The following is a 57,671-nucleotide window of genomic DNA, read 5'->3' as shown; positions in this document are numbered from 1 at the left end:
AAAAGAACAGAATGAAGCGTTTTATTACAATATATGATTTTTCAGAATACCTTTGTGACCTCGACATTCTTCTTTCATGCCTCCTGTTAAGAAAAGACTAATCTCCTGAGTATCGTATGCATGAAGAATTACGAAGATGACAGAAAAAGGCTAAAGTTTAGGAATCTAAGTAACACTTAAAATAGTTATTTGAAAATTATTTTTTAAAAATTGAAACATTTTCCTCCAATCATCCGTAAGTAAGGTAGAGTACAAATAAATAGATTATTAAAGGGGGGGTACGAATGGCTGTTATCATGAAAAGGAAAGGGCCTGAATAGTGATGGAGATATTTGGAGTCGGTATCCAAACAATCTATTTGTATACGCTTATTATTTCGGGGAGTTTAATTATCTTATACTTATTTTTCGGTGATGTGATCGAAGGGATATCTGAAGCAGCTGGGTTCCTTAATCCGGTACTAGTTTTAGCATTTTTAACTTTTTTATCAGCAATCGGATATGTGCTTGAAGCTGTAACAGGACTAAACAGTATCCTAATAATGGTCATTGCTGCAATTGTTTCTATCATATTAGATACCCTGCTAAATGTATTTGTTCTTATTCCATTAGCCAATTCTGAGGAGTCGCTTGTGTACACAGAGGATTCTTTGAAAGGGAGATTGGGGAATGTCATTATTCCAATTCCAGAGAATGGATTTGGCGAGGTTTTGATTGAAAGTATTAGCGGCAGGATTTCTAAGCCTGCTGCTAGCTTCGATAACAAAATCATAGAGGAAGGAAAAAAAGTTCTTGTGATCGACATTAAAGATGGGGTTCTTTATGTTGTGCCACAAAATGAATACTAGATTGGAGGAAAATTTATGCTCACGATTTGGATTGTAATTGGAATTGCAGCCTTTTTATTAATTGCTTTATTAGGAATCTTTATTACTAAGTATAGAACGGCTGGTCCGGACGAAGCCTTAATTGTAACAGGGAGCTATCTCGGCAGCAAAAATGTACATGTGGATGAATCAGGAAATAAAATAAAAATTATCCGCGGCGGTGGTACATTTGTGCTGCCTGTGTTCCAGCAGGCTGAGCCGTTAAGCTTACTATCAAGTAAGCTGGAGGTATCTACTCCTGAAGTATATACAGAACAAGGCGTACCTGTTATGGCGGATGGTACAGCGATCATTAAAATTGGCGGCTCCATTGGAGAGATTGCAACAGCCGCAGAACAATTTCTTGGAAAATCAAAGGAAGACCGAGAAAATGAAGCGAAAGAGGTCCTTGAAGGCCATTTGAGATCGATTCTTGGTTCAATGACTGTTGAAGAAATTTATAAAAATCGGGATAAGTTTTCCCAAGAAGTTCAGAGAGTCGCATCACAGGATCTTGCAAAAATGGGTTTAATCATCGTTTCATTTACAATTAAGGATGTCCGTGACAAGAACGGTTATTTAGACTCTTTAGGAAAGCCTAGAATCGCTCAGGTGAAGCGGGATGCAGATATTGCAACAGCAGAGGCTGAGATGGAAACGCGGATCAAACGTGCAGAAGCTGATAAAGACGCACAAAGGGCTGAGCTTGAAAGAGCAACAGAGATTGCCGAAGCTGAGAAAGAAAATCAAATGAAAATAGCTGATTACCGCAGGGAGCAGGATATTGCAAAAGCTCGGGCAGACCAAGCCTATGATTTAGAGACAGCACGTGCAAAGCAAGAGGTAACAGAGCAGGAAATGCAAATTAAGATTATCGAGCGTCAGAAACAAATTGAATTAGAAGAAAAAGAAATACTAAGAAGAGAACGTCAATATGATTCCGAAGTAAAGAAAAAGGCAGATGCAGACCGGTATGCTGTAGAGCAGGCTGCTGAAGCTAACAAGAAAAAGCAAATAGCTGAAGCAGATGCAAATAAATACTTAATTGAAGCCCAAGCTCGTGCAGAAGCTGAAAGAGTTCGAGTGGATGGATTGGCTAAAGCAGAATCACAACGTGCACAAGGTGAGGCAGAAGCTGAAATCATTCGCCTGAAAGGTCTTGCTGAAGCAGAGGCGAAACGAAAAATTGCCGAGGCCTTTGAGCAATATGGTCAGGCAGCTATTATGGATATGGTTTTGGAAATGCTTCCTGAATACGCAAAGCAAGTGGCAACCCCGCTTTCCAATATTGATAAGATTACGGTTGTTGATACAGGCAGTGACGGAAAAAATGGCGGTGCTAATAAAATCACAGGATATGCAACGAATTTAATGTCCACGATGCAAGAAAGTCTTAAAGCATCCTCAGGTATTGATGTAAAAGAACTGATCGAGAACTTTTCCGGAAAGGGAAATATCCGTCAGAGCATAAATGAGCTAACGAATGAGTTGACAAGCAAGAATGACTATGAAGCAAAAGATGAAAGAGAAATAAGTAAATATTAATTTTCATTACTGAATATGGCTTAGCGAAAGGGCGGTGATCTGTTTAGATCCCCCCTTTTTTTGTTGACTCGCAAACTGCCATTCGAGCATGTTCTCGAATGTTTTCGTCCCGATTAAAACCCGTTCACAAGCACATATATGGCTAAATCAACACCAATCACTAATTTAGCCTATTTCATAAATATTAGGCGAAAATACAAGATTTATAGATTGTCCTAATGAAATAACCCAAAAATTGTGCATTCGTCTATCGCACACAATAGCTTAATTGAATAGGATATAAGGAATCAAACAAAGGAGGTAAATTAATATGTCAGATGGAATTGCATGCGGTGGAGGCTTCGCTCTACTTGTTGTATTGTTTATATTGTTAATCATTATTGGTGCTTCTTGGGGATTCGGTGGCGGGTTCGGATTTATTTAAAAAATGCTTTTAATTGATAGGGAGGAGATGGGTTTATGTCATTTGGATACGGCGGCTATGGTTATGGCGGTTATGGTGGCGGTTTTGGATGTGGCGGATTTGGAGGCGGTTTTGCTTTAATCGTTGTCCTGTTTATTCTGCTTATCATCGTAGGTGCTTCATGTTTTAGCTTTTGTTAAGAAGGAAGCGAGAGAGTGAACCTCTCTTGCTTTTTTCAGGTTGAATAATGGAATTAATGCAAGTATAAAACAGGCCCATTTTGAAAACTGAGCCTGTCTCTGATTACTTAATTTTCAACATTTTCGTTTTCTTCAATTACTTCTTCATTGCTATTATTTCCATTATTCCTTTTTCCTGTGTTATCTTTTTCCTTTTTCTTTTTTTCATTAATGTAAAGCTTGCCATCAGCAATTTTTCGAGATTCATTTCCATAGTCGTCTGTTACATGAACTTCTATTTCTGCTCCAGGTGCTTTTACGTTTGATGTGGCCGTGTAGTAGCCTACATAATGTCCTGGTGAAGTTTCCGTCATTGGAAGTGAATTAGCGTCAGAAAGCTGTCCACCAGTGTTTGTTAATGGCATTCTGATTGCAAAAGTTCCTTTTAACCCAGGATCGCTGTCAAATTCAATTTTGACTGTTTCGCCTTTCTTTAATTCCTTGTCCTCTGCAGGAAGCAGATTTTCAATAGTTGGTGGAGTATATTTTGCATTTACTGTTACAGTTTTTTCCTCAGAATTACCTGCCTTGTCTTGAGCAATAACAGTGATTATGTTTTCACCTTCACTTAGAATAATACGAAGTGAGTATTTGCCATCGGCTATATTTGCACTTTGACCATTAACCTGTACTGAATCAAGATTTTCATCGGATACTGTACCTTCAACGGTTACTGTTTCTTTATTTGTTTTTGATTTATCCTCTGGTGTAGTAATGGCTAGTTCTGGTTTCGTTTGGTCGAAAACAATTTTCACAGGATTTGAAGCATCTGTTGACCCTAAATCTGTTGTCACCTTCGCAGTTAAGATATTTTCACCTTCTGTCAATGTTACATCAGCAGAGAATATTCCAGCTTCGGTAGCTTCAGCCGTTGCAACTTCTTCGCCATGATTGAAAATAGTGACGGTTGTAGATGGTACCGTTGTTCCTTCAACAGTTACCGTTCCTTCATTTGTAAATACGCCATCTGCTGGTGACGTTATCACAGGTGCAGTGACCTCATAATTGACCGTAGAACGGATCATATAGTTGCCTTCTGCTACAGGTGACGGTGACCAAGAACCTCCTACCAGCTGCCAGCTTCGCTTCGCATTTGTTCCATTTTCATCTGTTGCTAAGCCAGGAGCATTCGGATTTGGTGCAGTTTGGATGTAAACCATATAGAAATCGCCGTTTACCATGATTCCATGCTCACTTAAATCAACATGTGTCCATTCACCATTTCTTAAGGCGGTGGCATCGAATGGCCCTGCTAATTTTTTACCAGGAGCACCATCAGGACCACTTGCATCGTATACTTCTACTTTGAAAGCTGTTCCGCCTGGAATTGGCCATTCCGTATTCCAGAATCGGAATAATCCGCCTGTTACCATTGCATTTTTGTGTCCAGAAGTAAGAGACATTTTAACAGCCCAGCCATTTCCTGCATCATAGAAGGCACGGGCATTTTCAGCTGTACCGTCATCATAGCCAATTTCACCTGGGAAACCAATGAACGGCTTTACCTGTACATTTTGTTCTAATGGAGTTTCACTAATACTAATAGCAATATCTTGGCTATAGTATGAAGGTGCCATCACCTTTAACGTGTAGTTGCCTTCATACGCAGTAATGGAATATTCTCCGTTTGCATTTGTTTCTACTGGCTGTACAGCAGCATCCTCTACTAAAAGGAGTGTAGCATTTGCAACAGGTTGACCTGTAGCATGATTTGTAACAGTACCAGAAACTGTTCCTTGCGGGATTGGCTCTAAAACAAAATTAGCTGTCACTTCACCGTCTTGAGGAATATTAACAGTCTGTGCCTGGGAACGGTATCCATAAGCCTCTGCTTGCACAGTAAAGGATCCGGAAGCATGTGTAAATTCATATGTGCCATCAAAAGGTTTTGTAAATACGGATCTGCCTGATTCTAAAATGCTCACTTCAGCGGTTAATGGTAGGAGAGCAGGGGCAGGCTGATTTTGTGAGCCATTATTTTGTATTACCTTTTCTTTTACAGGTACAATCTTGTCAGGATCTACCTTTTCATCCTTTAGAGCAGTATCGGAGTCATCTGCAGCTTCAGAAGGATTCGTAATTGCCAGCTGATTACTATTTGCGGCCTGTAGGGCAGTGTTTGAAAGCTGCACATCATCAATGTACCAGCCTGGTCTTTGTACAGAACCATCTGTTTTTACATTGAAGCCTACGTAGATTCTTTGACCTGCATATTCACTTAAATTAACTTCTCCGTCAATCCAGCCGGAAGTAATATCCGTGATGCGAAGCATTTGTGTCCAGTTTTCCATGTCAGTTGAGACAAAAACATGGCCAAAATCCCAGTTTCTTTCAAGGTTATACCAATGCTTAAACTGTAAGTATGCATTTCCTTCTGGGAGGTCGATTGGCGGCATAACTAATGTCATATTAGCTCTGTTATCGTAGTTTCCTGAAAGATTAGTGGCGTATACTTTTTCGCCGGATGCTGCATTTCCTGGTCCGGAGGTTGGCACTCCCCATTGCCAGCTATTAAATTCACCAAATGATGTCCAGCCTATTGGCTCAGATTCAAAATCCTGTGAATAGCCTATGGTGATGCCAGGCATAACAGATACTACAAAGTTATCAGTTACGACTTCATTTCCTCCAAAGTCATTGACCTTCCATTTATATGTGATGGATGGTATAGAAATCTCATCTCCAGGTATTGTTACTTTGTAAATTCCATCTTTATAGTCTCCTGAAATTCTTGCTCCTTGTAAAGTTGCCCAGCTGCCGTCAGATTTTAAGTATTCAAGGACTGTGTTTAATACACTTACGTTGTCAGTTGCTCTTAATTCTAAGGAAAGATCCATTCCTGCGTATGTTTCTTGCGGAGCAACGTGAACCACTTCAGGTGCTTCACTATCATTGCCTTCTTTTGCTACTTGGCCTTTAATCTTTCCAAGGCCGGATATGACAGAGGAAACGGCATCATATGCATTGACGAGACCATATCCAAAACCATTATTTGGTGTTCCAGGATATTGTCCGTTCGTTAAAGGTGAAGCTGTTTGGATTAATATTTCTTCCATATCTTCGACAGAAAGACTTGAATTAACTTGACGAAGCATGGCTGCAACAGCTGAAACATGCGGTCCTGCCATGGACGTTCCATTCCAGCCTCCCTCATACCCGCTTCCTGGTACGGAAGAACGAATATTTACACCAGGTGCAGAGATATCAGGTTTGATTTCTCCATATGGTGATGGTCCTTGAAGGGAGAAGCTGCCTAATCCATTGTTAATATCTGTTGCACCAGTAGCGAACGATTCAGGGTAGTTTGCTGGATTGGCAATTGATCCTGGTCCCCCTGGATTCCCGATTCTTGTATTGCCTGCAGAGAATTCTGGGAAAATTTCTGCTGCACGCCACGCTTGAACCATTGGACGATACCATTCATCAAGTCCTGGACCACCGCCCCAAGAGTTATTTACAACATCAGGAGCTTTATCAGGATGAGGATTTCCAGCGGCATCCTTTGGCGCTAAAATCCATTCACCAGCAGCAATGAGATCTCTATCTGAACCGCCAGCTGCTGTAAACGCTTTAACAGCAATCCATTTGGCACCAGGTGCTACTCCGATTTGATTGGCTCCGTTTGGTTCTGCACCAACCATTGTTCCAGTTACATGAGTGCCATGACCAACATCATCATACGGTGCAGATCGTCCAGCTGTAGCGTCAAACCAGTTAAATTCATGTGTTGGAGAATTAGGATTGGCTGGATTATAGCCTCGGTATTTTTCCTTTAGTGCTGGATGATCCCATTGGACACCGGTGTCTATAGATGCAACAACCGTACCAGATCCATCAATTCCCATTGCCCAAACGGCTGGGGCACCGACTCTTTCAATATTCCATTCTATTGAGTTCGTTTCAGCTTCTGTTTTTTTATCTAGCTGAAGTAAAGGGGGCTCGGCAACCTTTTCTGAAATATTCAGCTGTCTAATTTCGTTTGGTAGAATTTTGTCAATTTCAGGGAAGGCTGCGACTTGTTCCATGACCTCTTTTGTAGCAGTAACAGCGATGGCATTCACAATATAGAAGGATTCAACATCTGTTGCTTTTCCCTCTTTCTCCATTTTTTGGAGGAATTCTGCAACAGGGCCTTGAGTTTCAAAAGCAGTAGATCGTAGGGAGGATAGAACTGCGGATCGTTTCATGTATTTTAATTTAGCTGGTGTTACATTTTGACTTAAAGCATTTTTTTCAGCATTTTTTGCTGCTGCGGCTGTGTCTGCTTGTTCCTTGAACTTAATTAAAAACGTGACTTTACCTTGATTAGCGAATTGATCTTGTAATTTGCTGCTAATTTTACTTTTTGCAGCCTCAGGAGCTGCTTTCTTAAGTGAAGTATGTGGAGAATCATTTGCTTCCGCTTGACCCATGTTTGGGAACATAAGCGGGAGTATTAAAAAAGCAATGAACATGATATTAAACCAACGAAATCGCGTATTCCTTTTCTTCTTCAAAATAATCCCTCCTTGTTTTGGTAAATAAGATTTTGACTGCTGTTGCTAAATGAAAATAATCACCTCCAAAAAGGGCGGAAAGAAAACCCTTTGTTAATGAAACTTTAGCGAATAAAAATCGAAAAAGATGTCGAATAATCAGAGAGGAATTGAGTGCTAGATTAAAATGAGAGAAAGGAATTAGAGTAAGATGACTGGTCAAGATAAAAGGAACTAGTAAACACTCAATCTAAACGACTAGAAATATGTTCATTTACATATAAAACTGACATTTTTCTTGTATTTTTTGGAAAAAATAAGAAAAAGGAAAGGGGAGTGAATTTAACCGAAAAGACCTATAGTGAAAAGGAAGTGGGTCATTAGCAGATGTGTCTTTTATTCTAATGGAGGATTTGAATAATATCGGGATACAAAAATAGCAAAAAAGTCATGTAACTTTTTAGAAAAAATGTAAATTTTCTGCTTTCTAATTTAGTAACAGATAGATAGTACTAGTTAAATGGAATGATCAAAAAACATACTTTTATCCTGTTTTCAAATGATTGAGCAGGAGAATAGATATACATATCTAAAATGCTATTGAATTTAAGGAATAAATGATCTGGAAATCATTGCTAACAATTGGTAAGGTAGGGAATATTACAACATTAGTCATTAATATGTTTTGAAAAGTGATTCTTTTTTGTACCTTATTCGTCTAATAGTTTGTATGAGGGAGCGGATAAAATGAAAAGAAATTCTGCAGAACATTTTGAACAAGTATACACAGAATATAGTGATAAAATTTACGGCTATATTTTTCTCCTAGTAAATAATAAAGAGATTGCTGAAGACTTGACTCAAGAAGCTTTTATCAAAGCATTTAGAAGTCTAGACCAATTCAATGGAGAGTCTCATATGTTTACTTGGTTATTTCGTATTGCCAGAAATGTGACGATCGATTTTTTACGAAAAAAGCGGTTGTACCAATTTTTTTCAATAGATAAATATCAATTCGAGTCTGAAAAGCAATCACCATTAGAAATTGTACTTAAAGGGGAGAATATTACAATTCTTTACGAGGCCATTAGAAAATTAAAGATTAGCTATCGGGAAGTGATTATTTTAAGAAAGATCAAAGAGTTTTCCATAAAGGAGACCGCTGAAATTTTAAATTGGAATGAAAATAAAGTTAAAATTACAACTTCTAGAGCAATGGCAGCGTTAAAAAAAGAATTACTAAAACGGAGGGTTAGCCATGAGGAAGTTATCTGAATATGATCATTCTTTTCAGGAATTGAAGCATATACCTCGCTCAAATCAGCAAAAACAATTAAGTTTACTGAAAATCTTGGATGAGATGAATAAACAAACAAAAGGTACGAAAAACCTTTTTCCACAAATATTAACTATTTCAGTTTCGTTTGCTGCATGTGTTTTATTTGCCTTTATTTTTTTACATCAATCAGATCTAATCCAAACCTCAAGTATGATCAATACAATAGAAAATAATTCAATTATTCAAATGACATTATCCCCTGCAAAGTCAAAACATACATTTACTCAGAAAGAGGGGGGGAATCAAAAGGATATTTACTTTATTGAAGATGATGACTGGAATCATACTTTTAACAAATTAATAAAAAATGCTCAAAATGTTTCTTATGAGCCTCGAACTGTGCCGTTATATGATCTGCTTATTACTTTAGAAAATCATGAAACGGTAAAAATAAAGGTATGGGCAGAGGAAGGATTAGTCTATTTAAAAGAATTAGAACAAGAAAAATTTTATCTTTTATCTAGGGAAAATAGTACAGTTTTTATTAATAAAGTAAATTCCATTCATGAATATGTCGAAACGCCTTTGGAATAGAAACCATTACAAAAAACGAAGTCCATTTTTAGGAGGACTTCGTTTTTTACATCCGAGTTTAATGGAATTTCTATTGAGCACGGCATATATTACTCCAAAATCCTTCGATACAAACCTTATATCTCGGAACATTGCCATCTCCTCCGCCGTAAGCATATTTTGTGCAGTACCAGCAAAGGGGCTCCCCATTAGTTGATTCATCATCGTTAAGACTGTTTATTGTTGCGTCTGGCCCATCGAACTTTAAATTTGATTTCTCTTCAATTGTGGTGAATACTTGTCCAGCTTTGATGTTTTCTGAATCTACACCTTCTGCATTAAATGGCTTTATCACATCGTTTTGTGATGCAAAAGCTTGAGTAGTTACTACGAGCATTAAAATTAGCAGAATGACAATACTCCTTTTCATACTAAATTCCCCCTTATATATTCGATTAATAGTAGAATAACTTATTTTTCCAATTAAGAAATGGTTCGAAACTAGTAAATACCTTTAGTGCTTAATAACTAACTATTATGAAACATCTCATTAAAATGAATATATGCTATTGGTTTTTCCTGCTTATTCCTTTCATTCCATGGAAAATATTAAGGAGTGTTGACTAGGACTAAAGTATGTTACGGTTATATATGTTGGCACATAACTTGCATAGAATTTCAACCATACAAATAAGGCTTTTCTAATAGGAGGAGATATAATGAAGAAACTTGCAGTAGCTATGCTAGCAGGATTCATGATGCTCTCATTCCAATTTATCCAATCTAAGGATACACATGTTAATGCTGAAACATTAGATCATGTAGATATATATACTGTTCAAAAAGGCGATTCCCTTTTTAATATTGGAGTGAAATACGGAGTATCTGAGATAGAGTTACAGGAAATAAATTATTTAAAGTCGAACAAGATTCACCCTGGTCAAAAGCTAATTTTACCTAAAACAATTTCAAGGGCTGAAAAAGACCTCCTTGCGAGGCTTGTACATGCAGAGGCTAAAGGAGAGCCGTATGAGGGAAAGGTTGCAGTCGCATTAGTCGTATTGAATCGGGTAGAAGATGACCGATTCCCGGATAAGATTAAAGATGTTATATATCAAAAAAGACAATTCCAGCCTGTTGATAATGGAGCGATCAATGAGCCTTCTGATAAAGATTCTAAAAAGGCTGTGATGGAAGCTTTAGCTCTTCAAGGACAAGGTGATGATTCAATATTTTTCTTTAATCCTGATAAAACAGACAGTAAATGGTTAAGAACAAAAAAAGTAACAACCGTAATTGGCAATCATAGGTTCGCGAAATAATGGAATTAGTGGAAAAACAAAGATGAGGTTTTATAGCCCTCATCTTATTTCATTTTTCTCAATATATTCAAATAAAAATGATTGTCCATTACGATAAAACCGCGGGTCATATAAGCCGAGACGCTCCTTATCGTTTACGAGAACAACGAATGGGGACCATTCATAAAGAGTTTTTGCTTCTGGACGCTCATCAAACAATTTGTCTAAATCGGCTTCGGCTGCTGATTCAAGAACATATTGAACTTTTTTGTCTTGCAAAAGATTGTCTTGAAAAATAGTCACCTGATTATCCTTCATCGTAATGACAGAAAAGGTCCATGGAACAAAACCGGCAGAAAGAGCCACTTGCTCATATTGATCATCATATTGTTTGTAGATTATATACCCTTGAGCTGTTTGAACAATTAGATGTAAGGCAATGAATGCCCAGGCAAGCTTAAAATAATAAGGAGACTTTATTTTCTCTTTTCTTGAAAAAATAAAAGCTACTCCTAAAATTCCCCAAAATACTAAATCTACGATCGGGATCGTCCCAAATGTAATCCTTTTAGAGAAAAACGGCTCTAAATACCCAGTTCCCCATGCATTAAAAAGATCGCTCGTATCATGTATAAAAACTGCAAGCCATCCAAGCAGGAATAATTTCATATCTTTAATCTTAAAAAAGATCAAACAAATGAGTGAAAAAAACAGGGCCCAAAAAGGTGTTAAGAAAACAGAGTGAGTAATTCCTCGATGCCACATTTGATACAGGCCCTCTGTATCCCAAAACCTGGATATGACATCAATGTCAGGAATTAGACTTGCACCGACCGCAGTTACAAGATAAGCTCTTTTATGATTTTTATCCAATTCCTCTTTATTAACAGTCCCATACAAGGCAAGTCCGAATAAAGTATGAGTAATCGAATCCAGCAGGATCACCTCCAGAAAGAAATATTCTTAGTCTAAAATATAACTTAATTATAGACACAATTTGCCTTCAAAGCTATTTTTAAAACCATTTGCAAAATGTCTTGTGTAATATACAGTATTGCAATATGTTTTTTAAAAATGATAAAATTAAAGGTACGATTAAATTTGAAAGTCAGTGAGGAAATTACATGGGCAATAAATTAAAAGAGGAAGTATTATCACGCAGAACTTTTGCTATTATATCTCACCCGGACGCAGGAAAAACTACCTTAACTGAGAAGCTCCTTTTATTTGGAGGGGCCATTAGGGATGCTGGGACCGTAAAGGGAAAGAAGACGGGAAAATATGCAACAAGTGACTGGATGGAAATTGAGAAGCAGCGGGGAATATCCGTTACGTCCAGTGTGATGCAATTTGACTATAACGGGGCACGTGTTAATATCCTGGATACACCTGGACATCAGGATTTCAGTGAAGATACGTACCGGACATTAACTGCTGTTGACAGTGCAGTAATGATTATTGATTCAGCAAAAGGGATAGAAGAGCAGACATTAAAGCTTTTTAAAGTTTGCCGAATGAGGGGCATTCCTATCTTTACTTTTATTAATAAACTGGACCGGCAAGGAAGATCTCCATTAGAGCTTCTAGCAGAGCTTGAAGAAGTAATGGGTATTCAATCATATCCGATGAATTGGCCAATCGGAATGGGGAAAGAATTCCTTGGCATTTACGATCGTTTTAATAATCGAATTGAGCAATTCCGTGTTGAGGAGAAGGATCGCTTCCTTCCATTGAATGAAGATGGGGAAATTGATGGCGATCATACTATAAAGGAATCAGGTCTATATGAGCAAACACTCGAAGAGATTATGCTTTTAAATGAAGCTGGGAACGAGTTTTCTGTTGACAAAGTGAAAGAGGGGGAGCTTACTCCAGTTTTCTTTGGAAGTGCTTTAACGAACTTTGGGGTACAAACTTTTTTAGAGTCCTATCTGCAGTTTGCACCTCCTCCGCAAGCCCGAAAATCAACTGCTGGAGAAATTGATCCTTTATCGGAAAGCTTTTCAGGCTTTATTTTTAAAATCCAAGCTAATATGAATCCTGCACATCGTGATCGTATTGCTTTCCTTAGAATTTGTTCTGGCCGATTTGAGCGCGGGATGTCTGTAAATATTCCTAGACTAGGCAAGCAAATAAAACTAGCTCAGTCTACCCAATTCATGGCAGACGATAGGAGCACAGTAGATGTAGCTGTCAGTGGAGATATTATCGGGATATATGATACTGGAACATATCAAATTGGTGATACGTTAACATCAGGAAAAGATCAATTCCAATTTGAACGGCTTCCGCAATTTACACCAGAGCTTTTCGTTAAGGTTTATGCGAAAAACGTAATGAAACAAAAACATTTCCACAAAGGGATTCAGCAGCTAGTTCAAGAAGGAGCAATCCAGCTGTATAAAACCGTTAAAACCGAGGATTTACTTTTAGGAGCTGTTGGACAGCTTCAATTTGAAGTGTTTGAACACCGAATGAAAAATGAATATAACACAGAAGTCATTATGGAAAGAATTGGATCTAAAATTGTTCGCTGGGTAGATGGAGATAATGTGAATGAAAATCTTTCAAGCTCAAGAAGCCTTCTTGTCCATGATCGATTTGATCATAAAGTTTTCTTATTCGAGAATGATTTCGCGCTTCGCTGGTTCCAAGAAAAGAATCCAGAAGTTAAATTGTATAATCCTATGGATTCAGAGCATTAAAAATAAAAAGAAAAACGGCTTGCTAAAGGAGCCGTTTTTCTTTTTATGATCTAAACAATACTTTTCTAGTATGATGATAATTTTGTAGGAACCCAGGATAAAACAAATGATGAACTTGACATAAGGCTGTAAAAACACTATATTAATATTATGATTTATACTTTAGTGCTAAAAAGCGTTCAAGTGTAAATGTTCTTGGAAACAAAGGAGAGTCACATCATGGAACGTATACAACAAGCAATAACTCTAAGGCCTTTGGAAGCTTTTTTCATTACAGCCATAATATTAGGTGGAATCAGCAGTACGATCATTTTTTCTGGTGTAGTCCCTCATATACCGATTGTCTTGGCTATTATGTGTCTAATAGGTTTTGGACTTTTAAAGAAAATAAGTATGAGAGATTTAGAGGATGGCCTTACAAGTGGAGCAAAATCCGGTCTTGGGGCTATTTTTATTTTTTTCTTTATTGGCATGTTAATTAGCAGCTGGATGGCAAGCGGAACGATTCCAACTTTTATTTACTTAGCGTTAGAAGGTGTGAACGGGAAGTTTTTCTATGCAATTGCTTTTGCCGTGTCCTCTATTATTGGTCTAAGCATTGGCAGCTCATTGACGACAGCTGCAACGATTGGCGTTGCATTTATGAGCGTATCCTCCGCTCTAGGCTTGTCAGAAGCATTAACGGCTGGAGCGGTTATCTCAGGTGCCTTCTTTGGGGATAAGATGTCTCCGCTATCAGATACAACGAATCTGGCATCGATGATCGTTAAGGTGGATTTATTTGATCATATAAAAAATATGGCTTGGACTACTGTGCCTGCATTTCTCATTTCATTCGTCCTATTTGCCGTTTTATCTCCTGCAGAGGCTGTTTCGAATTTTGCTCAAATCGGCTTATTAAAGCAGACTTTAATCGATCAAGGATTTGTTCATTGGTATTCCCTTGCCCCCTTTTTAATATTAAGTTATTTAGCGATAAAGAAAGTTTCAGCCATTACAACTTTGTCTGCAAGTATTTTATCGGCACTATTCATTAGTTTCTTTGTACAAAAGGGCTTTGACTTAAATAAAATGATGAATCTTTTATATTTTGGATTTCAATCTAATAGTGGTGTAAAGGAAGTGGATTCCCTATTAACAGGGGGAGGAATGGAAAGCATGATGTTTTCCATTTCATTAGTCTTGCTGGCTCTCTCAATGGGCGGTTTGTTATTTAAATTAGGAATATTACCTGCATTATTAGAGGGAATAAAGGGCTGCTTAAATCGTGTTCCAGCATTAATTGCCTCAACTGCCGGAACTGCCATCGGCATTAATTTTCTTCTTGGGGAACAATATCTTTCTATCCTCTTAACAGGAAAAGCTTATCAAGAAGCTTATGAAAAAGCAGGATTACATCCAAAAAGTCTTTCAAGGGTGCTGGAGGATGCCGGAACCGTTATTAATCCACTCGTTCCATGGGGAGTTTGCGGTGTGTTTTTAACAGGTATTTTAGGTGTTGATACGATTAGCTACTTACCTTTCACCTTCTTTTGCCTCTTATCTCCAATTATAACTATTTTTTATGGTATTACGGGCTTTACTATTGTAAAAAAGTGAAAGAACTGCTTATTTTAGGCTGTTCTTTCACTTTTTTTTGAATTTTTGTCGAATGTTATAGGAATTAAATTGGAAATTATTTGGGAAGTGGAAAATATTTAGCGCCTTCTCAGAGCAAAATAATACTATCGAAACTTGGCTGGTGATGAGATGAAAACATTTACAAAATTGGAAGCTATATTATGGAGTATTGCTCTGCCTGGATTTAGTCAGTTATTATCGGGACATTTATGGAAGGGCCTTTTTTTAGTTGTGCTCGAATTTATGATTAATGTATTCAGCAATTTCAATATGGCCATCATGTATAGCTTTATGGGGGAAATTGATAATGCGATTGAAGTGACTGATTTCCAATGGTTAATGTTTTATCCATGTTTATATATGTTTGCTATGTGGGATGCATATCGAAGTGCAATGACAAAAACCGAAGAGTTTTCCTATCTTCCATTTGTCTTTAGTGCCTATTTTATTACAGTAGGGCTAATGTATTCGACAAAACTAACCCTTTTTGGGGTGTTATTTGGGCCAGTGTTTTTACCTATGCTTTTTTTAATTCCAGGATTAGTTATTGGGTTTCTAATAAGGTGGTTAATTTTAACAATTAGGAAACAAAGTGCTATATAGTGTTTTTAAGCTTTAACAACTGTTTTTGTTAAGGCTTTTTTTGTGTTTATTAATTTTTTTATCTAATAACCCCCAAAAACTATCTAATCACCTCCGTACAGTTGTAGTGAAAATAGCGGCCGCTAAGAAAATAACTATGAGGTGAAAAAAGATGAAATTTTTATCAACTAAGGAATTAAACAAAATAGCAAAAGGAACTTTAGCATTAGTCTTAGCAGGAACATTCACATTTTCTGCCTCTCTAACATCAGCAGCCGAAAATACAGAAAACCAAGAACCTTATCAAACGGTAGTTTTGGACAATCAAACAAGTGAAAATAATGTCCAAACTGAAAATAAAGAATTAGATGCTGAAACGAATAATCAGGAAAGTACAGAAGATGTAGTCAGTGCTGAAAAGCCATCTCTAGTTCCTGGGAATTTTTTCTACTTTGCGAAAATTGCCTTAGAAAAAATCAAATTAGCCCTTACCTTTGATGATGAAAAGGAAGCAAAATTACTTGCCACCTTTGCAGCAGAGCGCCTAGCTGAAGCTGAAGCACTTTTTGCAAAGGAAAAAGAAGAAGAGGCAATGAAAGTAATTGAAGAAGCGCTAAAAAATATTACAAAAGCAGAAGATCAAGTGAATAAAGAACAAGAAGACACTACGAGTGAAGAGTCTGTTGAAAAGGATACTGAAAAAGTAGAACAGACAGAAAAAGAAAAGACTGATGCTGAAGAAGTGGCTGCAAATGATGAAGTGACGGTTGATGTAGATAAAGCAGATAAGCCAGCCGATGAAATGCAAGAATTAATGTCACAAAACATTATTGCTTTAAAAGCGGCACTGGAAAAGGTGAAAAATCCAGTTGCAAAGGCTGCACTGCAAAAAAATATTGATAAAAGCTATGCGAAACTAGCGAAAAAGATTGAGAAACTAAACAAAAAATATGGAATAGATGAAGAGTCAGAGGCTATCACCGAAAAAGCAGAGGCAAATGACGAAGTAAGCAAGGATGAGAATACAACTACAGATAAAACAGCTCAAGAAGTTGTAACCAGTGATAATGATGAAGCTGTTATTCAAGAGAAAACTACTCAAGCTGAAGGGGAAAATAAGAAGCTAGAGGAAAAAGCAAAGAAAGCTGAGGAACGTGCTGAGGCGAAAAAAGCACATGAATTAAAGAAGCAGCAAGAAAAACAAGCTCGTGAATTAGCAAAAGCAGAAGAAAAACAAGCTCGTGAGGTAGCTAAAGCAGAAGAAAAACAAAAGCGTGAAGCTGCTAAACAAGAAGCAAAGCAAGCTCGTAAGGAAGCAAAGGAACAACGTGAAGAATTAAAAAAAGCCGGAAAACAGGCTCAAGAAGCAAAGCATGATCACAAACACTCACATAAAAAGGATCATGAAAATAAAGGAAATGGGAAAAACGACTAATTTTTTGTAAAGATTTATTAATTTATAAGAAAAAGAGGACTTAATTTAAGTTCTCTTTTCCTTATCATGCAGCCAACCCTTAAAAAACGTTCCTCGCCATCGTATGATATAATGTGTTTTGGATAAAGAGGTGAGGCTATTGCTAGGTTTGTTGTTCATGGCAAAAAAACGAAAAAAAACAATGGAAGAAACAGTTTATTTAATTCAGCAAGGCGATACGAACCTTCAAAATGAACTAATAAATTCATATAAACCATTTATTGCTAAGACCGTGTCATCCGTTTGTAAGAGATTCATACATGACTCAGATGATGAATTCAGCATAGGTCTAATAGCTTTTAATGAAGCGATTCAAAAATATTCTCCTGAAAAAGGGAGTTCATTAATAAGTTTTTCTGAGGTCTTAATAAAACGAAGGGTTATTGATTATATTCGGACTCAGTCTAGGCACCAAATATTGAAGCTAGATTACACGGCAAATGAAAGTGAAGAAGATCAGACTGGAAATGCGATTGAAAATGAGCTATCAATAATTGATTACAAAAGGAAAACAGATGAAGAATCAAGAAGGGAAGAAATCCTTCAATTTAATGAAGTTCTTCATCAATTCGAGCTTTCGTTTAATGATTTACTTCAGCAATCTCCAAAGCATGCGGATGCAAGAAAAAATGCAATGATGGTCGCACAATTAATTGCTGATCATAGTGAGCTTAAGCATATTTTACTTGAAAAGAAAAGATTGCCCATTAAACAGCTTGAAAACTATGTTTCTATTAGTAGAAAGACAATTGAAAGAAATAGAAAATACATAATTGCTATGTCACTTATTTTAATTGGTGATTATGTGTATTTAAGGGATTATATTAAAGGGGTGTTGGAAACGTGAAAACTGGAATAATAATGGAGATAAATGAACGTTTTTTAACGCTATTAACCCCAGAAGGTGAATTTCTGCGTGCGGCAAAACTTAATAGACAATACGAAATTGGTCAGGAAATCGATTTTTATCCACTAAGTATCGATAATACCAATAATCGGACATTATTTACCTTATTTTCGACCTTAAAAGCTAAAGCCATAATTGCAGCAGCTATTGTGATCATACTAGTAGGTACTTCTGTTTTTACTTTTAATGGTAATAATGAGGTTTATGCCTATATGTCTATTGATAGTAATTCAAGTATTGAATTAGCGATTAATGATAAGTTCCAAGTAATTGACATTTTGCCTTACAATGAAAAAGGGGAACAAATAGTTAAACATATACATGATTGGAAGAAAAAAGATATTCAGGACATCACGGGTCAGATTATAAAGGAAATTATAAATCAAGGGTATGCCAAAAATAATTATGAGATCGTTATTGCCACTGTGAATACAAAGAAAGACAATAAAGCACTTGAAACGAAGTTGAATGAAGAAATTACTGAAATAAAAGAGAATATTCAAAAGGAAAAGCTTGATGTAAAGGTTATGGATGCATCCCCAAATGATAGAAAAGAAGCAAAGGAAAAAGGACTATCCATTGGATCATATAAAGAAACTCAATTGAAAAAGAAAACTGAAAACAATTCTGGGTCACATAAATATAACAAGCTAGAAAATAAGAAGCCGGATCAAACTCAAAAGACTAACAATACAGAAAACGAAAAAAGTCATAATAGTGAACATTCTACTATCCCCCCTGGTCAGCTAAAAAAAGAGCAAGATTCTAATCAAAGTAATAAATCTGACCAAGCAAACAAAAGTCAATTTGAAAAAGCAATCCCTCCTGGTCAAGAAAAAAAGGAGGATCGTGTCAAAAATAACAACGGTAATAAACAGGAAAATGTAAATGAAAATAAAAATAAAAATGAGCATCAATTAGAAAAAAATAAGCACAATAACAAAGAGGGAAATCCCTCCAATCAAAGAGGGAATGGAAAAGAAGCCCAATTAAACTCGAAAGGTTACGTGCATAATAAAGGAACATCTAATTCAAACCAAAGAAACGGATCAGACAGAAGTAATAGGCATCATGACAATGACAATGACAATAGACATAACGATAAGAATAACAAGGATTATGATAAGGATAAGAAGGATAACGATAGGGATTAACATAAATTGTAATGAAAAGTCCGGTAAAGGGAACCGGACTTTTTTTGATCCATCATATATTCAGTTCATATACACTTAAAGCTAGAGGTTATTTCCAGACATACTCGCCTGTGCTTGCTGCACTAGTCTCTTTGTAATCTCCCCGCCTACTGAACCATTTGCTCGGGAGACGGTATCCGAACCAAGCTGAACCCCAAATTCTTCTGCAATTTCATATTTAACTTGATCTAAATATTGCTCTATTCCGGGAACTAATAATTTATTGCTGCTATTTGCCAATTTTTCTCAACTCCTATTATTGTTTAACAGAGGTTATTTATTTCTCTGTAATTGTAGTATGTTTATAAATGGTCAATTCATAAGTGGAAATATTTTTCGTAATAGCAAATAATATGTGAACTGCAAAGTATTATTTAATTTCTAGCTGTAAGATAAAAAATAATTAGAAATGACTTTCATAATAAAGATTAATTCTTTATGATAGAGGGTATGAAAAGAAAGGAAAGGAAATTTAATTCATGTGGAGAAAGGCAAAAGTCCGTTTAGGTAGACTAACACCTGCTCAGGTTATAACAAGCTATTATTTACTGGCAGTTACAATTTCAGTATTGCTTCTTAGCATTCCATATGTACATAAACCTGGTGTAGAAATTGATTTTATAGATACGGTATTTACTGCTGTAAGTGCCGTGAGTGTGACAGGTTTAACTGTTGTAGATATATCAGAGACCTACAGTGTATTTGGATATTTTGTCATTATGATTGTCTTGCAATTCGGCGGTCTGGGAATCATGGCAATCGGCACGTTTTTCTGGATGCTATTAGGGAGAAAGATTGGCCTGCGGAGTAGACGTCTTATAATGATAGACCACAATCAAATTTCATTATCTGGTCTTGTACATTTGATTAGAGAAATAATCAAAATTATCCTTTTAATTGAACTGCTAGGGGCATTAATCCTAGGCTTTCATTTTTTGAAATATTATCCTACATGGGAGGATGCATTCCTTCATGGTTTATTCGCCTCGATTAGTGCAACAACGAATGCGGGAATGGATATAAGAGGATCTTCACTCGTTCCCTTTGCAGGTGATTATTTTGTTCAATTAATTAACATCCTATTGATTATCCTCGGAGCGATAGGCTTCCCAGTATTAATTGAAGTAAAGGAATATTTATTTAATAAAACTGAATTAGAGGGTCGTTTCCGATTTTCATTATTTACGAAACTTACAACCATTACTTATGCCGGCCTCCTGATTATAGGAACAATATTCATATTACTGTTAGAGTTTAATCACTTTTTGAAGGGAGTTACATGGCATAAAGGCTTTTTTTATGCGTTTTTCCAAGCTGCTTCAACGAGAAGTGCCGGTCTTACAACGATGGATATTAGTGAGTTTACAATGCCTACCTTATTGGTCATAAGTATTCTAATGTTCATCGGCGCTTCACCAAGTTCAGTAGGCGGGGGTATAAGAACTACGACATTTGCATTAAATATCTTATTTATTTTTCATTTTGCAAAAGGAAATAGGGATATTAAGATATTTAACCGTGAGCTTCACCAAGATGATATTCTTAAATCTTTAGCCATTACAATATTAGCGATGGTCATGTGTTTTATATCTGTTGTTATTCTAAGCATATCTGATAGCCAGCATGAGCTTATTGCCATTATAGTCGAGGTTTGCTCTGCTTTTGGTACAACGGGTCTTTCCATGGGGATTACGGCCGATCTAAGCAGCTTTGGAAAATGCATTCTAATGGTCCTAATGTTTATTGGAAGAATCGGGTTAACATCCTTCTTATTTATTATTGGCGGTAAAGAGAAAAAGACAAATTATCATTATCCGAAAGAACGAGTGATTATAGGGTAAAGAAAGAGGGGCTGTCCTTATAAGACAGCCCCTCTATCTTAATCTGTTCCCTTACTTACATCATGAGTAGGGTGCATAAAAGGAACTCCTTGTGGCCGTTTTTTTCTTTCCAGCAGATCTTTGTTTTCTGACGTATTCCAGCCAATATCATTCGTCGGATGAACCCATTCATCACCAGCCATAATGGATGGATCCGTGTCCTTGCTCCAATTTTCTAAAGGGGAATTTTCTGAAGAATAGAAGCTATCACCGATGACAACGCCATGTGAATTTTCAAAGGGTGCTTCCATTTTAATCCCTGTTCCCTTGAAACTAGGCGCTTCAATTTGATGCGGCAAAGTCTCATCAATGCCAATATTCTTTCCAACATCCTTTTCCTTTTTATCCATTTCATTCATCCCTTTTCTTGTGTATAGAAAATAGCTGGTCTTTTTTTAGGGTTTGTTGATTCAGATGATTTATAAGCCGTTTCAAATTGAAATTTAAGGGAATTTTTTTTTGAATGAAAAAATATTGTAAGAAAATAATAAGAATGTACTATTTCCAATAGGAGGCTTCAGTCATGGCAAAAAGAAAAGCGGAATTTGATGCTGCTCTAAAACATACGAAAACCCCAAAGAAAAACTTAGAGGAATCAGAATTCTCTGCAGAATTTAGCCAAGGTGAAAACCCAATGAAAGGGGCAAACCGGAATTCTAAGCAAGGGAGAAAGGGCAGATCATAATGGGGAAAAACAAAGAAAAACAAAAAAACGCCAATGTTGAATTTGGCAACGAGTTTGGCGATATAAATGCGAGCAAGCTTTATGAGCTTCCCTTTATGAATGAAGATCAGGAAAAGAAAAACAATAGAAAAAAGAAATGTTAATAAATCAGCCCGCTGCTAATTGCAGGGGGCTGATAAAGTATTACTAATTTTTAGATGAAGAAAAAATGAAAGATTTTTCATTTCTTGAATCAAAATATGTCAGGATGGAAGTAGGCTTTTTGTTGATTTCTCCGGTAGTTAAATATTTATCGAGATCAAATGTAAGCCTTTCGATTAGAGTGTACTTATAAATATCCTTTTCGTTGAGGCCAATTTTAACAAATTCAGAGCCTAAAATGGATGGATTTTGGATAATGTCCTGATAAATAATTGACCTTTCAGCCTTATCATAGCTAGCGGAGGTATCCCACCATGGTTTTCTCGGTCTATATTTTTGTCTAATTAAATAATCATACTTCATTAAACCTTCTATAATATCTAAGTCGGCTATGTTCTTATTTTGAAGAAATTCATAAAGTCTTCTAAATAAATCCTCTAGCTGATGTCCAATTCTTGACCAGCCTCTTTCCTCCCAATAGCTGCCGAACTCCTGAAAGAAATCAAATGGAGATGAGAATGATTTCGTTACTAGATATTCAATAGTGAAATCCATTCTATGGTCATTCCAATATTTTTCTAATACATCCTCAACCTGTTTAATCCGGATAATGTCGTCAAAAGATAATACATTATTTCCGAGCATTTCGTAAGGCGAATGATCCATATAAATATATTGGTGCTGAGCAGCTCTCAACCGCAGGCCTGTCCCTCTTAATAATTTTAAGAAACCAAGCTGCAGTTCCTCAGGTCTCATCTCGAATACATCGTTAAATGTTTTTCGGAAGGAATGATAATCTTCCTCTGGAAGTCCAGCAATTAAATCAAGATGCTGGTCTATTTTTCCGCCATTTTTGACCATTGTCACTGTACGTGAAAGCTTTTCGAAATTTTGCTTTCTCATGACAAGTTCATTTGTATAGTCATTCGTTGATTGAACGCCTATTTCAAAACGGAATAAACCCGGCGGCGCCTCCTTATTTAGAAATTCAATGACCTCAGGCCTCATGATGTCTGCAGTAATTTCAAACTGAAAAACAGTCCCTGGCAAATGCTCATCTATTAAAAATTGAAACATTTCCATCGCATAGCTTCTGCTAATATTAAATGTCCGATCAACAAACTTAATCGTTTTTGCGCCGTTTTTCATTAAATAGCGAATATCGTCCTTAATCTTTTCACGGTCGAAATACCGAACCCCAACCTCTATCGATGAGAGGCAGAATTGACAGCTAAAAGGGCAGCCGCGGCTTGTCTCAATATACGTAACACGCTTGGAAAGGTGAGGGATATCCTCTTCAAATCTGAAGGGAGATGGTAATTCTCGAAGATCCAGCTTATTTCGCTGAGGATTGATTTTGACCTCTCCATCCTTACGATAAGCAACCCCATGTATTTGCTCAATCTCCAATTCTCCTTGTATTCCTGAAAGTAATTGCTTAAATGTCTCTTCTCCTTCACCAATAACAATATAGTCGAAATCCTTAACCTTTTTCATCCATTCTAGAACATCATAGGAAACTTCAGGACCGCCAACGACAATTTGAATAGATGGGTTAATCTTTTTGATCATATTGACTACTTTAATCGTTTCTTCGATATTCCAAATATAACAGCTAAATCCGATTACTTCCGGCTTCTTTCGAATTAAATCGGTCACGATATTCATAATTGGATCTTTAATTGTATATTCAGCAATTTCTATATGAAATTCAGGGCTTGCATAAGCCTTTAAATAACGTATGGCAATATTCGTGTGAATATATTTTGCATTTAATGTAGAACAGATTATCTTCATGAAAGAAACTCCTTTAAGAGTATTAAATAACAACATATTATTATAACTTATTGTTGACAAAATAGATAGATGGGAAACCTGCCCTCCTTTGAATCATTCAATTAAGGAGTGATAGTTTAACAATTTTGAAAAAAGGGTGAAAAATAAATAGGATATACTATATACAAATAAGTATGTCATAATTATAATGGTAATATAAAATAATACATACTTATCTTACTTAGGGGGTGGTGATGATTAAATTATCCAATCGCCAGGATGAAATTCTTCAAATTGTCAAACGTAATGGCCCAATAACAGGAAATGAAATCGCTAAAAAGCTCTCCCTTTCTAGGGCTGCCTTACGCCCAGATCTTGCTATACTCACAAGAACTGGAAATATAGATGCCAGGCCTCGAGTAGGCTATTTCTATAATGAGGAATTTCAAGTCATGCGCCAGGCAGAAAAGTTTATCAATCAAAAGGTAAAGGATTTTAAAGCACATCCAATTGTAGTTGAAAGTTCGACCTCTGTTTATGATGCAATTGTCCAGTTGTTTTTAGAAGATGTTGGTACGCTTTATGCAGTTGATTCTGAGGGGTATTTAGCAGGTGTCGTTTCAAGAAAGGATTTACTAAGGGCATCACTTGGAAACAAGAATCTTCAGGAACTTCCAGTAAGTGTAATTATGACGAGGATGCCAAATATTAAAACAGTTGATCCAGAAGAAACATTGCTAGAGGCTGCCAAAAAAATGATTTCTTTTCATATTGATTCTTTACCCGTTGTAAAAGAAGTTAAGGAGAAAAGCAACACGTATTTATTGTTAGGAAGAATAACGAAAACAACCTTAACGCGCGCATATATAGAAATAGGAGAAAAATAAGCTCAGGGGAGTTGCAAAAAGTTGATGCGAAAGGAAATAGTTTATGTAGTGTCAGACTCGGTTGGGGAAACTGCAGAGTTTGTCGTAAAAGCGGTAGCAACTCAGTTTATTGGCAGTCGAATTGATATTCGCAGAAATTCATATGTAGATGATATTGAGGATATTGAAGATATTATTATTCTAGCAAGTAAAGACCAATCGATCATTGCTTATACGATTGTTGTTCCAGCTTTAAAGGAGCATTTAGATAAAAGAGCTAAGGAAGAAGGAATTGTAGCTGTTGATTTATTAAACCCCTTAATGAATGCGTTTCAAACACAGTTTAACAAAGAGCCACATCATAGTCCTGGGTTAATGAGGAGGTTAGACGAAGAATATTTTAGGAAGATTGAAGCAATTGAATTTGCAGTTAAATATGATGATGGGCGTGATCCGCGAGGTATAACTAAAGCAGACATTGTTTTGATTGGTGTTTCGAGAACGTCAAAAACACCATTATCAATGTACTTAGCGCATAAACGGTTTAAGGTTGCGAATGTTCCATTAGTTCCGGAGGTTCCGCCTCCAGACGAGCTATTTGAAATTCCACGAAAGAATTGTATTGGATTAATCATTTCACCAGATAAACTAAATGAAATACGCAAGGAGCGATTAAAGGCACTAGGACTTGCCTCGCAAGCAAACTATGCCAGCTTTGCTCGGATCCTTGAAGAATTGGATTATGCTGAGAAAATTATGAAGCGTGTTGGATGTCCGATTATTAATGTATCGAATAAGGCAGTGGAAGAAACAGCAGGCTTAATTCTGGAAGTGTTAAAAAAGGAGAGGAGCTAAAAATCATGGGGAAATTCGTTTATTTATTTCAAGAAGGTAATGGAAATATGAAAGACTTGCTCGGAGGAAAAGGAGCAAATCTAGCGGAAATGACAAAAATCGGCTTGCCGGTACCATCTGGTTTTACGATTACAACAGAAGCGTGCAATGCTTATTATGAATCTGATAAAGCGATTCCTGCTTCAGTTGAACTGCAAACATTAGAGGCTCTATCCCGTCTGGAAGAGAAAATGGGAAAAAAGCTGGGAGACGCTGAGAATCCTTTACTTGTTTCTGTACGTTCAGGTTCCGTTTTTTCTATGCCTGGAATGATGGATACAATCCTAAACCTTGGAATGAATGACGAAACAGTTACTGGTTTAGCGAACTTAACAAATAATCCCCGTTTTGCGTATGATTCCTACCGCCGATTTATTCAGATGTTCAGCAATGTTGTCCTAGAAATTGACACGTATTTTTTTGAGCAATTATTAGAAGAAACTCGTGAACAAAAAGGATATACGACTGACCCTGAATTGACGGCTGAAGATTGGAAAGAAGTGATTGCCGGTTATAAAGAAATTGTGAAGAAACATACGAGAAAAGCATTTCCCGAGGATCCAAAGGAACAGCTTTTCCTTGCTATCCGTGCTGTATTTAACTCTTGGAATAATCAGCGAGCAATCGTTTACCGCCGCCTGAACAAAATTCCTGACCATCTTGGAACAGCTGTTAATATTCAAAGTATGGTATTTGGCAATATGGGGAATGACTCAGGGACTGGTGTTGCTTTTACAAGAAATCCGTCAACGGGTGAACCGGTGCTTTACGGTGAGTATTTAATTAATGCTCAAGGGGAGGACGTTGTTGCAGGAATTCGAACTCCACAGCCAATTCGAACATTAAAGGAAGAAATGCCAGAAGTATTTGAGCAATTTATTCAAACCTCTCAGCAGCTTGAGCAGCATTATCTAGAAATGCAGGATATTGAGTTTACGGTAGAAAGGGGTAAGCTATTTATTCTTCAAACGCGAAATGGAAAGAGAACAGCTCAAGCTGCCATTCGCATTGCTGTAGAAATGGTAGATGAAGGGATTATTGATAAAGAAACGGCTCTTCTTCGTGTTGACCCTGACCAGTTAAATCAGCTTCTTCACCGCAGGATTGATGACTCAGCAGTAAAGCCTATTTTAGCAAAAGGGCTTCCAGCTTCTCCTGGTGCTGCGACAGGTCAGGTAGTTTTCGATGCTGATGAAGCAGAACAATTGGCAAATGAAGGCAAAAAAGTGATCCTTGTTCGTCCTGAGACGACCCCAGATGACATTCATGGGATTGTCGCTGCTCAAGCCATTTTGACAAGCAGGGGAGGAATGACTAGCCATGCTGCCGTTGTTGCCAGAGGAATGGGAAAGGCATGTATATGCGGCTGTGAAGCTTTAAAAATCGATTTAAAAGCCAAACAATTTGCCGCTGGCGAAAAAGTGATTAAGTATGGAGATATCATAACAATTGATGGTTCAACTGGAGAAATCATTCTTGGAGAAGTCCCGATGATCGATCCAGAGCTGTCGGAAGAATTTCAGCGATTACTTGGATGGGCAGATGAAGTGCGTAATATTACAGTTCGGGCTAACGCTGATAATCCAGAGGATGCGAAAAAAGCCTTCGAATTTGGCGCTGCCGGTATTGGTTTATGCAGGACGGAACACATGTTTATGGATAGTAAGCGGATACCAATTGTTCAAAAAATGATATTAGCAGAAAGCTTCAATGAGAGAAAGGAAGCGCTTGAGCAGCTTTTACCGATGCAACAAGGGGATTTTGAAGGGATTTTTGAAGCGATGCAAGGATATCCAGTAAATGTTCGTTTACTTGACCCTCCGCTTCATGAGTTTTTGCCTCATAAAGAGGAGCTTCTCGTTGAGGTAACAAGGCTTCAAATTTTAGATCCGGAATCGAAGGAATTAAAGCAAAAAGAGCAATTGCTTAAAAAGGTACGGCAATTAGACGAGTATAACCCTATGCTTGGACTTCGTGGCTGCCGTTTAGGAATGATGTATCCGGAAATTTATGAAATGCAGGCAAAGGCGATCTTCTACGCTGCCTCTAAGCTAGCTGAAAGATTGATAGATGTTCAGCCAGAAATCATGATTCCGCTAGTCGGTCATGTCAATGAACTTAAACAAATGCGTCAAGTAGTGATTGATGCAGCAAACCATGTTCAGGCAGAGACCGGTAAGGAGATTAAGTATACAATTGGTACAATGATAGAAATTCCACGTGCTGCTTTGACAGCGGACGAAATAGCGGTGGAAGCCGATTTCTTCTCATTTGGAACAAATGATTTAACTCAAACAACGTTTGGTTACAGCCGTGATGATGCAGAGGGGAAATTCCTTCAGGCCTATATTGAGAACAAAGTTCTTCCGGAAAACCCATTTGCAGCACTTGATCAAAATGGCGTTGGAAAGCTTGTGGAAACAGGTGTACAACTTGGAAGAAAAACAAAGCCAACGCTTAAAACAGGTATTTGCGGGGAACATGGGGGAGAGAAAAGCTCTATTGAGTTCTTCTATAAGACAGGGCTAGATTATGTCAGCTGTTCGCCTTATAGAGTGCCATTAGCTCGATTAGCAGCAGCGCAAGCAACCATTCGCCATGAAAATAAAAAAGCTGAGGTATATACGAACGCTTAATTCAATGAAGGACAGTATCTTAGGGGTACTGTCCTATTTTCTATGTTAAAATTTTCGAACAAATATGATAACACACACTTTCTTTCATTAAATAATATAGATAGAATAATAATATAGTAAGAAAAATGATTAGAAAGAAGGTTGGCTATGAGAGTAAGCCTATTTGCTACATGTTTAGTAGATATGTTTCAAAGTAATGTTGGAAAGGCTACAGTTGAAGTTCTAGAGCGGCTTGGCTGTACAATTGATTTTCCAAAAGATCAGGTTTGCTGCGGACAGCCTGCCTATAACAGCGGTTATGTGAAAGAATCAAAAGAAGCGATGAAAAGAATGATCGAGGCATTCGAGGATTCAGAGTATGTTGTCTCTCCTTCTGGATCGTGCGCTTATATGTTTCATGAATATCCGACTATTTTTAGAGGAGATCCAGTTTGGGAGCCAAGAGCAAAGGAACTGGCTGAAAAAACGTATGAATTAACTCAATTTATTGTAGATGTTTTAAAGGTCGAGGATGTAGGGGCCAAATTGGAAGGAAAGGCAACTTACCATACTTCCTGTCATATGACGAGATTGCTAGGTGTAAAGGATGCACCTCTTAAACTATTAAGTCATGTACAGGGGCTTGAATATACAGAACTGCCGAACAAACATAATTGTTGTGGTTTCGGAGGTACATTCTCTGTGAAAATGGCGCAAATATCAGAGCAAATGGTTGATGAGAAGGTTCAGCATATTGAGGAAACGAAGGCCGAATATTTAATCGGTGCAGATGGCGGATGCTTAATGAATATTGGCGGGCGCATCGACCGAAAAGGGAAGCCAATAAAGGTCATGCACATTGCTGAAATATTAAACAGCCGTTAAAGGGGGGAGAATAATGGCAATGAAAATTGGCACTGAAAATTTTGACGAGAGAGTCAATGCAGGCATTAACAATTCTTTTATGAGAGGAGCCGTTTCTAGTGCACAGGAAAGACTTCATACAAGAAGATTGGCAGCCGCAGAAGAACTGGGCAACTGGGAAGAATGGCGCTCGCTCGGAGAAGAGATCCGTCAACATGTACTTGAAAATTTAGATTATTATTTATATGAGTTGAGCGAGAATGTTGCTAAAAGAGGCGGTCATGTTTTCTTTGCGGAAACTGCTGAAGAAGCAACGTCATATATTCAAGATGTTATTGAAAAGAAAAACGCAAAAAAGGTAGTAAAGTCGAAATCAATGGTCACGGAGGAAATTCACTTAAATGCTTGTCTTGAAAAGATCGGTTGTGAAGTAATTGAAACAGATTTAGGTGAATATATTTTACAAGTCGATGATCATGATCCTCCTTCACATATCGTAGCTCCAGCATTACACAAAAATAAAGAACAAATTCGAGATGTGTTTGCTAAGAAATTAAACTATGAGAAAACTGAAGATCCTGCAGAATTATGCGCTCATTCGCGGAAAATGCTTCGAAATGAATTTTTAACTGCAGATGTAGGAATAACAGGCTGTAACTTTGCAATTGCAGAAACAGGATCCATTACTTTAGTGACTAATGAAGGAAATGCTGATCTTGTTACGGCTTTGCCAAAAACACAAATAACCGTTATGGGAATGGAAAGACTTGTTCCAACCTTTGAAGAAATGGAGGTTCTTGTTAGTTTATTAACAAGAAGTGCGGTTGGACAAAAACTGCCAAGCTATGTAACCGTCCTTTCTGGTCCTCGAGAAGAAGAGGATGCGGATGGACCAGAGGAATTTCATTTAGTCGTTGTCGATAATGGACGTTCCGATATATTAGGGGGAGAGTTTCAATCTATTTTACAATGTATTCGCTGTGCGGCATGTGTAAATGTTTGCCCAGTATATCGCCATGTGGGTGGACATTCTTACGGCTCCATCTACTCTGGTCCGATTGGAGCAGTCCTGTCCCCTTTATTAGGAGGATATGACGACTATAAAGAACTTCCATATGCATCTACTCTCTGTGGCGCTTGCACCGAAGCCTGTCCGGTCAAAATTCCTTTACATGAACTTCTCCATAAACATCGTCAAGTCATTGTTGAAAAAGAAGGAAAAGCGCCAATTTCAGAAAAAATGGCAATGAAGGCATTTGGGCTTGGAGCGGCTTCCCCTGCATTATATAAAATAGGTTCAAAAGTAGCGCCTGCTGCCATGAATCCATTTACCATTGGGGACAAAATTTCAAAAGGACCAGGTCCTCTTAAGGCTTGGACAGAAATTCGTGATTTCCCAGCACCTAATAAAGAACGCTTCCGTGATTGGTTTGCAAATCGTCATACTGGAGGTGATAAATAATGGCTGGGAACATCCAGAATAGGGAGTCATTTTTAACAAAGATTGCTAAGAGGTTAGGGAGAGATCAGCTAGAAAGCACGATTGAAAGACCCGTGTGGAACTTTCAACCTCAGGATGCAGTATTAAAGGATGCTAGTAAGGATGAACTGCTTCAAGTCCTTAAGGAACAATGCAAAAGTATTCACACCGACTTTATTACAACAAATCTTTCAGGGCTGCCCGAAACATTAAAGAATATAATTACCAAATATGGTGGGGGACCAATTATCAAATGGTGTGACCCTCGATTCGATGAATTCGGGCTTTCTCCCTTATTCAATAAGATTCTGCCGAGTGAGGATATTAAAGTAGATGTTTGGGACTCAAGCGTTGGTGAAGAAAATATTAAGCTAGCAGAAAAAGCAAATGTCGGGATTACGATAAGTGAAATCACCTTAGCAGAATCTGGTACAGCTGTCCTTTTAAGCGGTAAAGATAGAGGCAGAAGTATTAGCTTCTTGCCAGCAACATCAGTCATTATTATTCCGAAAAGCTCCATCGTCCCACGTATGACACAAGCAGCAAGGTTGATTAGGGAAAAAGTAAAGAATGGAGAACAAGTTGCTTCATGTGTAAACTTTATAACTGGTCCAAGCAATTCAGCGGATATAGAGATGAACTTAGTTGTTGGAGTACACGGTCCAACAAAGGCTGCTTATATTGTGGTGGAGGATATATAAAGATAAAACTATTATCATGCTCTTTCTAGGGATTAGAATAAATTACCAGCAATAAACGATCATTAATCAGTAAAGCTGCCCACATGGCAGCTTATTTTTTTGCATACTTTATGTAAAGGAGTTGATTTCGAATGGTCAAAATTTTCATTGACCCTGGACATGGCGGAACAGATCCAGGTGCCGTGGGGAATGGATTATTTGAAAAAAATCTAACCTTGCAAATTTCAAAACGTATTCAGACCATGCTAACAGCTTACGAAAATATTCAGGTGAAATTAAGCCGTGAAAGTGATAAAACCGTATCCCTTAATCAACGTACAAATATGGCAAACGCATGGGGAGCTGAATTTCTGCTATCTGTCCATATAAATTCTGGCGGGGGTACTGGATTTGAAGATTATATTCATCCAAGCAAAAGACAAAATTCATCCTCTTACCAAGAGATCATTCATGAAGAAATCGTTAAACAAATAAATTTAATGGATCGCGGAAAAAAACAGGAAAACTTTCATATGCTTCGAGAATCCAATATGCCAGCAATGCTAACTGAAAATGGGTTTATTGATAATCCAAATGATGCCTCAAAACTAAGTCAGTTTTCGTATATAGAAAGGATAGCACGGGGTCATGTAAACGGATTGGTTAGGGCGTTTAATCTTAAGGAAAAATCAGAAAAACCTCCGACTTGGGATGGGTTAGTATTTAAAAAGGGGCAAAAAGGGATAATCAAAATATTAAAACCGATAAATCTTTGGAGAAGAAAAGAAAATAATAAATTGGTCTTTTCTAGAATACTAAATCCTGGAGAAGTTTACCGAGTTTATGGATATGATCATTTAAATGGCGGTCAATATGACGTAGGAGACAACCATTGGATTACAAATATTGATGGATATATTAAATATGAGACCCCTTCGAAGTCATTTTTAGCAAAAGCTGAGAAACTTTATGATGAGTAAAATAAACCGCCAATCCCTCATGATCAAGGAATTGGCGTTTTTTCGTTTTTTACGTCCCAGAGAGGATTCGAACCTCCGACCTACAGCTTAGGAGGCTGTCGCTCTATCCTACTGAGCTACTGGGACATTAGATTTTTATTATAAACTCCTGTTCTAATGCAGTCAATAATTTAGACTAAAAACGGACGCATAAGGGCGTCCGTTTTCTTAGTTTAAAAGCTTTTTCCGATAGTATTGCATAATGGTCGATAACCTAGCTTGCAGGTTTTTCAGTTTAGTTGTTTCTAATTCAATAAGAGGCTGTGCAAATGGTACGGTTATTTTACTGGATAATAGAAGAGTAAGCAGTAGAGAAACAACCGCTAAGAGCAGAAAGTTTTTTGGTTCGACAAAAAACTTTTGTACAGAACTCTCCCTAAAAATACGGATAAAAAATCCGTGCAGAAGATAAACATATAATGTGTTTCTTCCTAATTTTGTAAAGGGATAATACTGTTTTGGAACTAGAGAGAAAAAACTGAAGACCATAATCAAGCTTAATACATAAAAACCTAAACGTGTAAACAAAGCCCCAATGGATGCGGCCCCCATCTCTATATATGGCTTAGACCCAAGCAGCCATTCATGATTCAAACTTGGGAAAAAATAAAATCCAGTAAACACAATTACCAATACGCTTAAGGATACAATCTTAATTTTCGCAGATTGAAGCAAAGAAAAATGCTCTCTATTTAAATAATATCCAATTAGAAAAAGTGGGAAGAACACAAAAGTTCTTGATAAGCTTAAATAGTTTGTAATCCAGTCAGCATATCCAACTATTAGCCCAATAGTAAACGCTGCTGCGAGTGAATATAAAGCTTTATATTTAGTGAAAGCCCGCAGCATAATATTCCAAGAAAACAAACTGATTAAAAACCATAACGACCAATGTGGCTTGAGCGGATCAACCTGGAAAGATGATTCTTTATATAGAAAGAAATAAAAAACAGAATAGATGATTTGAAAAATGATATATGGAAGAATTAACTTCCTAGAAATTTTAGAAATATATCCTTTTTTATTAAAGCCTTTGGCAAAATACCCTGAGATAAGAATAAACGCAGGCATATGGAAGGTATAAATAACCTTATATAGAGTATAAGTTGCCTCGTTGTCTTCAATAAAAGATTGAAGAAAATGCCCAAATACGACCAAGGAAATTAAAATAAATTTTGAATTATCAAAGTAATACTCTCGTTTCTTCATATATCCTCCTCTTTTTAGACCCCCTAAAAAGATTCAAAATATATATACCCACACTATCATGTTTTAAAACTTGAATTACTAGTAAATGAGAGGAACAACTTCCGAATAATGGGAATTTATCAGAGGAAACTCTCTGTTATAATACATAAAAACATCTGTTATATAATTGTGATTCCGTTTCCAATGCTGATAATAATGATTTTGTTTAAAAAATCACAAACTGTTTTAGTCAATTTCGCTAGAATGTTTGACTTTTGTCACAGCGGTACTTTAAACATTCTAATACAATATCAAAAGGGGATCTTTCAAGTTTGTATAAACAAACGAAAAGGATGAATTTTGGGAGGGAGATTATGTCAATATTACCAAAGAAAAATGGGCTTGGTTTTTTTGAAATTAGATTAGAGTCAATTGGCGGGCTAGGAGCAAATCTAGCCGGAAAGATGCTTGCTGAAGCTGGAGTTTTAGGATTAGGTTTAAACGGTTCGAACTTTTCATCATATGGCTCTGAAAAGAAAGGATCACCAGTGAAAAGTTTTATACGTTATTGTGATCCTGATGTTGAAATTCGAGCGCATAGTCCGATTGAGCAGCCGCATGTTGTCGGGGTTTTTCATGAAGCATTATATAAAACGGTCGATGTTGTTAGCGGTTTGGAGCCTGATGGGATTCTATTAGTTAATTCCATCAGAGACTTTGATTCGATCAAGGCAGACTTGAAATTAGAAACAGGTACATTAGCCATTATCGATGCCTTACAAATTTCTGTCGATGAAAAGACAAAAGTCAATACAGCAATGCTAGGAGCATTATTCCGTATTTGTGATTTCCTTGATCCAGAGTCAATGAAGGACATCATTCGAAAAACATTTGAAAAAAAATACCCGCATCTTGTAGAGCCAAATATTCGAACATTCGAACGGGGATACAACGAAGTTCAATTCAAAACATATGAAACTCCAGAAGATGCCAAGGGAAAGGCATTCTCTCGTCCGCTTCCGTTACTAGGATATGAAACTCAAGAAATTGGCGGGATCATTACAGCCCAAGGAAATAGTATTTTAAAAGACTTGAGCGGATCCAGACAAGGGTTCCTTCCAAAATATGATCAAGAGACATGTATTCACTGTGCTGCATGTGATACCGTCTGTCCTGATTATTGCTTTGTATGGGAAGAAGGAGAAGATAAGCGCGGCCGGAAGCAAATGTTCCTTAAAGGGATTGATTATCAATATTGCAAAGGCTGTCTGAAGTGTGTTGAGGCTTGTCCAACAACGGCATTAAGTGATTTGCGCGAAACGATTGGTTATGCTGAGGCAAACTGGGTAAAACATAAATTTCCTTACATAGCGGGAGGGATTTAATAATGGCAATGGTAGTAGAACAATCAATTAAAAAAAATACTGCAGAACAATTGGTAACCTTTGAAAGCGGAAATGAAATGGCGGCAATGGCTGCAGCTCAAATAAACTACCATATTATGGGGTATTTCCCAATTACACCATCAACCGAGGTCGCCCAGTATTTAGACCAAATGAAGGCAAGAGGAGAGCATAATATTAAGCTGATTCCAGCCGATGGAGAGCATGGTTCAGCAGGGATTTGTTACGGAGCTGCCGCAACAGGTGCAAGGGTTTTTAACGCAACAAGTGCGAATGGGCTTATGTATATGCTTGAGCAGCTTCCTGTTCAATCCGGAACCCGATTCCCAATGGTTATGAATTTAGTTACTCGTTCAGTAAGCGGCCCTTTAGATATTAGAGGGGATCATTCAGATTTATACTTTGCCTTAAATACGGGGTGGGTAATATTAACGGCGAGAACACCACAGGCAGTATATGATATGAATATAATGGCTCTCAAAATTGCTGAGCATTCAAAGGTTCGTCTCCCTGTTATTGTTGCATATGACGGATTCTTTACATCACATCAAAAGAGAAAAGTAAATTATTTTAAAGATCGCCAAGTAGTTCAGCAATTTGTTGGTGAGTGCCCGACAGATTATCATTTCGCCCGAGATCCAAAAAGACCGGTAACGATTGGTGCCCATATGAATGGCGAAGATTTAATGAATAACCATTTTCAGCAATCTGAAGCGATGTATGCTGCAGGTGACATATTCAAGGAAGTTGCAATAGATTATGCTGCTATTTCCGGCCGTGAATACCCAGTATTAGAATTATACAAAATGGAAGATGCAGAGGTTGCTTTATTCTTATTAAACTCTGCTGCTGAAACCGCGAAGGATACGGTGGACAGACTAAGAGAAAAAGGGATTAAAGCAGGTGTCATCAGCCCGAATATCATCCGTCCATTCCCTGCAAAAGAAATTCGGGAAGCACTAAAAAATATTAAAGCTCTGCTAATCGGTGAAAGAGCTGATTCCTATGGCGGCAATGGCCCGAATTTAACCCATGAAGTAAAGTCCGCATTACAGGATGATAAAAATAATAAAACCATTGTGTTAAGCCGTGTGTTTGGACTTGGCGGGAAAGATTTTTATGAAGATGATGCAGAGCATTTCTTCAACGAAGCAATTGAGGCGATGAATAATGGCTATGCAAAAAAATCCTTTGATTATTTTGGTCATGTTCCTGGAAATAAAGATCGGGGGCTTAAGCCAGTTATTACCCCTCAGCATGGGGATGTTTACAAATCAGGCTTAATACACGTTGAGAAGGATCCTGAAACAAATAAATTAAAGGTGAAAATTCCTCCGTTACGCTCATTAACATCGAAGCCAAAGCGAATAGCTTCAGGACACGGAGCTTGTCCAGGCTGTGGAATATTTACCGGATTAGAGTTGTTTTTTAAAGGGATTGAAGGAGATGTGGTTGTGCTGTTCCAAACTGGTTGTGCTTATGTGACAACAACCGCATATCCTTATTCTTCACATAAACAAACTATGATCCACAACCTATTCCAAAATGGACCTGCTACATTATCTGGTACAGTGGAAGCCTTTTTAGAGTTGAAGGAGCGCGGGGAAATCGAAATCTCAGATGATGCTACTTTTGTCATGATTACGGGTGATGGCGGAATGGATATTGGAATGGGGTCCGCAATTGGAACGGCACTGAGAAACCATAACCTTATTATGCTTGAGTATGATAATGAAGGATATATGAATACAGGATCTCAAATGTCCTATTCTACCCCAAAAGGACATATGACAAGTACAAGCAATGTCGGACGTAAACAAAAGGGTAAAGCATTCCATCATAAGGATACAGCACAAATTATGGCTTCAACTAATATCCCTTACGTCTTTACCGGTGCAGAGGCATTCCCGCAGGATCTAATAAAGAAAGCTGCAAAGGCTCAATGGTATGCGCAAAATGTTGGTACGGTATATGGCAAAATCCTTATTACTTGTCCGTTGAACTGGAAGTCAGATGATCGCTATGGTGAAAAGATTATCGAAGCGGCTGTTAATACATGCTTCTTCCCTCTGTACGAGGTAGAAGAAGGGGTAACAACCATTACTTATAATCCTGAAGATAAGAAGAAAAGGGTTGGATTACCTGAATGGCTGAAATATATGGGCAAAACAAAGCATCTCTTAAAAGAAGAAAATCATGAAATGTTAATGGAATTGGAAGAAGAAATCGAAAAGCGCTGGCAACGTCTTCTAGCTAAACATGAAAATCCTTTATTATAAATAATTCTTTCATACACGAAGAGTTGAAGCGTCTCCCTAGTCGAATTTGCGGCTAAGAGACGCTTTTTTGTTTTTAATAAAAGAAATAACTTGAATGGTGCAAATTGGAGAATCTCCTTTATTTATCCTAAAGTGCCAACTTCCTCTTGAATGCCATATGAATTATATTATAATTAAATAGTACTAGTAATATTCTGATATTTTTTACATAACTTTTAGTACAATATTTTGACAACAACGTCTAAACAAGGGAGGATTACCTAAAATGAAAGGGGTAAAAAAGACTCGTTTTAAGAAAGTAAAAAAATCTAAAAATCATAAAAAGGATAAAAAATATAAGTTAAATAGAGTTATTACCAGGCTGTCAATCATACCTTTATGGAAAAGATTAAAGCTTGGGCAAAAATATGGAGTAGCTTTATTTGTAACTATTGGTTTGTTTACAATTTCTACGATTATCACATTCGGATTCCTGTCAATTGCGAATTCCAAAATGGAAATGGTTGAAGAATCGGGCGACAAAGCCATATTGTTTAATGAAGCTACGGCTATTTTTCATCAAAAAGGCAGTGCAATTGGAAATTATATAATTGATTCAAATCCGAAGCATTTAACATCCTTTGATCAACTATCGGAAGAATTTAATAAATTGAAGAAGGTACTAGAGCCTGCCATAACAACAAAAGAGTCGAAAGACCTATTTGCTGAAATCGCGGAAAATGATAAAGAGATAACAACGATATTTCATGATACGATTCAACCGAAAGTAAAGCTTCAGCATGTAAGAGAATACCGTCTTGGGAAGCTGCAAGCAGATACGATGATTACTGAAACAGTCGTTAATTTAGATATATTAAGTGAAATGTTGAAATCAGAGCAAAAGAAAGCGGTAAGCTCTGCAAAGTCCGCGTTAATCTTAACTTTAATCATACTCGGGATTTCTATCGTTATTTCTGCTGCCCTTGGTATCGTAAGTATTCTAGTTATAGGGAAAATTATTTCTAAAAAGCTTGGTCAAATCGTTCACCTTTCAAATGAAGTGGCGAGCGGAAATCTTAATGTAGAAGCGATAGATTATGATGGCAGTGATGAAATAGCAGAGTTAGGAAAAGCAACAAATTCAATGAAAGAAAAGCTTCAAGCTATGATACAGGAAATATCGGCTGTTTCAACTTATGTTACAGAAAAGAGCGGAGAACTAAACATTGCCGCAACTGAAGTAAAGGCAGCAAGCCAGCAAGGTGCTTCAACAATGCAGGAGCTGTCAGCAGGAGCTGAGGAACAAGCAAAATCTGCTAGTGGATTAGCTAGTATGATGGAAAGCTATATGGCAGAGGTTGAAAAAGCTGCTCAAAGCGGAACAGAGATTCAAAAAGCATCGAATGAAGTCTTACATTTGACTAAAACTGGAGATACCTTAATGGGAGATTCACAGAAGCAAATGTCCATGATTAATGAGATTATGAAAACATCTGTTGAACGGGTAAACGGATTAGATGAACAGACACAACAAATTACTAAACTAATTCAGGTTATACATGATATTGCAAATCAAACGAATTTGCTTGCGTTAAATGCAGCTATTGAAGCGGCACGTGCAGGTGAACATGGCAGGGGATTTGCAGTTGTGGCAGATGAAGTTCGAAAATTAGCAGAACAAGTTTCATTATCTGTTGCGGATATTACAAAAATTGTAAAAGGAATTCAAACGGAATCAAGTAATGTAGTATCATCCTTACAGACTGGATATTCTCAGGTTGAAAAAGGGACTGATCAAATCCGGCTAACGGGAGAAACGTTTGAAAAGATCTATCAGGCAGTTAATATGATGTCTAACAATGTGTTAGAAATATCTATGAATTTTGAAAGAGTTTCTGGTGCTACAACGAATATGAATCAATCCATTGAAAATATTGCTGAAGTATCCGTTCAATCAGCAGCAGGTATTGAACAAACGAGTGCTGTTATTACGCAAACCAATCATTCGATGGAAGAAATCTCAGAAAATGCTCAAAATTTATCAGAGCTTGCCGATCAATTAAATGTGATGATTTCAAAATTCAAGTTATAAAATTAATTTCATGGGATTCCCTGCTATACAGGGATCCCATTTTTCTTTGCCCTAGCCTGTATCATTAATTTTTGTTTTTTCAATTTTCAAATTAGTAAGAGGAACTTTCGCTAATTTTGTAGAACTATGTATATAGTTAAATCCCAATAGGAGGGAAGGTAGAAGTGAATTTGAACAAAAACAGCAACGATGTAAACGCGGAATTTTTAAAGGAAGTTCATATTACAGAGAGTGAAATAAGGCAATTAGAAATCAAATTAATAAAAAATGCAGATATATATATAAATATATATGAAGAAGCTGTAGAAGGGATTATTTTTTGGACGGGTAAGGGTCAGATTATTAAAGCAAATGAGGCAGCCTGCCGAATTTTTGAATGCAGCAAAGAAGAGCTTGTTTCAAAAAGGATTCAGGATTTTATTTATGCCAGCAAAGAGAAAATTTATCAAGTATACAATAATTTTCATGAAAAAGGGGCTATACGGGATGAACTTGTTTTTCTAATGCCCAATGGACAATTAAAATCTTTGGAATTCACTAGTAAACTGCATGCAGTTGACGAATTTCATATGACCATATTTCGAAATGTAAGTGAAACAAGAAGAATGGAAAAAGAGCTAAGAGAAAGTGAATTAAAATTTAGAAAAATCTTTGAGGGTGCTTTAGAGGGGATTATCTTATGGAAGAATGATTTTAACGTTGTTGATATAAATCAGGCTGCAGAAAAAATGCTGTCTGTTTCAAAGGCTGAAATAATTGGACATTCATTTATAGACCTACTCACAAAACTACATCTTTCAAATGAAGAAATTTACTATTATTATCATAATCTCGTTAATAGTGGTCAAACAACGGGCACCCTTGATATTACAGTAGAATCTGGGGAATCTAAATATATTGAATTTTCAGCAAAGTATAATATTCTTTCTGAATTAAGCTTAGTAACCTTTAAAGATATTACAGAAAAGCTACAGCTTGATGTACAACTCCGAAAATCGGATACATTAAATGTTATCGGAGAACTCGCCGCAGGTATTGCGCACGAAATTCGCAATCCAATGACAGCCTTAAAAGGATTTATTCAGTTATTAGAGGATACTATTAAAGAGGATCATTCCATGTATTTTAACATTATTTCTTCTGAGCTGAAGAGGATTGACACGATCATTAATGAATTTTTAATTTTGGCAAAACCACAAGCAGTTAAGTTTGTTGAAGTTGATCTTATACAAATTATGAAGGAAACAGTAGATTTCTTAAGTGCTCAAGCCGTATTACATAATATTCAGTTTCGAACAAAATACGAAAAAGGCCTGCCTCCAATATTCTGCGAACCAAATCAAATGAAGAAGGTCTTTATTAACGTAATTAAGAATGCAATTGAGGTCATGCCAAATGGCGGCTATATTGATGTGTTCATGAATTCAACGGAGGATGGCAGAATACATATATCCATCGAGGATGAGGGGAGTGGAATACCAAAGGATAAGGTTGAAAAGCTCGGTCAGCCTTTTTACACAACGAAGGAAAAAGGTACGGGTCTTGGACTTATGGTAACTTTTAAAATTATTGAAGAGCATAAGGGCAATATAGAAGTTGAAAGTGAATTAGGAGTAGGCACTATTTTTAACATATTTCTGCCAATGAAAAAAGTACTGTAAATTGATCTTATCTTGTCGAAACGCTTCTTAAAAATATACTCGCAAAATGTCGAGAAATTTATATTTTGGTGAAAACTGTCTAATTCTGCGAATCTATTTACTTTTATGTATTTTCTTGCAATAATGCTAAAGGTAACTACTTAAATAGAACGATTCTAGATAGAAAGGGATAGGATGGAGGAAAAAAGTTGGCAGAAAATTGTAAAGAAATATTGCTGCAGATCCAAGAAAAAAGGGAGAAAATGATAAATTCTGCAAGGAAATATGGGTATACGAGTGAAGATACCATTCAATGCAGTCAAGAGCTTGATCAATTAATTTATGAATATCAAATGACCATACATCATTCAGAAAAGATAGAGGAAGAAGTTCGATTTCCCTTTAAGAAAATGATTCTTGTTTTGCCAAATACGTTAACAGTGACTGAATTTGAAATGATTACTTAAAAAAATCCCTATGCGTAATATTACGCTATAGGGTTTTTTCATATTATTTTTCAAACAACAGTGCTATGTATACATTATGAAAAGAAGTCAATTAGCAATACCATAAATAAAAGTCCAATGATAAAGGAATAGGTTGATGTACGTTCGTTTCCATCCCCATGACTTTCAGGTATTAACTCTTTATAAATAATAAATAACATTGCGCCTGCTGCAAAGGCGAGTCCATATGGAACGAGGAAGTCCACATAAGATGTTAAATAGAAGCCTAATAACCCCATGACAATTTCAATAGCTCCAGTCAACGTTGAAATAACAAATGCTTTAAATTTATTTATCTTTTGGTTGACGAGGAATAAAGCGACAAGAAATCCTTCAGGAGCATTCTGCAGACCGATGGCAAAGGCAATTAGGTTTCCGGTATCCTTTACATGAGATGCATAGCTTACTCCAACTGACAGACCTTCAGGGATGTTGTGAAGGGTAATCGCCGCGATAATAAGCATGGCTTTTTCATCAAACTCGATTCCTTTTTTCGAATGCTTTAGATCTATATGAGGAATGTTTTTTTCCATCAAAGTAAGAGTTAAGACTCCCAGAAATATTCCGATAGCGACTGAAGGAAATCCCCCTGTCTTTAAAGCCTCAGGTATTAGACCTAAAGTAGAAGCGGCCATCATAATTCCGGCAGTGAACGCAAGTAAAGTATCGCGCCATTTATGGGTAACAGCACTTGACATAAAAAGTATAATTAAAGCGCCAACTCCTGTTGATAAGGCTGAGAGTACGCTTCCGATAATTACTTCCCTCATTCTCATTCCCTCATTTCTATTTGTAACCATATTATAAGAGTCAACTTAAGCGGCTGACAAACATTTATTTCAATTTTAATAATAAAAATGATTTTTTTCTGAATAGGCATCAGCGGAAACAATATATATTTTATACTGAAGCACAAGATGTGTTCAAAAAATTACTTTTTTTGTCAATCAGCTACAGCAAATATAGCTGATTATTCCATTTAGAAAAGCAGCTGTTAGCGGAAGCATTTTCACTAATTGTTAGTACTATGCTTGTGCCGAGAGTCATATATCGTTAATACATATACTTTTTTTACGATCAAAAGGAAAACGTTTTCATTGATAAGGAGGGAGAGCTAGTTATGCATATTGTCGTCTGTGTAAAGCAAGTACCAGATACAAAAATAATAAAAATAAATCCAAAGACAAACACACTTGATCGAAGAAGTGCGCCTGCAATCTTGAACCCATATGATGCACATGCTGTTCAAGAGGCCGTAAGGATTAAGAAAATGATTGGGGAGGGAACGATTTCTGTTCTTTCCATGGGTCCTCCTCAGGCAACAGCTGTCATTAAGAAAAGTATTGAAATTGGTGCTGATAAAGGTTATTTAATTTCTGACAGGGCCTTTGCAGGTGCGGACACTTTAGCAACGAGCTATGCGTTATCAAAGGCATTGGAGAGAATTACGAAAGAGGAGCCAATAGATTTAATTATTTGCGGTCTGCATGCGATTGATGGGGATACTGGCCAGGTTGGCCCAGGAATAGCGAGGAGAATGGATATACCACCAATAACCAATGTAATAGAAGTATCAAGCTTTAATACTTCAGATAAAAAGGTTCTATTAAAAAGAAAAATTGCGAATGGACATCAATTAATTGAATCGCAATTTCCATGCCTATTAACAGTTGCGAAAGAGATTAATGACATTGAATATTCGCCCATGACTAATATGATTAAAGCTGCAAGGTACGAGCCCATTATTTGGACAGTAAATGATCTGGAGAATGTTGACAGATCTCAGCTTGGGCTAAAGGGATCTCCGACCATTGTAGGGAAAATGTTCACTCCTCCCAAACCTGAAGGCGGAAAAAGACTAGAAGGCAGTGCTGACGAACAAGTGAAGCAGCTAATTTCTTTACTAGAGGATAAAAAGGAATTACTCCTTGGATAGATGGTAGGCTAGTCGTTTATTACAATGTTATTTCTTGTCTATTTTCATTTTAGTGAACAATCGTTTTTAAGCTGCTATTATTCACTTTTTATACAAAGGAGAGGTCCCGATGTTTGAAGATTACCGTGGTGTTTGGGTCTTTATTGAGGTTAATGAGAGGGCAATCGAAGGAGTTTCATTGGAACTTTTGGGTGCAGGAAGAAGGCTTGCGGACAAATTAGAGGTTCCATTATCCGGGGTATTATTAGGTCATCATATTAAGGAACTATGCCCGGAAGTCATTTCCTATGGTGCAGACCAAGTATATATGATCGACAACCCCGTTTTAAGAGATTATCGAACAGAATCATATATGAAAGGCGTTATGCTTCTTGCAGAAAAATACAAGCCTGAAATTTTTCTTTATGGTGCTACTTCGAATGGAAAAGACCTTGCAAGCGCAGTTGCCACAGATTTAAGCACAGGCTTAACAGCAGATACAACGATGCTGGATGCGGATTTGGAAACACGATTGCTGGAGGCAAGCCGCCCAGCATTTGGCGGAAATATTATGGCAACAATTTTATGTAAAAAACATCGCCCTCAAATGGCTACTGTAAGACCTAAAGTCATGAAGGCACTCGATAAAGACGATAGCAGAGAAGGGAAGGTAATTGAAGAAGAAATTTCTTTAAGTGAAGAAGAAATGAGAACAAAGGTGCTAGAAATTGTGAAGGATGTCACAAAAAAGGTTCGCTTAGCCGATGCTCATGTTGTGGTAGCTGGGGGAAAAGGGATGGGGGACCCTAAAGGATTTCAGCTTATTCATGAATTGGCTGAAACGATCGGTGCTAGCGTGGGTGGAACGAGAGATGTTGTAGAGGCAGGCTGGCTTCCTCATGAACAGCAAGTAGGGCAAACAGGAGAAACGATTACACCTAAAATTTACTTTGCAATTGGAATCTCAGGAGCTATTCAGCATATTGTTGGAATGAAAAATTCAGAGTTTATCATCGCCATTAATAAAGATCCAAATGCCCCAATATTTGATGTCGCCACTTATGGAATTGTTGGAGATGCCTTAGAAATTGTCCCAAAATTGATTAAGCAATTTAAAGAACTTCGAAAAGAGAAGGGCGGTGAAGTGAGCTATGTCTGAAAAATTTGATGTCATTGTAGTGGGAGCAGGCCCGGCTGGAACCTCCTGTGCCTATACTTGTGCAAAAAATGGGTTAAAGGTTTTACAGATTGAAAGAGGAGAATATCCTGGAAGCAAAAATGTGATGGGGGGCGTATTATACAGGAAACAGATGGAAGAAATCATTCCTGAATTCTGGAAGGAAGCACCATTGGAAAGACCTGTTATTGAACAGCGATTTTGGATGATGGATAAAGAATCAGCTGTCACCTTTGGCTATAAAGGGCTTGAATGGGGAGTCGAGCCATACAATAATTTCACAGTATTAAGGGCCCAATTTGATCAATGGTTTGCTAAGAAAGGGGTCGAGCAAGGGGTTTTACTCATTAATGAAACGGTTGTCCTAGAGTGTATCGTGGAAAATGGTAAGGTAATCGGGGTCAGAACGGATCGTCCAGATGGAGAGGTTTATGCCGATGTTGTCGTTTTAGCTGATGGAGTAAATTCACTGCTTGGCAAGCAACTTGGATTTCATAAGGAATTTAGGCCGGACGAAGTTGCCTTAACCGTGATGGAAGTAGTGAATCTAACGAAGGAAAAAATCAACGACCGTTTTAATTTAGAGGATAACCAAGGCTGTACGATCGAAATATTTGGTGACTCGACTAAGGGGAATCTTGGAACTGCGTTTATTTATACAAATAAGGAAAGCATCAATATTGGAGTTGGAACAACGCTATCCAGTATGATCAAGGCAAAACTCAAACCTTATGATCTATTAGATTATTTAAAAACTCACCCAATGGTTAGACCATTGATGGAAGGGGGAGAGTCTGCTGAATACTTAGCACATCTTATTCCAGAAGGAGGATTTCATTCTGTTCCAAAGGTAGCTGGAAATGGAGTGCTTGTAGTAGGGGATGCCGCCCAGCTTGTAAATGCAATCCACAGGGAAGGGTCTAATATGGCTATGAAGTCAGGACAAATGGCGGCAGAGGCTATTATTGAAGCGAAAAAACGCAATGATTTCAGTGAATCGAGTTTAAATCATTATAGAGAGGCTTTACATGAGAGCTTTATTATGAAGGACTTGGAAAAATATAAAGATGCTACTCATGTTTTTGAGCATCATCCGCAATACTTTAAAGAGTATGTTCCTTTAATGAACCAGGCAGCAAGTAAATTCTTTACCGTTGACGGCACGTCTAAAAAGGATAAGCAAAAACAAATTATGAAAAGCTTTACTGGGGAAAGGGGCACTATCAAGGTTATTAAAGATATGTATCGAGCATGGAAGGCGGTGAAATAATGTCAACGAAGAATATTGAAGAAAAACAATATCTCTTACGTTTTAAAGCTGATACGAAGTCACATTTAACGGTAATGGACCATGATATTTGTATAACAAAATGCCCTGACAAAATTTGTACAGTTTTTTGCCCGGCGGAGGTCTATAAATGGGAAGGGCTAAGAATGCAGGTAGGCTACGAGGGCTGCCATGAATGCGGAAGCTGCAGAATAGGCTGTCCATATCAAAATATTAAATGGGAATATCCAAAGGGCGGACATGGCATCGTATTTAGGTTAGCATAAACTAAAGACCGCTAAAAAGGTAAATAAATTGACTGATAGATAGAGAATAGATTCTCATAAGACGGTGCTTAAATTATAGCAGCGTCTTAATTTTTTTGAAAAAAAAGTGGAGGCATAGCCTCCACTAAATAGTACTCCAACTTATGCATTCCATTCATTAATCTTTTGATCAGAAGGCAGGAGAAGTGTTATCAATCCAAGCAATGGCAAGAAGCCTGTAAGAATCATCGTTTGAGTAATTCCGATTAAGTCGGCTAAATACCCGATTACCATCGAGCCAATAGCCCCCATGCCAAAAGCTAACCCAACTGTGAGTCCTGCCATTGTACCAATTTTTCCTGGAACTAATTCTTGAGCATATACGACCGTTACAGAAAAGCTTGACATTAAGATAAAGCCTGATAATGCAAGCAAGCAAAAAGCAATCACAGGCGGAACAAATGGAATTAATATAGTTAATGGAGCTGATATAGTCATAGATAAAAAGATAATCACCTTTTTGCCAAATCGATCAGCAAGTGGCCCACCGAAGAAAGTGCCAAGTGCTCCCGAAACGAGGAAGGCAAATAGAAAGATTTGCGCTTGCCTAATAGAGAAAGAGTAGTTTTCTATTGTGTAAAAGGCATAGTAATTTGTCATTCCTGAAACATACCATGAACGTGCAAAAATTAAAAACAGGACAAGAACGAGTGCAATTTTAACAGCTTTTGATAAACCTTTTTGCTCATGTATGGCCATTTTGCTCTGTTTCTTTATCAATGTTCTCTCTATGCGAAGTTTACTAGCATACCAAAAGGCTATATAAGTCAGCAGTCCTACTGCAACAGCTGCAACAGCTGTGAACCATGCTGCTCCAATTTGCCCGAGAGGAACTAAGATTAAAGCAGTAATTAGAGGTGCCATTGCCTGCCCGCTATTTCCGCCAACCTGATAAATAGATTGGGCAAGACCACGTCTAGGGCCTGCAGCCATGAAGGCAACCCTAGAACCTTCTGGATGAAAAACGGCTGAACCGAGACCAATGAAAATGACAGAAATGACGATAAACTCAAAGCTTTGTGCCAAAGCAAGCCCTAACACGCCAAACATGCTAGAGGTTAAACCTATTGGCAAAGCATAAGGCATTGGTTTCTTATCTGTAATCATCCCTACCGCAGGCTGTAATACAGAAGCAACAATATTTAAGGCAAAGCCAATGATTCCTAACTGGGTAAAGGTTAGCCCCATCGAATTTTCTAAAATTGGAAACATTGCAGGAATAATGGCTTGCAGTGAATCATTTAATAAATGACAGAGGCCTAAGATGATTAATATTTTGTAAGATGTTTCATTGCTATTTTGGAGGGTCTTGGTCGCTGCTGCGGTATTGCTCATGCTCAGGTCCCCTTTCTGAAAATATAATTTAGTAATCCTAAGTAATAATAATACATGATTATTATAGTTTACGAAATATATTTTATAATTTTCATAATATAGTACAATGTTAATAGGAATATTTTTATAATTATAATAGGATTTTACAAATTTTCTTTAGTTAGGAAATTTAGCTTGTGGGGGAGGAAATATGTGGAGAAGTCTGTAGAGGTGTTACACACAAAGGAAATCATGATTCACTTTTTGAAATCTTTTTCATTGGAAGATGAATATAAACTCTTAGGTGACTTTGAAAATTTCGTTTATGAAGTGTACAAAGAAGGTAAACCATATATTTTAAGAATTACTCACAGCTCGCATAGAGAGTTGGAAAATTTATATGCGGAAATTGAATGGGTTAATTATTTGTATCAACAAGGAATAAATGTTTCTACTGCATTCGAATCGATAAATGGTAAATTTGTTGAATTCATTTCAGCTGAAGACCAATCCGTTTTTTTTGGAAGTCTATTTTCCAAAGCAACTGGGAAACCAGTGAAAACGAAAGAGAATCCATTTAATAACGATCTTTTATCAACTTGGGGGAAACAAATTGGTAAAATGCATACAGCTACAAAGAAGTATGTATCTTCCCCGCTAATTAAGAAGAGACCACACTGGTACGAAGATGAACTTCTAAATGTAGAAAAATATTTTCCTGCAACAGAGACAATTGCAAGACAAAACGCTATAGAATTATTAGAGAAAATAAAGTCTATTCCTGTAGACAGTGACAATTACGGACTCATACATACAGATATTCATGCTGGGAACTTTTTCTATGATGGCAGCAGTATTCATGTGTTCGATTTTGATGATTGCTGTTATCACTGGCTAGTGTCTGATATTGCCATTCCTCTTTATTATTCATGCCTGTCTAGCTTTACAGCTAAGGAAATCAATGAGCGTGAGGAGTTTGGCCGTTTATTTATAGACGCATTTTTGGCGGGATATAAAACAGAAAATAACCTTCCACACGGTTGGGAGGAGCAGATGCCGTTATTTCTTATGCTTCGGGATATTACATTGTATTCAGTTTTTAATAAAAAAATCGCACCAGAGGATCGCAATGAGCGTGTTATTAGATTAATGGATGAAATTAAATCTAGAATTGAACAGAAGAAAAGCATTGTCAATATTATTGATTAAGAGATGTAATGAAAAAAGAGCCAGTTGGCTCTTTTACTTTTTAAGGATTTCCTTCAACTCCATTTTGAATAGGCAGTATGACATCAACGACAGTTCCTTTATTTACTGTGCTAGAAATTTTTATTTCTCCATCAAATGAATGAAGGATTCTTTTGCAAACGACAAGCCCAAGTCCTGTGCCGAAATCCTTTGATGTATAGAAGGGCTGAAAGATTTTTTCAATATCTTCTTCACGTATTCCTATTCCTGTATCAGCAATTTGAATATGACATTCATCTTGCTCTCTGAATAACTTAATTGTTAAATGACCGCCCTTAGCCATTGATTCTAAGGCATTTTTGCTAATATTCAGCAGCACCTGCTTTAATTGGTCCTTCGTGCAATCAACAAGCAAAGGTGTTATTGGAAGAGCCAGCTCGTATTTAACATTGTTTAAATTAGCCTCTGATAATATGAGCGGTTCCAGCTCCTTAAGGATGTTTCTTATATCCATAATTTCTGTTTTTTGGGCGGTCGGTTTACCAAGAATAAGAAATTCACTAACAATCTCATTTATCCGGCTTATTTCATCATTGATGACGGCAAAATAATATTGATCTTGAGAATTCGTATATTTTTCACTTAATAGCTGTACAAGTCCTTTAATTCCAGTAAGTGGGTTTCTGATTTCATGGGCAGTGCTTGCCGCTAGTGTTCCAACAAGCTCAAGTTTTTGAATCTCGTTCTCCTTTTTCTCACTTGCTGCCTGTCTTTTAAGCATTAAATATTTTATAAATAGGAACAAAATATGAAAAATAAATATAAATTGAAGTAAATCAATGGAGACGGTCTTAATGATATTTCCTTTCTCTCTTTGTGGTATTTCAACTTGGATACTCCATGGCAGCCTGTCAATAGAGAGGGTGATCGAGTTTTTTTCTGTAAATTCTGTTGCGGTAGTAGCAGTATTAATATCCATGATGACAGCACCAGTTGAAGAAATTACTGAAAGTCTTGTATCAGGAGTTAATAGCCTCATGATATTTTGTAAATAATCCACCCTTAAATGGGCGATGATTATAAAATCAATTTTCCCTTCTTCATTCAATACTGGCTTGCCTATTCCAATCACTTTCTTGCCATTTTTCAATACTTCATAATGATTTGAGATAATGATGTCTTTTGTCTCCAAAATTTCTTGTACATAATCATGATCGGATAGATTCATATTTGCAAGAAGTGAATTGGAGCCCGTAATCACCGTTCCACTTTCATCAAGTAAATATATACCTCCATATCTCGGTTCTTTACTGTGCATTTTTTTCAAAATTGATTCCAGCTTCAGTGGGGTTTCAATCGCCATCTCAGCGGTGAAAGATAAAGTATCAAGTGACGTTACTGTTTCAGCAATGAATTTATCCCAGCTTCTTTGGTGAATGGTGCCTGTCCAGATCGCTTGTTCCCTTCGTTCAGCATAATCACGATTTATCGTATCATATAAATTATAAAGGACACCAACGAGAATGGGGCAGATGACAATGACTACGTATAATAAAAAATTGCCTTTACGACTTTTCATCAATTTAGAACTCCGTCATTATAGTAATAGTTCAATTATATAGTATACCCTTATTTTGCAGAAGAGTTTTATCTCGGAAATCAAGGTAGAATGGCGAATAAATAAACGTCTTCCTTTAATAAAAAAATACGAAAATTGACATAATCCAATTGTTTTCTTATAATTTACTTAGATTTCAAGATAATTATAAAGGATTGGATTAAAGTGAGTACTGAACAAAGTGAACAATCATTGAAATTATTTATCGTACTTTCAAGAGCCTACCGCTCACTCAGTGAAAATGTAAATAAACTAATTCAAACATACGGTCTAAACCCAACAGAATTTGCCGTCTTGGAGCTACTTTATCATAAAGGAGATCAGCCTCTGCAGCAAATAGGAGGAAAGATTCTTTTAGCAAGTGGAAGTATTACGTATGTTGTGGATAAGCTTGAGCAAAAGGGGTATTTAAGAAGGGCCGCATGTGCGAAAGACAGACGAGTTACGTATGGGCAAATTACGGAGAAGGGCAAGTCCTTTATTGAGGGGATTTTTCCAGACCATGAAAAGCATATACATGCTTTAATGTCCGAACTTTCTGAGGAAGAAAAGGATACAGCGATTAGCTTGTTGAAAAGGCTCGGACTATCAATCGGAAAAATGTAAAACGGTCCAAAAGGATCGTTTTTTTCTTTTCTAAATAGAGGGATTCATTCATATATGTAGAATTATAATAATGGTTTTGATAACAGAGGAAATAAGGGGGCAATTGAATTGAGTTTTGAAAATTATACATATACCCGTCCAAATTTAACGGAATTGAGCAAGAAATTTGATGATGCATTAGCAATTTTTAATCAGGCAATGTCGGCTGAAGAGCAAATTTTGGCAATGAAGAAAATTAATGAATTACGCAATGACATAGGAACTATGTTTAACCTTTGTTATATTCGCCATTCTGTTGATACAAATGATGAGTTCTATAAAGCGGAGCAGGACTATATGGATGAAATTCAACCAGAAGTGGAGGGTTTTGTAACTAAATACTACGAAGCTCTAGTCAAATCTGATTTCCGCAATGAATTAGAAGAGAAGTTTGGGTCTCAGCTTTTTGCATTAGCTGAAGCTCAATTAAAAGTATTTTCTCCAGAAATTGTTCCATTGCTGCAAAAGGAAAATAAACTATCTTCCGACTACACAAAATTAATCGCCTCTGCAAAGATTGATTTTGATGGAGAAGAGCGCACTCTTGCACAAATGGAACCATTTACACAGTCTATTGACCGTAATGTCCGAAAAACAGCAAGTGAAGCTCGCTTCGGTTTCTTAGCAGATAATGAGGAAGAGCTTGATCGTATTTTTGATGAATTAGTAAAGGTTAGAACAGAAATTGCCCACAAGCTTGGATATAATAATTTTGTAGAGTTAGCTTATTTACGAATGCAAAGAACGGATTATAATGCTGAGATGGTTGCTAAGTTTCGCGATCAAGTTAAGGAATTTATCGTTCCAATTGCAACAAAATTGAAGGAACGCCAAAGAGAACGAATTGGTGTTGATCAATTGAAGTATTATGATGAGGGCTTTAACTTTAAAACAGGTAATGCAGCACCAAAAGGGAGTCCAGAATGGATTATCGAAAATGGTCAAGCGATGTATGATGAGCTTTCAAAAGAAACAGGGGAGTTTTTCTCATATTTGAGAAAAGAGAACTTGATGGATCTTGTTGCAAAAAAGGGAAAAGCAGGGGGCGGATATTGCACATTTATTGAGAATTACAAGGCTCCATTTATTTTCTCGAATTTCAATGGGACTTCAGGCGATATTGATGTACTTACACATGAGGCAGGTCATGCCTTCCAAGTTTATACGAGCGGAAAATATGAAATTCCGGAATATTATTGGCCGACATATGAAGCATGTGAAATTCATTCCATGAGTATGGAATTCTTTACATGGCCATGGATGGATAAATTCTTTAAAGAGGATACCGATAAATATAAATTTGCCCACTTGAGCAGTGCTTTATTATTTCTTCCTTATGGTGTGGCTGTAGATGAGTTTCAGCATTGGGTATACGAAAACAATACTGCATCTCCAAAAGAGAGAAAGCAAGCTTGGAGAGAAATTGAGAAGAAATATATGCCGCATAAAGATTACGATGGCAATGAGTATTTAGAAAATGGCGGCTTTTGGCAACGACAGGCACATATTTATAATTCACCGTTTTACTATATTGATTATACACTTGCACAAATTTGTGCATTCCAGTTCTGGAAACGATCCAGGGAAGACCATGAAGGAGCTTGGAAGGATTATTTACATCTATGCAGTCTTGGAGGCAGCCAAGCCTTTACTAGTTTAGTATCAGAGGCAAATCTCACTTCACCATTCGAAGGTGGCTGTGTGGAATCTGTTGTTGGAGAAATTGAAAGCTGGTTAAATTCAATTGATGATAAGAGCTTATAATAGTTCGAGAGAATGACAAAAGGCCGGGAAATAACCGGCCTTTTGCTGTAACTATTCCTTCATTTTAATGATAATTTCATCATTTTCTAATACTGCCTGTAATTGATGTTCACCAGGCTGATCAATGATGAAATCAGCTAGCTTATCTTCAAGTTGATCCTGAATAACTCTTCTTAGAGGACGAGCTCCGAAAGCGGGATTATTGCCAAGCTCGGCAAGCTTTGATTTAGCATCATCGGAAACTGTAAGCTGAATGTTTTGTTCACTTAAATTATGATTTAATTCTTTGAGCATAATTTCAACAATGTCTAGCAAATGCTCTTTTTCAAGCGACTTAAACTCAATAATGTTATCAAAACGATTGAGGAATTCTGGTTTAAAGAACTGACCAAGAGTATCCAAAATACTTGCTTCCTTCATCGCTTCATTCGTACCAAACCCAACGTGAATCTCCCTGTGCTGTACACCAGCATTACTTGTCATAATAATGACAGAATCCTTAAAGCTTACGGTGTGTCCCTGACTATCAGTTAAACGTCCATCCTCAAGAATTTGGAGGAATAAATGCTGAACATCAGGATGTGCCTTTTCAATTTCATCAAGCAGGATAATGCTGTACGGATTTCGGCGTACTTTTTCTGTTAATTGTCCAGCCTCATCATGACCGATATAACCTGGAGGTGATCCGATAATTTTCGAAATACTATGCTTCTCCATATATTCACTCATATCAAGGCGAATCATTGCCTCTTTAGAACCAAACAGTTCCTCAGCGAGTGTTTTCGTTAATTCAGTCTTCCCGACACCTGTTGGTCCAACAAATAAGAAGGAACCTATTGGACGGTTTTTAGCTTTAAGTCCAGCACGGCTTCTGCGAATTGCCTTTGCTGCTTTTTGAACAGCTTCCACTTGACCGATTACTTTTTTGGAGAGGTTTGATTCCAAGTTTTTCATCAATACTTGTTCATCTTCCATTAACTTTCCGACTGGAATACCTGTTTTCTTCTCAATGATTTCTTGAATATGATGGATTTCAACAATAGGGCGCGATTCATGGTTATTTGTGTTTAATGTTTTTTCCAGCATCACTTCTTCATCTCGAAGCTTTGCAGCTGCCTCATAATTCTCTTCCTGTAAAGCCTTTTCCTTTTGTCTACCAATTTCCTTTAGCCGTTTTTCGATTTGCTCGAAAGGAGTAAAGTTTGAATTCAAATTGATTTTCGAACCGGCTTCATCCATTAAATCAATTGCTTTATCTGGTAGAAAGCGATCTTGAATATATCGGCTAGATAATGAAATACAAGCTTTCAAAGCTTCTTCTGAATATGAAACTTCATGGTAATCTTCATACTTTGATTTAAGTCCATTAAGAATTTCCATAGATTCTTCAGCTGTTGGCTCTAGCACATAGACCGGTTGAAAACGGCGCTCAAGAGCAGGATCCTTTTCGATCTGACGGTATTCCTTTAATGTGGTTGCACCGACTAATTGTAGTTCGCCTCTCGCAAGTGCGGGTTTTAGAATATTTCCTGCATCCATGGAGCCTTCAGCTGAACCGGCGCCAACTAGTAAATGAATTTCATCAATAAAGAGGATTATATTTTTCCTTTCCTGCAATTCATTAATAATCTGCTTCATTCTTTCTTCGAATTGTCCCCTAATGCCGGTATTAGCAACTAGTGAAGCAACATCCAGCAAGTAAACTTCCTTATTTAGAAGTTTTTTTGGAACCTTTCCTTCGGATATCATTGTAGCCAAGCCTTCAGCAATGGCAGTTTTTCCTACCCCAGGTTCACCAATTAAAACGGGGTTATTTTTATTTCTTCTGTTTAAAATTTCAATAACACGGTTAACTTCTTCATCTCTTCCAATCACCGGATCAATAAGTCCCGCTTTAGCTATCTGTGTTAGGTTTCTGCCGTATTGATCAATAAAACCGTTACGACTAGGCTCCCTTACATCTTTTTGTGCAGATGAGTGTTTTTGATTTTGAGCTGAATTTATGTTTTTGAACAGCTCATCAAACGGCAGCTGATTAAAGCCAGAAAATCCGCTAAAAGATGGGCCGAAGGAGGAACCAATCTTTGCTTTTTCATCCTGGTAGCAGCTTTGGCAGAGAATTAAGTTTGTTTCATTTCCGTTAACATTTACTTTAAATTGTACATTTGCTTCTTTCTCACGACATTTTTGACAAAGCATATGGAATACCCCCTAGTTTAATATTTGACTTTGACCATATTTGACCTTTGGCTTTATTATACTTTGACCTTCTTTGACTTTCAAGTGGAACATCTCGAATTTGGTTTAGTAATTTAATGGAGACTTAAATAATATACTTAGAATGCTCGTCTTAGTTTGTCCTCAGGCTCATATATTGAAGAGAAGGAGGAGATCTTGTGAAGACGAACTGGAGTGCAGCCTTTCAAATAGCTGCCGTGTATGTAGGGACTGTTGTTGGAGCAGGCTTTGCAACAGGGAGGGAAATTGTTGAGTTCTTTTCCCGTTTTGGTTTTATTGGATTAGTTTCAATTTTAATGAGTGGCTACATATTTATTTTTTTAGGATCAAAATTAATGAGGATAGCAGCACGTATTCAAGCAACTTCCTATGAAGAATTGAACGAATATTTATTTGGTAAATTCTTTGGATCGGCCATTAATATATTGATGCTTTTTATGTTGCTCGGGGTATGTGCAGTCATGCTATCTGGTGCAGGAGCAGTATTTGAAGAACAAATGGGATTGTCGAAGTATACAGGGATATTTGTAACGATTGGCCTTTCCATTGCAGTAATGGTTTTAGGTACGAAAGGTATATTTGCTGTTAATTCATTTGTTGTTCCGATGATGATAGGTTTTAGTTTTTTGTTAATGTTTCTTTCAATGAGACTTCCTAATTTTACGGAGCAAATTTTGTATATTCCTTTTGCAGAAGATGGGTGGAAAGCAGTAGTTGCTCCATTTTCATATGCTGCATTGAATTTAGGATTAGCACAGGCTGTTTTAGTTCCAATTGCGACTGAAATTAAAAATGACAAAACCATTAAATGGGGTGGAATACTTGGTGGAGGGGCATTGACCATTATCCTCATTTCAAGTCATTTGACATTAGTTATGCTGCCTCAGCTCGAATCTTACGATATTCCTATGGCAGTAATCATGAAAACCTTTGCCACTTCATTTTTTGGGATTTATGTACTTATTATTTATGGGGAAATTTTCACCTCAGTCATTGGGAATGTATTTGGCATTGAGCGTCAGCTAAGGAAGTACATATCCATTCCCAGTGTAGTTACGGTTTGTATTATTTTTACTATTTGTTATTTTATCAGTTTAATAAACTATGGCACTTTATTATCATATGTATATCCGGTCTTCGGATATATAAGTATTATTTTTATCGTGTTATTGTGGATGAAGCCTTTTAATGAGGCAAGATAAAGAAAAGACCCGTCAATTTTCCAGGGTCTTTTCAGTAAAATGATTATTTGTTTATTAAAATTGTTTTACCCATTTGCAGGAATGCATCTTTATAATTTAAATCTTTCTTTGTAAAAAGAGTCAATTTAAGAGGCTGATTTGAGTTTTTAATTAAATAAGAAGTAACGACATCGTCACCATTGGATGCTTCCAATGCAATTGAATCTTTAAAAAACTCATCAGTACTCGGCACTTCAATGGGTTGAATCGTTTCGTCCACAGCTTGAAGCTGGGCCTTCGTATTTTCTTCCATCATATCCCATTGTACATCAGGAGGAAGAAGTTCTATTCGCATAAAGACATGATCATTTTCAGTTAGAAAAAGAACATCCTTTTGAGGTTCTTCAGCTGTTAAATCAAATTCAGGCAAGACATACATAGAATAAGGCTGATTATCACTTGATTTAAGAAAAGCTGTTTCTTCCTTAGCTTCGCCATTTACAGTATATTGGAGGTTTTGTTCCGGAATACGAACAACCCCATCATCTTCTTTCGTTTGTTCGTCATTATTCGGTTCTACAGTACCTTGTCCATCTTCCGTATTTTGATTTTCCTGTCTTTCCTTATTTATCTCTTCATTTTGAGTTTGATTGGATCCATTCGCTTGATTTTCATTATTGTCAGTTGTTCCACACCCTGAAAGAATGAGTCCTACTAATCCAAAAACAAACATCCATTTTTTTAAATACTTCACTGTAATTCCCCCCTGTAATTGCTAAAAAGCTGATGTAATTATTTAGACGAAAAGTAAAAATAGGAGTTACATAATTATTCCTACAATATCATTTTCTCACTTAAAGATACAAATATATTTGGGAAAATGAGTAGAATTTCACATTTTTATTTCAAGGGAAGTATTACAAATAGGAATAAATCAAAAATTAAATGTGAGACAATTAATAAAGGCATACTTTTTTTCCATGTGTAGAGCCATCCCCAGAAAAGTCCGGCAATTAATGCTGCAAAAGCCAATATCCAGTGTGCTGAGTATAAATGAACGGATGCATAGAGAATAGATGATATAACGATTGCTGCTGGGATACTTGTGTATTTTAACATTCTCTTTTGAACGAAACCGCGCCAAAAAATTTCTTCACCAGGAATAATAATTAACATGAGAACAATATAATGCCAAAGCATCGATGGTGAATATCTTCCATACAGCTTTGAAATGTCCTTCATAAAAGGAAGATTAAATAAATCAATCAAATGAAATCCAGCCCAAAAAACTCCAAATAGTAAGAGGCCAGACCCTATTCCATACGAGAGATATTGCCAAAACGGAGCTTCATCCTTCAATTCTTCGTTTAATATCGAATAGCTGATTAAAAATAAGAGAGAAGCCGAAAAGATATACCAGAAAACAGCTTTATCCTGAAAGGTAAAATACATTAAAAAATGGGCAATAAGAAGCCCGATTATTAGACGGAAATCTGCAGTTATATTTTTCAAACGTCCAAACTCCTTTCTGCAAACAAGTCTATTTTAGCAAAAAGAGCTCAATAATTGTATTCAAATGATTTCTTTTGCTTTAATGAAAATAAAATAGTAAAAAATGCTTAACCTAAAGATGAAAGAAAGGAGGGATATCGTGACAAAATCAAAACGAGAAAAAGAGCGGGCTTGGACTGTCAGGAAGCAAGATCAGAATCCGCATGGTAAAGTAAAGTCACTTAAAGAGATCGCCCAGGAGAAGGAATAATATTGATATAATTTCAAAAAAATAAATAAAAAGCAGTATTTAGCTGCTTTTTATTTAAATATTAAGAAAGTATAACTTTTCTCGAATTTGAGAACTGTCTAGCTACAGCGCCTACCCCCTCGAGGTCA

51 protein-coding genes, 1 tRNA gene and 1 pseudogene (1 of these 53 only partly in view) are annotated in these 57,671 nt (G+C 37.0%); 38 read left to right on the top strand and 15 right to left on the bottom strand.

Features of this window, described 5'->3' with window-relative positions:
* Positions 1-67, bottom strand: the beginning of a protein-coding gene (locus V7122_RS09465) for a hypothetical protein (RefSeq protein WP_335346537.1). 239 nt of this gene lie to the left of the window's left edge; the window shows 67 of its 306 coding nt (coding positions 1-67); its start codon is at positions 65-67; its stop codon lies beyond the left edge, outside the window.
* A 255-nt stretch (positions 68-322) separates the two neighbouring features.
* Between V7122_RS09465 and V7122_RS09460 the strand changes: the two genes are divergently transcribed.
* The 4 genes from V7122_RS09460 (at position 323) to V7122_RS09445 (ending at position 3,013) form a co-directional block, all read left to right on the top strand.
* Positions 323-847 (top strand): hypothetical protein, encoded by a 525-nt coding sequence (locus tag V7122_RS09460; RefSeq protein ID WP_335346541.1) that lies wholly within the window; start codon positions 323-325, stop codon positions 845-847.
* 15 nt (positions 848-862) lie between these two features.
* Positions 863-2,410 (top strand): flotillin family protein, encoded by a 1,548-nt coding sequence (locus V7122_RS09455; RefSeq protein WP_335354390.1) that lies wholly within the window; start codon positions 863-865, stop codon positions 2,408-2,410.
* 310 nt (positions 2,411-2,720) lie between these two features.
* Positions 2,721-2,834, top strand: a complete 114-nt coding sequence (locus tag V7122_RS09450; RefSeq protein ID WP_335344575.1) for a YjcZ family sporulation protein — start codon at positions 2,721-2,723, stop codon at positions 2,832-2,834.
* A 35-nt stretch (positions 2,835-2,869) separates the two neighbouring features.
* The gene (locus V7122_RS09445) at positions 2,870-3,013 is read left to right on the top strand and encodes a YjcZ family sporulation protein (protein ID WP_438824030.1); all 144 of its coding nucleotides are present in this window, start codon (positions 2,870-2,872) and stop codon (positions 3,011-3,013) included.
* Between the two features lie 107 nt (positions 3,014-3,120).
* On the opposite strand, the gene V7122_RS09440 is transcribed toward V7122_RS09445, so the two are convergent.
* Entirely contained in the window at positions 3,121-7,506 is a 4,386-nt protein-coding gene (locus tag V7122_RS09440) for a S8 family serine peptidase (protein ID WP_438824776.1), read from the bottom strand.
* A gap of 768 nt (positions 7,507-8,274) precedes the next feature.
* Here V7122_RS09440 and V7122_RS09435 point away from each other — a divergent pair.
* Together V7122_RS09435 and V7122_RS09430 are read left to right on the top strand one after the other, a co-directional pair.
* Positions 8,275-8,802 carry an RNA polymerase sigma factor gene (locus V7122_RS09435; RefSeq protein WP_335482924.1) on the top strand — a complete coding sequence of 176 codons (528 nt, stop codon included), beginning with the start codon at positions 8,275-8,277 and terminating at the stop codon, positions 8,800-8,802.
* Positions 8,786-9,400 carry a hypothetical protein gene (locus tag V7122_RS09430; RefSeq protein WP_335482926.1) on the top strand — a complete coding sequence of 205 codons (615 nt, stop codon included), beginning with the start codon at positions 8,786-8,788 and terminating at the stop codon, positions 9,398-9,400. The genes V7122_RS09435 and V7122_RS09430 overlap by 17 nt, the downstream gene beginning before the upstream one ends.
* A 70-nt stretch (positions 9,401-9,470) precedes the next feature.
* On the opposite strand, the gene V7122_RS09425 is transcribed toward V7122_RS09430, so the two are convergent.
* Positions 9,471-9,809 (bottom strand): hypothetical protein, encoded by a 339-nt coding sequence (locus tag V7122_RS09425; protein WP_335346915.1) that lies wholly within the window; start codon positions 9,807-9,809, stop codon positions 9,471-9,473.
* A 289-nt stretch (positions 9,810-10,098) separates the two neighbouring features.
* Between V7122_RS09425 and V7122_RS09420 the strand changes: the two genes are divergently transcribed.
* Positions 10,099-10,701: a cell wall hydrolase gene (locus tag V7122_RS09420; RefSeq protein WP_335346914.1), complete on the top strand. Its 603-nt coding sequence runs from the start codon at positions 10,099-10,101 to the stop codon at positions 10,699-10,701.
* Between the two features lie 39 nt (positions 10,702-10,740).
* On the opposite strand, the gene V7122_RS09415 is transcribed toward V7122_RS09420, so the two are convergent.
* Positions 10,741-11,616 (bottom strand): metal-dependent hydrolase, encoded by an 876-nt coding sequence (locus V7122_RS09415; RefSeq protein ID WP_335354011.1) that lies wholly within the window; start codon positions 11,614-11,616, stop codon positions 10,741-10,743.
* Between the two features lie 188 nt (positions 11,617-11,804).
* Between V7122_RS09415 and V7122_RS09410 the strand changes: the two genes are divergently transcribed.
* The 6 genes from V7122_RS09410 (at position 11,805) to V7122_RS09385 (ending at position 19,122) form a co-directional block, all read left to right on the top strand.
* A complete protein-coding gene (locus V7122_RS09410; RefSeq protein ID WP_335354010.1) occupies positions 11,805-13,385 on the top strand; it encodes a peptide chain release factor 3 in 1,581 nt (526 codons plus the stop codon).
* 219 nt (positions 13,386-13,604) lie between these two features.
* Complete coding sequence (gene nhaC, locus V7122_RS09405) at positions 13,605-14,984, top strand: Na+/H+ antiporter NhaC (RefSeq protein WP_335526440.1); 1,380 nt, start codon at positions 13,605-13,607, stop codon at positions 14,982-14,984.
* 150 nt (positions 14,985-15,134) lie between these two features.
* Positions 15,135-15,608, top strand: a complete 474-nt coding sequence (locus tag V7122_RS09400; protein WP_335354008.1) for a hypothetical protein — start codon at positions 15,135-15,137, stop codon at positions 15,606-15,608.
* A gap of 151 nt (positions 15,609-15,759) precedes the next feature.
* Complete coding sequence (locus V7122_RS09395; protein ID WP_335354007.1) at positions 15,760-17,022, top strand: DUF5667 domain-containing protein; 1,263 nt, start codon at positions 15,760-15,762, stop codon at positions 17,020-17,022.
* A 130-nt stretch (positions 17,023-17,152) separates the two neighbouring features.
* Positions 17,153-17,908, top strand: a complete 756-nt coding sequence (gene sigI / locus V7122_RS09390) for an RNA polymerase sigma factor SigI (protein ID WP_335346909.1) — start codon at positions 17,153-17,155, stop codon at positions 17,906-17,908.
* Positions 17,905-19,122 (top strand): anti-sigma factor domain-containing protein, encoded by a 1,218-nt coding sequence (locus V7122_RS09385; protein WP_335354006.1) that lies wholly within the window; start codon positions 17,905-17,907, stop codon positions 19,120-19,122. Before sigI ends, V7122_RS09385 begins: the two co-directional genes overlap by 4 nt.
* Positions 19,123-19,203: 81 nt before the next feature.
* On the opposite strand, the gene V7122_RS09380 is transcribed toward V7122_RS09385, so the two are convergent.
* Positions 19,204-19,401 carry an alpha/beta-type small acid-soluble spore protein gene (locus V7122_RS09380; RefSeq protein ID WP_335354005.1) on the bottom strand — a complete coding sequence of 66 codons (198 nt, stop codon included), beginning with the start codon at positions 19,399-19,401 and terminating at the stop codon, positions 19,204-19,206.
* Positions 19,402-19,640: 239 nt separating this feature from the next.
* Between V7122_RS09380 and V7122_RS09375 the strand changes: the two genes are divergently transcribed.
* Positions 19,641-21,002, top strand: a complete 1,362-nt coding sequence (locus V7122_RS09375) for a TrkH family potassium uptake protein (protein WP_335482930.1) — start codon at positions 19,641-19,643, stop codon at positions 21,000-21,002.
* 38 nt (positions 21,003-21,040) lie between these two features.
* On the opposite strand, the gene V7122_RS09370 is transcribed toward V7122_RS09375, so the two are convergent.
* Positions 21,041-21,391, bottom strand: a complete 351-nt coding sequence (locus V7122_RS09370; RefSeq protein ID WP_438823952.1) for a DUF3905 domain-containing protein — start codon at positions 21,389-21,391, stop codon at positions 21,041-21,043.
* Between the two features lie 173 nt (positions 21,392-21,564).
* On the opposite strand from V7122_RS09370, the gene V7122_RS09365 reads away from it, so the two are divergent.
* A complete protein-coding gene (locus V7122_RS09365; RefSeq protein WP_335482932.1) occupies positions 21,565-21,726 on the top strand; it encodes a hypothetical protein in 162 nt (53 codons plus the stop codon).
* The gene (locus tag V7122_RS09360; protein WP_335355486.1) at positions 21,726-21,869 is read left to right on the top strand and encodes a hypothetical protein; all 144 of its coding nucleotides are present in this window, start codon (positions 21,726-21,728) and stop codon (positions 21,867-21,869) included. The genes V7122_RS09365 and V7122_RS09360 overlap by 1 nt, the downstream gene beginning before the upstream one ends.
* 43 nt (positions 21,870-21,912) lie before the next feature.
* On the opposite strand, the gene V7122_RS09355 is transcribed toward V7122_RS09360, so the two are convergent.
* Positions 21,913-23,664: a B12-binding domain-containing radical SAM protein gene (locus V7122_RS09355; protein WP_335482934.1), complete on the bottom strand. Its 1,752-nt coding sequence runs from the start codon at positions 23,662-23,664 to the stop codon at positions 21,913-21,915.
* Between the two features lie 233 nt (positions 23,665-23,897).
* Between V7122_RS09355 and V7122_RS09350 the strand changes: the two genes are divergently transcribed.
* The 7 genes from V7122_RS09350 (at position 23,898) to V7122_RS09320 (ending at position 32,022) form a co-directional block, all read left to right on the top strand.
* Positions 23,898-24,530, top strand: coding sequence for a helix-turn-helix transcriptional regulator (locus V7122_RS09350; protein ID WP_335347433.1), 633 nt, complete (start codon positions 23,898-23,900; stop codon positions 24,528-24,530).
* Between the two features lie 21 nt (positions 24,531-24,551).
* Positions 24,552-25,364 (top strand): pyruvate, water dikinase regulatory protein, encoded by an 813-nt coding sequence (locus tag V7122_RS09345; protein WP_335347434.1) that lies wholly within the window; start codon positions 24,552-24,554, stop codon positions 25,362-25,364.
* Positions 25,365-25,369: 5 nt separating this feature from the next.
* The gene (gene ppdK / locus V7122_RS09340; protein ID WP_335355488.1) at positions 25,370-28,039 is read left to right on the top strand and encodes a pyruvate, phosphate dikinase; all 2,670 of its coding nucleotides are present in this window, start codon (positions 25,370-25,372) and stop codon (positions 28,037-28,039) included.
* Between the two features lie 147 nt (positions 28,040-28,186).
* Positions 28,187-28,903 (top strand): (Fe-S)-binding protein, encoded by a 717-nt coding sequence (locus tag V7122_RS09335; RefSeq protein ID WP_335355489.1) that lies wholly within the window; start codon positions 28,187-28,189, stop codon positions 28,901-28,903.
* A 13-nt stretch (positions 28,904-28,916) separates the two neighbouring features.
* Entirely contained in the window at positions 28,917-30,344 is a 1,428-nt protein-coding gene (locus tag V7122_RS09330) for a LutB/LldF family L-lactate oxidation iron-sulfur protein (protein ID WP_335355490.1), read from the top strand.
* Positions 30,344-31,063: a LutC/YkgG family protein gene (locus V7122_RS09325; RefSeq protein WP_335355491.1), complete on the top strand. Its 720-nt coding sequence runs from the start codon at positions 30,344-30,346 to the stop codon at positions 31,061-31,063. The genes V7122_RS09330 and V7122_RS09325 overlap by 1 nt, the downstream gene beginning before the upstream one ends.
* 131 nt (positions 31,064-31,194) lie before the next feature.
* Complete coding sequence (locus tag V7122_RS09320; protein WP_335355492.1) at positions 31,195-32,022, top strand: N-acetylmuramoyl-L-alanine amidase family protein; 828 nt, start codon at positions 31,195-31,197, stop codon at positions 32,020-32,022.
* 52 nt (positions 32,023-32,074) lie between these two features.
* Here V7122_RS09320 and V7122_RS09315 read toward each other — a convergent pair.
* Together V7122_RS09315 and V7122_RS09310 are read right to left on the bottom strand one after the other, a co-directional pair.
* Positions 32,075-32,148: transfer RNA gene (locus V7122_RS09315), tRNA-Arg, on the bottom strand.
* 81 nt (positions 32,149-32,229) lie between these two features.
* Positions 32,230-33,270: an acyltransferase family protein gene (locus V7122_RS09310; RefSeq protein WP_335526438.1), complete on the bottom strand. Its 1,041-nt coding sequence runs from the start codon at positions 33,268-33,270 to the stop codon at positions 32,230-32,232.
* Between the two features lie 353 nt (positions 33,271-33,623).
* Between V7122_RS09310 and V7122_RS09305 the strand changes: the two genes are divergently transcribed.
* From V7122_RS09305 to V7122_RS09285, 6 genes and pseudogenes are all read left to right on the top strand, one after another.
* A complete protein-coding gene (locus V7122_RS09305; RefSeq protein WP_335355601.1) occupies positions 33,624-34,634 on the top strand; it encodes a 2-oxoacid:acceptor oxidoreductase family protein in 1,011 nt (336 codons plus the stop codon).
* A 2-nt stretch (positions 34,635-34,636) separates the two neighbouring features.
* Positions 34,637-36,931 carry a thiamine pyrophosphate-dependent enzyme gene (locus tag V7122_RS09300; protein ID WP_335355600.1) on the top strand — a complete coding sequence of 765 codons (2,295 nt, stop codon included), beginning with the start codon at positions 34,637-34,639 and terminating at the stop codon, positions 36,929-36,931.
* A 265-nt stretch (positions 36,932-37,196) separates the two neighbouring features.
* Positions 37,197-38,063 (top strand): annotated as a pseudogene (locus V7122_RS25725) (HAMP domain-containing protein); the annotation flags it as partial.
* Entirely contained in the window at positions 38,055-39,002 is a 948-nt protein-coding gene (locus V7122_RS25720) for a methyl-accepting chemotaxis protein (protein WP_438824775.1), read from the top strand. The pseudogene V7122_RS25725 and the gene V7122_RS25720, both read left to right, overlap by 9 nt.
* A 164-nt stretch (positions 39,003-39,166) precedes the next feature.
* Positions 39,167-40,663, top strand: a complete 1,497-nt coding sequence (locus tag V7122_RS09290; protein WP_335355435.1) for a PAS domain-containing sensor histidine kinase — start codon at positions 39,167-39,169, stop codon at positions 40,661-40,663.
* A 188-nt stretch (positions 40,664-40,851) separates the two neighbouring features.
* Positions 40,852-41,109, top strand: a complete 258-nt coding sequence (locus tag V7122_RS09285) for an aspartyl-phosphate phosphatase Spo0E family protein (protein ID WP_335355436.1) — start codon at positions 40,852-40,854, stop codon at positions 41,107-41,109.
* 74 nt (positions 41,110-41,183) lie between these two features.
* On the opposite strand, the gene V7122_RS09280 is transcribed toward V7122_RS09285, so the two are convergent.
* Positions 41,184-41,918, bottom strand: coding sequence for a ZIP family metal transporter (locus tag V7122_RS09280; protein WP_335344142.1), 735 nt, complete (start codon positions 41,916-41,918; stop codon positions 41,184-41,186).
* Positions 41,919-42,268: 350 nt separating this feature from the next.
* Between V7122_RS09280 and V7122_RS09275 the strand changes: the two genes are divergently transcribed.
* From V7122_RS09275 to V7122_RS09260, 4 genes are all read left to right on the top strand, one after another.
* Positions 42,269-43,084, top strand: coding sequence for an electron transfer flavoprotein subunit beta/FixA family protein (locus tag V7122_RS09275; protein WP_335482938.1), 816 nt, complete (start codon positions 42,269-42,271; stop codon positions 43,082-43,084).
* 109 nt (positions 43,085-43,193) lie between these two features.
* Entirely contained in the window at positions 43,194-44,222 is a 1,029-nt protein-coding gene (locus V7122_RS09270) for an electron transfer flavoprotein subunit alpha/FixB family protein (RefSeq protein WP_335526436.1), read from the top strand.
* The gene (locus tag V7122_RS09265; protein ID WP_335526434.1) at positions 44,215-45,510 is read left to right on the top strand and encodes an FAD-dependent oxidoreductase; all 1,296 of its coding nucleotides are present in this window, start codon (positions 44,215-44,217) and stop codon (positions 45,508-45,510) included. Before V7122_RS09270 ends, V7122_RS09265 begins: the two co-directional genes overlap by 8 nt.
* Positions 45,510-45,794: a ferredoxin family protein gene (locus tag V7122_RS09260; RefSeq protein WP_315668339.1), complete on the top strand. Its 285-nt coding sequence runs from the start codon at positions 45,510-45,512 to the stop codon at positions 45,792-45,794. Before V7122_RS09265 ends, V7122_RS09260 begins: the two co-directional genes overlap by 1 nt.
* Before the next feature lie 141 nt (positions 45,795-45,935).
* On the opposite strand, the gene V7122_RS09255 is transcribed toward V7122_RS09260, so the two are convergent.
* Entirely contained in the window at positions 45,936-47,168 is a 1,233-nt protein-coding gene (locus V7122_RS09255; RefSeq protein ID WP_335526432.1) for an MFS transporter, read from the bottom strand.
* A gap of 192 nt (positions 47,169-47,360) precedes the next feature.
* On the opposite strand from V7122_RS09255, the gene V7122_RS09250 reads away from it, so the two are divergent.
* Positions 47,361-48,356: a phosphotransferase enzyme family protein gene (locus V7122_RS09250; RefSeq protein ID WP_335526430.1), complete on the top strand. Its 996-nt coding sequence runs from the start codon at positions 47,361-47,363 to the stop codon at positions 48,354-48,356.
* Positions 48,357-48,396: 40 nt separating this feature from the next.
* Here V7122_RS09250 and V7122_RS09245 read toward each other — a convergent pair whose 3' ends face one another.
* Positions 48,397-49,914, bottom strand: a complete 1,518-nt coding sequence (locus V7122_RS09245; protein ID WP_335526428.1) for an ATP-binding protein — start codon at positions 49,912-49,914, stop codon at positions 48,397-48,399.
* Positions 49,915-50,118: 204 nt separating this feature from the next.
* Here V7122_RS09245 and V7122_RS09240 point away from each other — a divergent pair, with 204 nt between their 5' ends.
* Both V7122_RS09240 and V7122_RS09235 read left to right on the top strand, forming a co-directional pair.
* Positions 50,119-50,559, top strand: a complete 441-nt coding sequence (locus tag V7122_RS09240; RefSeq protein ID WP_335355441.1) for a MarR family winged helix-turn-helix transcriptional regulator — start codon at positions 50,119-50,121, stop codon at positions 50,557-50,559.
* Positions 50,560-50,667: 108 nt separating this feature from the next.
* On the top strand, positions 50,668-52,362 hold the full coding sequence (locus V7122_RS09235) for a M3 family oligoendopeptidase (RefSeq protein ID WP_335526425.1): 1,695 nt from the start codon (positions 50,668-50,670) through the stop codon (positions 52,360-52,362).
* 51 nt (positions 52,363-52,413) lie between these two features.
* Here the strand turns inward: V7122_RS09235 and V7122_RS09230 are convergent, their stop codons facing one another.
* On the bottom strand, positions 52,414-54,561 hold the full coding sequence (locus tag V7122_RS09230; RefSeq protein WP_335526424.1) for an ATP-dependent Clp protease ATP-binding subunit: 2,148 nt from the start codon (positions 54,559-54,561) through the stop codon (positions 52,414-52,416).
* A gap of 197 nt (positions 54,562-54,758) precedes the next feature.
* Between V7122_RS09230 and V7122_RS09225 the strand changes: the two genes are divergently transcribed.
* Positions 54,759-55,802, top strand: coding sequence for a YkvI family membrane protein (locus V7122_RS09225; RefSeq protein ID WP_335345744.1), 1,044 nt, complete (start codon positions 54,759-54,761; stop codon positions 55,800-55,802).
* A gap of 43 nt (positions 55,803-55,845) precedes the next feature.
* Here the strand turns inward: V7122_RS09225 and V7122_RS09220 are convergent, their stop codons facing one another.
* Positions 55,846-56,535, bottom strand: a complete 690-nt coding sequence (locus V7122_RS09220; protein ID WP_335345743.1) for a hypothetical protein — start codon at positions 56,533-56,535, stop codon at positions 55,846-55,848.
* 146 nt (positions 56,536-56,681) lie between these two features.
* On the bottom strand, positions 56,682-57,293 hold the full coding sequence (locus V7122_RS09215) for a CPBP family intramembrane glutamic endopeptidase (protein WP_335345742.1): 612 nt from the start codon (positions 57,291-57,293) through the stop codon (positions 56,682-56,684).
* A 139-nt stretch (positions 57,294-57,432) separates the two neighbouring features.
* Between V7122_RS09215 and V7122_RS09210 the strand changes: the two genes are divergently transcribed.
* Positions 57,433-57,543 (top strand): DUF6254 family protein, encoded by a 111-nt coding sequence (locus V7122_RS09210; RefSeq protein ID WP_231734738.1) that lies wholly within the window; start codon positions 57,433-57,435, stop codon positions 57,541-57,543.
* Positions 57,544-57,671: the final 128 nt, after the last annotated feature.

It is taken from the genome of Bacillus sp. JJ1532 (genome assembly GCF_036965085.1).
GTDB lineage: Bacteria > Bacillota > Bacilli > Bacillales > Cytobacillaceae > Cytobacillus.
Note: the sequence above shows the minus strand (reverse complement) of the source record. Positions and strands in the feature narration are given on the sequence as shown.

Excerpts from the sequence above, each read along its gene's own strand:
- V7122_RS09350 (WP_335347433.1), top strand. The coding sequence starts at position 23,898 with ATGATTAAATTATCCAATCGCCAGGATGAAATTCTTCAAATTGTCAAA.
- V7122_RS09255 (WP_335526432.1), bottom strand. The coding sequence starts at position 47,168 with ATGAGCAATACCGCAGCAGCGACCAAGACCCTCCAAAATAGCAATGAA.
- V7122_RS09245 (WP_335526428.1), bottom strand. The coding sequence starts at position 49,914 with ATGAAAAGTCGTAAAGGCAATTTTTTATTATACGTAGTCATTGTCATC.
- V7122_RS09460 (WP_335346541.1), top strand. The coding sequence starts at position 323 with ATGGAGATATTTGGAGTCGGTATCCAAACAATCTATTTGTATACGCTT.
- V7122_RS09320 (WP_335355492.1), top strand. The coding sequence starts at position 31,195 with ATGGTCAAAATTTTCATTGACCCTGGACATGGCGGAACAGATCCAGGT.
- V7122_RS09435 (WP_335482924.1), top strand. The coding sequence starts at position 8,275 with ATGAAAAGAAATTCTGCAGAACATTTTGAACAAGTATACACAGAATAT.
- V7122_RS09365 (WP_335482932.1), top strand. The coding sequence starts at position 21,565 with ATGGCAAAAAGAAAAGCGGAATTTGATGCTGCTCTAAAACATACGAAA.
- V7122_RS09230 (WP_335526424.1), bottom strand. The coding sequence starts at position 54,561 with ATGCTTTGTCAAAAATGTCGTGAGAAAGAAGCAAATGTACAATTTAAA.
- V7122_RS09445 (WP_438824030.1), top strand. The coding sequence starts at position 2,870 with ATGTCATTTGGATACGGCGGCTATGGTTATGGCGGTTATGGTGGCGGT.
- nhaC (WP_335526440.1), top strand. The coding sequence starts at position 13,605 with ATGGAACGTATACAACAAGCAATAACTCTAAGGCCTTTGGAAGCTTTT.
- V7122_RS09280 (WP_335344142.1), bottom strand. The coding sequence starts at position 41,918 with ATGAGGGAAGTAATTATCGGAAGCGTACTCTCAGCCTTATCAACAGGA.
- V7122_RS09265 (WP_335526434.1), top strand. The coding sequence starts at position 44,215 with ATGTCTGAAAAATTTGATGTCATTGTAGTGGGAGCAGGCCCGGCTGGA.
- V7122_RS09300 (WP_335355600.1), top strand. The coding sequence starts at position 34,637 with ATGGCAATGGTAGTAGAACAATCAATTAAAAAAAATACTGCAGAACAA.
- V7122_RS09410 (WP_335354010.1), top strand. The coding sequence starts at position 11,805 with ATGGGCAATAAATTAAAAGAGGAAGTATTATCACGCAGAACTTTTGCT.
- V7122_RS09260 (WP_315668339.1), top strand. The coding sequence starts at position 45,510 with ATGTCAACGAAGAATATTGAAGAAAAACAATATCTCTTACGTTTTAAA.
- V7122_RS09430 (WP_335482926.1), top strand. The coding sequence starts at position 8,786 with ATGAGGAAGTTATCTGAATATGATCATTCTTTTCAGGAATTGAAGCAT.
- V7122_RS09455 (WP_335354390.1), top strand. The coding sequence starts at position 863 with ATGCTCACGATTTGGATTGTAATTGGAATTGCAGCCTTTTTATTAATT.
- V7122_RS09355 (WP_335482934.1), bottom strand. The coding sequence starts at position 23,664 with ATGAAGATAATCTGTTCTACATTAAATGCAAAATATATTCACACGAAT.
- V7122_RS09330 (WP_335355490.1), top strand. The coding sequence starts at position 28,917 with ATGGCAATGAAAATTGGCACTGAAAATTTTGACGAGAGAGTCAATGCA.
- V7122_RS09395 (WP_335354007.1), top strand. The coding sequence starts at position 15,760 with ATGAAATTTTTATCAACTAAGGAATTAAACAAAATAGCAAAAGGAACT.
- V7122_RS25720 (WP_438824775.1), top strand. The coding sequence starts at position 38,055 with ATGAAAGAAAAGCTTCAAGCTATGATACAGGAAATATCGGCTGTTTCA.
- V7122_RS09335 (WP_335355489.1), top strand. The coding sequence starts at position 28,187 with ATGAGAGTAAGCCTATTTGCTACATGTTTAGTAGATATGTTTCAAAGT.
- V7122_RS09400 (WP_335354008.1), top strand. The coding sequence starts at position 15,135 with ATGAAAACATTTACAAAATTGGAAGCTATATTATGGAGTATTGCTCTG.
- V7122_RS09375 (WP_335482930.1), top strand. The coding sequence starts at position 19,641 with ATGTGGAGAAAGGCAAAAGTCCGTTTAGGTAGACTAACACCTGCTCAG.
- V7122_RS09325 (WP_335355491.1), top strand. The coding sequence starts at position 30,344 with ATGGCTGGGAACATCCAGAATAGGGAGTCATTTTTAACAAAGATTGCT.
- V7122_RS09425 (WP_335346915.1), bottom strand. The coding sequence starts at position 9,809 with ATGAAAAGGAGTATTGTCATTCTGCTAATTTTAATGCTCGTAGTAACT.
- ppdK (WP_335355488.1), top strand. The coding sequence starts at position 25,370 with ATGGGGAAATTCGTTTATTTATTTCAAGAAGGTAATGGAAATATGAAA.
- V7122_RS09275 (WP_335482938.1), top strand. The coding sequence starts at position 42,269 with ATGCATATTGTCGTCTGTGTAAAGCAAGTACCAGATACAAAAATAATA.
- V7122_RS09310 (WP_335526438.1), bottom strand. The coding sequence starts at position 33,270 with ATGAAGAAACGAGAGTATTACTTTGATAATTCAAAATTTATTTTAATT.
- V7122_RS09420 (WP_335346914.1), top strand. The coding sequence starts at position 10,099 with ATGAAGAAACTTGCAGTAGCTATGCTAGCAGGATTCATGATGCTCTCA.
- V7122_RS09360 (WP_335355486.1), top strand. The coding sequence starts at position 21,726 with ATGGGGAAAAACAAAGAAAAACAAAAAAACGCCAATGTTGAATTTGGC.
- V7122_RS09450 (WP_335344575.1), top strand. The coding sequence starts at position 2,721 with ATGTCAGATGGAATTGCATGCGGTGGAGGCTTCGCTCTACTTGTTGTA.
- V7122_RS09270 (WP_335526436.1), top strand. The coding sequence starts at position 43,194 with ATGTTTGAAGATTACCGTGGTGTTTGGGTCTTTATTGAGGTTAATGAG.
- V7122_RS09440 (WP_438824776.1), bottom strand. The coding sequence starts at position 7,506 with ATGTTCATTGCTTTTTTAATACTCCCGCTTATGTTCCCAAACATGGGT.
- V7122_RS09305 (WP_335355601.1), top strand. The coding sequence starts at position 33,624 with ATGTCAATATTACCAAAGAAAAATGGGCTTGGTTTTTTTGAAATTAGA.
- V7122_RS09370 (WP_438823952.1), bottom strand. The coding sequence starts at position 21,391 with ATGGATAAAAAGGAAAAGGATGTTGGAAAGAATATTGGCATTGATGAG.